The sequence below is a fragment of the Gordonibacter sp. 28C genome (assembly GCF_003339845.1).
Taxonomy (GTDB): domain Bacteria; phylum Actinomycetota; class Coriobacteriia; order Coriobacteriales; family Eggerthellaceae; genus Gordonibacter.
On sequence record NZ_PPTR01000012.1, the window covers coordinates 1 to 57200 of the forward strand.

General features: G+C 67.1%; 52 protein-coding genes, 2 tRNA genes, 1 other RNA gene and 1 riboswitch (1 of these 56 running past the window's edge). Of the genes, 17 read left to right on the plus strand and 38 right to left on the minus strand.

The annotated features are described in order from the left end of the window. Positions 1 to 190 precede the first annotated feature (190 nt). The 6 genes from C1878_RS12985 (at position 191) to C1878_RS13010 (ending at position 5803) form a co-directional block, all read left to right on the plus strand. Positions 191 to 1600 (plus strand): CCA tRNA nucleotidyltransferase, encoded by a 1410-nt coding sequence (locus C1878_RS12985; protein ID WP_114602047.1) that lies wholly within the window; start codon positions 191 to 193, stop codon positions 1598 to 1600. 118 nt (positions 1601 to 1718) lie between these two features. Next, positions 1719 to 2486 (plus strand): CDGSH iron-sulfur domain-containing protein, encoded by a 768-nt coding sequence (locus C1878_RS12990; RefSeq protein WP_114602048.1) that lies wholly within the window; start codon positions 1719 to 1721, stop codon positions 2484 to 2486. Between the two features lie 188 nt (positions 2487 to 2674). Next, positions 2675 to 2748, plus strand: a tRNA-Gln gene (locus C1878_RS12995). Positions 2749 to 2779: 31 nt separating this feature from the next. Beyond that, positions 2780 to 2856 (plus strand) — tRNA-Glu (locus C1878_RS13000). Positions 2857 to 2923: 67 nt separating this feature from the next. Continuing rightward, positions 2924 to 4057, plus strand: coding sequence for an MBL fold metallo-hydrolase (locus C1878_RS13005; RefSeq protein WP_241963742.1), 1134 nt, complete (start codon positions 2924 to 2926; stop codon positions 4055 to 4057). A 102-nt stretch (positions 4058 to 4159) separates the two neighbouring features. Further along, positions 4160 to 5803: an amidohydrolase gene (locus C1878_RS13010; protein WP_114602049.1), complete on the plus strand. Its 1644-nt coding sequence runs from the start codon at positions 4160 to 4162 to the stop codon at positions 5801 to 5803. A gap of 101 nt (positions 5804 to 5904) precedes the next feature. On the opposite strand, the gene thiD is transcribed toward C1878_RS13010, so the two are convergent. The 3 genes from thiD to thiC form a co-directional block, all read right to left on the minus strand. Beyond that, positions 5905 to 6690, minus strand: a complete 786-nt coding sequence (thiD, locus tag C1878_RS13015) for a bifunctional hydroxymethylpyrimidine kinase/phosphomethylpyrimidine kinase (RefSeq protein WP_114602050.1) — start codon at positions 6688 to 6690, stop codon at positions 5905 to 5907. A gap of 2 nt (positions 6691 to 6692) precedes the next feature. Beyond that, positions 6693 to 7295, minus strand: a complete 603-nt coding sequence (locus C1878_RS13020) for a cysteine hydrolase family protein (RefSeq protein ID WP_114602051.1) — start codon at positions 7293 to 7295, stop codon at positions 6693 to 6695. A 332-nt stretch (positions 7296 to 7627) separates the two neighbouring features. Beyond that, positions 7628 to 8968 (minus strand): phosphomethylpyrimidine synthase ThiC, encoded by a 1341-nt coding sequence (gene thiC / locus C1878_RS13025; protein ID WP_114602127.1) that lies wholly within the window; start codon positions 8966 to 8968, stop codon positions 7628 to 7630. Then, a riboswitch (TPP riboswitch) is annotated at positions 8957 to 9081 on the minus strand. (Overlaps the previous gene by 12 nt.) Before the next feature lie 168 nt (positions 9082 to 9249). Here thiC and C1878_RS13030 point away from each other — a divergent pair. Beyond that, complete coding sequence (locus C1878_RS13030) at positions 9250 to 9594, plus strand: GIY-YIG nuclease family protein (protein WP_114602052.1); 345 nt, start codon at positions 9250 to 9252, stop codon at positions 9592 to 9594. A 70-nt stretch (positions 9595 to 9664) separates the two neighbouring features. Here C1878_RS13030 and C1878_RS13035 read toward each other — a convergent pair whose 3' ends face one another. Both C1878_RS13035 and C1878_RS13040 read right to left on the minus strand, forming a co-directional pair. Then, on the minus strand, positions 9665 to 10297 hold the full coding sequence (locus C1878_RS13035) for a thiamine diphosphokinase (RefSeq protein WP_114602053.1): 633 nt from the start codon (positions 10295 to 10297) through the stop codon (positions 9665 to 9667). After that, on the minus strand, positions 10298 to 10852 hold the full coding sequence (locus C1878_RS13040; protein ID WP_199519349.1) for a GNAT family N-acetyltransferase: 555 nt from the start codon (positions 10850 to 10852) through the stop codon (positions 10298 to 10300). It abuts the gene before it with no gap. Positions 10853 to 11020: 168 nt separating this feature from the next. On the opposite strand from C1878_RS13040, the gene rnpB reads away from it, so the two are divergent. Next, positions 11021 to 11361: RNase P RNA component class A (gene rnpB / locus C1878_RS13045), an RNA gene on the plus strand. A gap of 586 nt (positions 11362 to 11947) precedes the next feature. On the opposite strand, the gene C1878_RS13050 is transcribed toward rnpB, so the two are convergent. From C1878_RS13050 to ftsZ, 12 genes are all read right to left on the minus strand, one after another. Continuing rightward, on the minus strand, positions 11948 to 12826 hold the full coding sequence (locus tag C1878_RS13050) for an ABC transporter ATP-binding protein (RefSeq protein WP_241963744.1): 879 nt from the start codon (positions 12824 to 12826) through the stop codon (positions 11948 to 11950). Continuing rightward, positions 12819 to 13850 carry an iron ABC transporter permease gene (locus tag C1878_RS13055; RefSeq protein ID WP_114602054.1) on the minus strand — a complete coding sequence of 344 codons (1032 nt, stop codon included), beginning with the start codon at positions 13848 to 13850 and terminating at the stop codon, positions 12819 to 12821. Before C1878_RS13055 ends, C1878_RS13050 begins: the two co-directional genes overlap by 8 nt. Before the next feature lie 15 nt (positions 13851 to 13865). Next, a complete protein-coding gene (locus C1878_RS13060; RefSeq protein ID WP_114602055.1) occupies positions 13866 to 14873 on the minus strand; it encodes an ABC transporter substrate-binding protein in 1008 nt (335 codons plus the stop codon). A 247-nt stretch (positions 14874 to 15120) separates the two neighbouring features. Then, positions 15121 to 16125: a putative heme d1 biosynthesis radical SAM protein NirJ2 gene (gene nirJ2, locus C1878_RS13065; RefSeq protein ID WP_114602056.1), complete on the minus strand. Its 1005-nt coding sequence runs from the start codon at positions 16123 to 16125 to the stop codon at positions 15121 to 15123. A gap of 153 nt (positions 16126 to 16278) precedes the next feature. After that, positions 16279 to 17046, minus strand: coding sequence for a MerR family transcriptional regulator (locus C1878_RS13070; RefSeq protein WP_114602057.1), 768 nt, complete (start codon positions 17044 to 17046; stop codon positions 16279 to 16281). 285 nt (positions 17047 to 17331) lie between these two features. Continuing rightward, complete coding sequence (locus C1878_RS13075; RefSeq protein ID WP_167510333.1) at positions 17332 to 17628, minus strand: DUF167 domain-containing protein; 297 nt, start codon at positions 17626 to 17628, stop codon at positions 17332 to 17334. Between the two features lie 53 nt (positions 17629 to 17681). Then, entirely contained in the window at positions 17682 to 18494 is an 813-nt protein-coding gene (locus C1878_RS13080) for a DivIVA domain-containing protein (protein WP_114602058.1), read from the minus strand. Positions 18495 to 18540: 46 nt separating this feature from the next. Continuing rightward, a complete protein-coding gene (locus tag C1878_RS13085) occupies positions 18541 to 18801 on the minus strand; it encodes a YggT family protein (RefSeq protein WP_080145081.1) in 261 nt (86 codons plus the stop codon). A 48-nt stretch (positions 18802 to 18849) separates the two neighbouring features. Continuing rightward, positions 18850 to 19812 carry a cell division protein SepF gene (locus C1878_RS13090; RefSeq protein ID WP_114602131.1) on the minus strand — a complete coding sequence of 321 codons (963 nt, stop codon included), beginning with the start codon at positions 19810 to 19812 and terminating at the stop codon, positions 18850 to 18852. A 143-nt stretch (positions 19813 to 19955) separates the two neighbouring features. Further along, positions 19956 to 20648, minus strand: coding sequence for a YggS family pyridoxal phosphate-dependent enzyme (locus C1878_RS13095; protein WP_114602059.1), 693 nt, complete (start codon positions 20646 to 20648; stop codon positions 19956 to 19958). A 6-nt stretch (positions 20649 to 20654) separates the two neighbouring features. Beyond that, positions 20655 to 21512 carry a polyphenol oxidase family protein gene (locus C1878_RS13100; RefSeq protein ID WP_114602060.1) on the minus strand — a complete coding sequence of 286 codons (858 nt, stop codon included), beginning with the start codon at positions 21510 to 21512 and terminating at the stop codon, positions 20655 to 20657. A 13-nt stretch (positions 21513 to 21525) separates the two neighbouring features. Then, positions 21526 to 22662 carry a cell division protein FtsZ gene (gene ftsZ, locus C1878_RS13105; protein WP_114602061.1) on the minus strand — a complete coding sequence of 379 codons (1137 nt, stop codon included), beginning with the start codon at positions 22660 to 22662 and terminating at the stop codon, positions 21526 to 21528. 552 nt (positions 22663 to 23214) lie between these two features. Here ftsZ and C1878_RS13110 point away from each other — a divergent pair. Genes C1878_RS13110 through C1878_RS13130 form a run of 5 tightly spaced genes read left to right on the plus strand, consistent with a single transcriptional unit; the run spans position 23215 to position 28744 of the window. Further along, complete coding sequence (locus C1878_RS13110; protein ID WP_114602062.1) at positions 23215 to 24072, plus strand: cytochrome b/b6 domain-containing protein; 858 nt, start codon at positions 23215 to 23217, stop codon at positions 24070 to 24072. Positions 24073 to 24078: 6 nt separating this feature from the next. After that, positions 24079 to 24864 (plus strand): 4Fe-4S dicluster domain-containing protein, encoded by a 786-nt coding sequence (locus C1878_RS13115; protein WP_114602063.1) that lies wholly within the window; start codon positions 24079 to 24081, stop codon positions 24862 to 24864. A gap of 9 nt (positions 24865 to 24873) precedes the next feature. Next, the gene (locus C1878_RS13120) at positions 24874 to 26919 is read left to right on the plus strand and encodes an aldehyde ferredoxin oxidoreductase N-terminal domain-containing protein (RefSeq protein ID WP_114602064.1); all 2046 of its coding nucleotides are present in this window, start codon (positions 24874 to 24876) and stop codon (positions 26917 to 26919) included. Between the two features lie 5 nt (positions 26920 to 26924). After that, entirely contained in the window at positions 26925 to 27443 is a 519-nt protein-coding gene (locus C1878_RS13125) for a hypothetical protein (RefSeq protein WP_241963752.1), read from the plus strand. Further along, entirely contained in the window at positions 27440 to 28744 is a 1305-nt protein-coding gene (locus C1878_RS13130) for an aminotransferase class V-fold PLP-dependent enzyme (RefSeq protein WP_241963745.1), read from the plus strand. The genes C1878_RS13125 and C1878_RS13130 overlap by 4 nt, the downstream gene beginning before the upstream one ends. Positions 28745 to 28793: 49 nt before the next feature. On the opposite strand, the gene C1878_RS13135 is transcribed toward C1878_RS13130, so the two are convergent. From C1878_RS13135 to C1878_RS13215, 17 genes are all read right to left on the minus strand, one after another. After that, positions 28794 to 29675, minus strand: coding sequence for a nucleotidyl transferase AbiEii/AbiGii toxin family protein (locus C1878_RS13135; protein WP_114602065.1), 882 nt, complete (start codon positions 29673 to 29675; stop codon positions 28794 to 28796). After that, on the minus strand, positions 29672 to 30256 hold the full coding sequence (locus C1878_RS13140; RefSeq protein WP_114602066.1) for a type IV toxin-antitoxin system AbiEi family antitoxin domain-containing protein: 585 nt from the start codon (positions 30254 to 30256) through the stop codon (positions 29672 to 29674). The genes C1878_RS13135 and C1878_RS13140 overlap by 4 nt, the downstream gene beginning before the upstream one ends. Positions 30257 to 30564: 308 nt before the next feature. Then, positions 30565 to 31623: a cell division protein FtsQ/DivIB gene (locus C1878_RS13145; RefSeq protein ID WP_114602067.1), complete on the minus strand. Its 1059-nt coding sequence runs from the start codon at positions 31621 to 31623 to the stop codon at positions 30565 to 30567. Next, the gene (murB, locus tag C1878_RS13150; protein WP_114602133.1) at positions 31577 to 32503 is read right to left on the minus strand and encodes a UDP-N-acetylmuramate dehydrogenase; all 927 of its coding nucleotides are present in this window, start codon (positions 32501 to 32503) and stop codon (positions 31577 to 31579) included. The genes C1878_RS13145 and murB overlap by 47 nt, the downstream gene beginning before the upstream one ends. A gap of 8 nt (positions 32504 to 32511) precedes the next feature. Beyond that, a complete protein-coding gene (murC, locus tag C1878_RS13155) occupies positions 32512 to 33960 on the minus strand; it encodes a UDP-N-acetylmuramate--L-alanine ligase (RefSeq protein ID WP_114602068.1) in 1449 nt (482 codons plus the stop codon). A 49-nt stretch (positions 33961 to 34009) separates the two neighbouring features. After that, positions 34010 to 35110 carry an undecaprenyldiphospho-muramoylpentapeptide beta-N-acetylglucosaminyltransferase gene (murG, locus tag C1878_RS13160; protein ID WP_114602069.1) on the minus strand — a complete coding sequence of 367 codons (1101 nt, stop codon included), beginning with the start codon at positions 35108 to 35110 and terminating at the stop codon, positions 34010 to 34012. A 4-nt stretch (positions 35111 to 35114) separates the two neighbouring features. Further along, entirely contained in the window at positions 35115 to 36521 is a 1407-nt protein-coding gene (locus C1878_RS13165; protein WP_241963746.1) for an FtsW/RodA/SpoVE family cell cycle protein, read from the minus strand. 7 nt (positions 36522 to 36528) lie between these two features. Continuing rightward, positions 36529 to 38073, minus strand: coding sequence for a UDP-N-acetylmuramoyl-L-alanine--D-glutamate ligase (gene murD, locus C1878_RS13170; RefSeq protein WP_241963747.1), 1545 nt, complete (start codon positions 38071 to 38073; stop codon positions 36529 to 36531). A 19-nt stretch (positions 38074 to 38092) separates the two neighbouring features. Beyond that, positions 38093 to 39139, minus strand: a complete 1047-nt coding sequence (gene mraY / locus C1878_RS13175; RefSeq protein ID WP_114602071.1) for a phospho-N-acetylmuramoyl-pentapeptide-transferase — start codon at positions 39137 to 39139, stop codon at positions 38093 to 38095. Position 39140: 1 nt separating this feature from the next. Continuing rightward, positions 39141 to 40637 carry a UDP-N-acetylmuramoyl-tripeptide--D-alanyl-D-alanine ligase gene (gene murF, locus C1878_RS13180; protein WP_114602072.1) on the minus strand — a complete coding sequence of 499 codons (1497 nt, stop codon included), beginning with the start codon at positions 40635 to 40637 and terminating at the stop codon, positions 39141 to 39143. 3 nt (positions 40638 to 40640) lie between these two features. Continuing rightward, entirely contained in the window at positions 40641 to 42143 is a 1503-nt protein-coding gene (locus tag C1878_RS13185; protein WP_114602073.1) for a UDP-N-acetylmuramoyl-L-alanyl-D-glutamate--2,6-diaminopimelate ligase, read from the minus strand. Between the two features lie 9 nt (positions 42144 to 42152). Beyond that, positions 42153 to 43910: a penicillin-binding protein 2 gene (locus tag C1878_RS13190; protein ID WP_114602074.1), complete on the minus strand. Its 1758-nt coding sequence runs from the start codon at positions 43908 to 43910 to the stop codon at positions 42153 to 42155. Between the two features lie 4 nt (positions 43911 to 43914). Next, a complete protein-coding gene (locus C1878_RS13195; protein ID WP_114602075.1) occupies positions 43915 to 44379 on the minus strand; it encodes a cell division protein FtsL in 465 nt (154 codons plus the stop codon). Positions 44380 to 44474: 95 nt separating this feature from the next. Beyond that, complete coding sequence (gene rsmH / locus C1878_RS13200; RefSeq protein ID WP_114602076.1) at positions 44475 to 45431, minus strand: 16S rRNA (cytosine(1402)-N(4))-methyltransferase RsmH; 957 nt, start codon at positions 45429 to 45431, stop codon at positions 44475 to 44477. Between the two features lie 18 nt (positions 45432 to 45449). Then, entirely contained in the window at positions 45450 to 45926 is a 477-nt protein-coding gene (locus tag C1878_RS13205) for a division/cell wall cluster transcriptional repressor MraZ (RefSeq protein WP_114602077.1), read from the minus strand. Positions 45927 to 46625: 699 nt separating this feature from the next. Beyond that, positions 46626 to 47504 carry a site-specific tyrosine recombinase XerD gene (gene xerD / locus C1878_RS13210; RefSeq protein ID WP_114602135.1) on the minus strand — a complete coding sequence of 293 codons (879 nt, stop codon included), beginning with the start codon at positions 47502 to 47504 and terminating at the stop codon, positions 46626 to 46628. A 37-nt stretch (positions 47505 to 47541) separates the two neighbouring features. Further along, entirely contained in the window at positions 47542 to 49143 is a 1602-nt protein-coding gene (locus tag C1878_RS13215; RefSeq protein ID WP_114602078.1) for a CTP synthase, read from the minus strand. 173 nt (positions 49144 to 49316) lie between these two features. On the opposite strand from C1878_RS13215, the gene C1878_RS13220 reads away from it, so the two are divergent. From C1878_RS13220 to C1878_RS13230, 3 genes are all read left to right on the plus strand, one after another. Then, positions 49317 to 50798 (plus strand): DUF1846 domain-containing protein, encoded by a 1482-nt coding sequence (locus tag C1878_RS13220; protein WP_114602079.1) that lies wholly within the window; start codon positions 49317 to 49319, stop codon positions 50796 to 50798. A gap of 173 nt (positions 50799 to 50971) precedes the next feature. Beyond that, positions 50972 to 51355: a helix-turn-helix domain-containing protein gene (locus C1878_RS13225; protein ID WP_114602080.1), complete on the plus strand. Its 384-nt coding sequence runs from the start codon at positions 50972 to 50974 to the stop codon at positions 51353 to 51355. Further along, entirely contained in the window at positions 51355 to 51999 is a 645-nt protein-coding gene (locus C1878_RS13230; RefSeq protein ID WP_114602081.1) for an AAA family ATPase, read from the plus strand. The genes C1878_RS13225 and C1878_RS13230 overlap by 1 nt, the downstream gene beginning before the upstream one ends. A 175-nt stretch (positions 52000 to 52174) precedes the next feature. On the opposite strand, the gene C1878_RS13235 is transcribed toward C1878_RS13230, so the two are convergent. The 4 genes from C1878_RS13235 to C1878_RS13250 form a co-directional block, all read right to left on the minus strand. Beyond that, positions 52175 to 53419: a hypothetical protein gene (locus C1878_RS13235; RefSeq protein WP_241963748.1), complete on the minus strand. Its 1245-nt coding sequence runs from the start codon at positions 53417 to 53419 to the stop codon at positions 52175 to 52177. A 193-nt stretch (positions 53420 to 53612) separates the two neighbouring features. Further along, positions 53613 to 54170, minus strand: a complete 558-nt coding sequence (locus C1878_RS13240) for a hypothetical protein (protein WP_114602082.1) — start codon at positions 54168 to 54170, stop codon at positions 53613 to 53615. Between the two features lie 69 nt (positions 54171 to 54239). Next, the gene (locus C1878_RS13245; protein WP_114602083.1) at positions 54240 to 54980 is read right to left on the minus strand and encodes a hypothetical protein; all 741 of its coding nucleotides are present in this window, start codon (positions 54978 to 54980) and stop codon (positions 54240 to 54242) included. Positions 54981 to 55155: 175 nt separating this feature from the next. After that, positions 55156 to 56124, minus strand: coding sequence for an NAD(+)/NADH kinase (locus tag C1878_RS13250; RefSeq protein ID WP_114602084.1), 969 nt, complete (start codon positions 56122 to 56124; stop codon positions 55156 to 55158). Positions 56125 to 56190: 66 nt separating this feature from the next. On the opposite strand from C1878_RS13250, the gene C1878_RS13255 reads away from it, so the two are divergent. After that, on the plus strand, positions 56191 to 57200 hold the 5' end (the start) of the coding sequence (locus tag C1878_RS13255) for a lipid II flippase MurJ (RefSeq protein WP_114602085.1). It continues 1060 nt past the right edge of the window; the window shows 1010 of its 2070 coding nt (coding positions 1-1010); its start codon is at positions 56191 to 56193; the stop codon falls past the right edge of the window.

The window sequence follows — 57200 nt, forward strand, 5'->3', positions numbered from 1 at the left end:
GGTCGGGTCGGGTCGGGTCGGGTCGGGTCGGGTCGGGTCGGGTCGGCCGATGGCCTCCGATCGCGCAACGGGTCCCCTACCCCGCCGATACGGGGAAACCAACCGGAACCGATTCTCCTATACTATATAGTGCACAAGGAAACGGCAGTGCCCGCCCGACGGAAGGGCGGCGCGGCGGAAAGGCGGAGGCATGGAGGGACGCGTGCAACACGGCAACGAGCGGATCGGCGCGATCGTGCTGCCCTCGCACGCGGCGCAGGCCCTTTCCGTGCTGGAGGAGACCGGACACGAGGCGTGGTGCGTGGGCGGGTTCGTGCGCGACGCGCTGCTCGGGCGCCCCTGCGCCGACGTGGACATCGCGACCGACGCCCCGTGGCGCGACGTGCAGCGCGCCTTCGAGGCGGCGGGCTGGCGCACGCACGAGACGGGGACGGCCCACGGCACGCTCACCGTCGTTGACGGGCGCGAGGCCCTGGAGATAACCACCTACCGCGCCGACGGCGCCTACACGGACGCGCGGCACCCCGAGGCCGTCTCGTTCGTGCGCACCATCGAGGAGGACCTGGCCCGTCGCGACTTCACCGTGAACGCGCTGGCCTACCACCCCGCGCGCGGCATCCTCGACCCGTTCGGGGGCGCGGCGGATCTGGAGGCACGCACCATACGCGCCGTGGGGGATCCGGCCAAGCGCTTCTCCGAAGACGCGCTGCGCATCCTGCGCGCGTGCCGCTTCGCCTCCCAGCTGGGGTTCGGCATAGACGCGGGCACCTATGCCGGCATGATGGCGAACAAGAGCCAGCTTCTGCGCATCTCGGCGGAGCGCGTGACGCACGAGCTGGAGCGCCTGCTGTTGGGCGGACACGTGCAAGAGGCGCTTTTGGGGACGGTCGACGTGCTGGCGGCGGTGCTGCCGGAGCTGGTGGCGTGCAAGGGGTTCGAGCAGCGCACGCCGTACCATATATACGACGTTCTCGAGCACACGGCGCGCGTCGTGCAGGGCACGCCGCCCTACCCGCTCGTGCGCTGGGCCGCGCTCTTCCACGACACGGGCAAGCCGGCGGCGTTCTTCCAAGACGCGGAGGGCACGGGGCACTTCTACGGCCACGCGAAGATCAGCGTGCGGCTTGCGCAGGCCGCCATGGGAAGGCTCGCGCTCTCGCCGGCCTTCGTCGGGCGGGTGCTGACGCTCGTGAGGTACCACGACGACGTGATCGAGCCGACCTCGAAATCCGTGAAGCGGGCGCTCGCCCGGCTGGGAGGCGACGTGGAGCTGTTCCGCGCGCTCTGCGACCTGAAGCGCGGAGACGCGCTCGCGCAGGCGCCGCAATGCGCGGGGCGCGTGGCGCTGGCCGACCGGCTGGACGCGGTGCTCGACGGAGTGTTGGCGGCGGACGAGGCGTTCACCTTGAAGAAGCTGGGCATCGACGGGCGCGACGCCATGGCGGCGGGGATCCCGCAGGGGCCGGCCGTGGGAGAGGCGCTCGCGGCGGCCCTCGACGCCGTGATAGACGAGCGCGTGCCGAACGAACGCGGCGCCCTGCTCTCGTTCTTGGACGCCTGGCGCGCGGGGCGGACCGCGGATTGCGTCGAAAACGTGTAGATCGCCTGACAGCTTGCCTTCCCGCGCGCAACGGCCCTGCGCGAAGGCGACGAACCCGAGCGTTCTTTCCCTATACTTCTGGAGAAATCCGCAAGTCCGAGAAAGGAAGCGAGGCGCCATGGCAACGATGACCCAGGAGCGCACCCAGCGCGAGACGGCCCGTGGGGCGCAAGCGGAGGCGAAGCCCCAGCCGCAGCCCGAGGCCGCACCGTCGATGAGCATTACCGTAGCGGAGGACGGCCCCTACGTGGTGAAGGGCCCGGTGCCGCTGCTGGAGGAGGTCATCACGCCGGTGGACGGGCATTACGAGTACCGCGTGCGCCGCGCGTTCCCCGCCGCGCAAACGTACGCGCTCTGCCGCTGCGGGCGCACGACGACGCCTCCGTTCTGCGACGGCTCCCATGCGGCCGCAGGGTTCTCGGGCACCGAGACCGCCAGCCGCGCGCCGTTCGAAGAGCGCGCCGACGTCTATCCCGGCGAGGGCGTCACGCTGCTCGACGACAACCGGTGCGCCTTCGCGCGGTTCTGCCACCGCGAGGACGGCGACGTGTGGACGCTCACCGAGCTCTCGGGTGACGAGCGCCTGGAGCACGAGGCCGTCAAGGCGTCGTCCGACTGCCCGGCGGGACGCCTGGTGCACTACGGCACCGACGACGGTGCGGCTCGCGAGCCGGCGCACAACCCCGCGATCTCGCTTTTGGAAGATCCCGAGAAAGACGTGAGCGGCCCGCTGTTCGTGCGCGGGGGCGTTCCGCTCGTCGGGGCGGACGGCACCGTCTACGAGCTGCGGAACCGCTACGCGCTCTGCCGCTGCGGCGCGTCGCGCAACAAGCCGTTCTGCGACGCCATGCACGTGAACGTGAGGTTCATGGACGGGCTCGACTAGGCGGAACCCTCGGGAAAGGGCCCCGCTTCGCCCCGCCGCCTCCCGATAACGCCGCACAGGGCCGCGACTTCGATATTTTCCAAAAAAGTGTGCTTTGGGGTCTTGACGAAGGGCAACGCTCCCCGTAATATATGCACTCGCGCTTGCGTCTCGCGGTCAACACCCCGGGATGTGCATCGGTAAGCCGATGGGGTGTCGTCTAATGGCAGGACAGCGGTTTCTGGTACCGTATGTGAGGGTTCGACTCCTTCCACCCCAGCCATTTTTACGGTATACTGCACAGCGCACGATGTGGCTCCGTCGTCTAGCGGTTTAGGACGCCGCCCTCTCAAGGCGGAGGTCGCCGGTTCGAATCCGGTCGGAGCTACCACGAACTTGCAGGCCGGGACTGATGTCCCGGCCTTTTTGCTATTTCACGCAGAGGATACGGAGGCCGCATGGATCGAACGAACGCGAACGACGTCGAAGCAGCCGAGGAGACGGGCTCTTTCGGCGACGTGGTCGAAGAGATGGGCGAACCCGCCGGGGAGCCGCTTCCCGGCATCGACGCGGCGGCGTCCCAGGCGTGCCTGGCCGCCCCTTTCGGCGTGCCGGTGGAGCTGCTCCCCGACCTGTACCTGGTGCGCGTCCCGCTGCCGCACAACCCCTTGAAGGCGCTCAACTCCTACCTGGTGCTCTCCGACGACCGCACCACGATCGTCGACGTGGGCTTCAACCATCCGGCCTGCGAGGAGGCGCTCGACCAGGCGCTCGCCGCGCTCGGGCGTACCTGGGACGGCGTGGAGATCGTGTTGACGCACTCCCACCCCGACCACACGGGCAACCTCGACCGCATCTACCGCGACGGCATGACCGTGTTCGCGAACCTCCATTCGTTCCAGGAGGTGGAGAACCTGCAGGACATGGAGGCGCACGTGTTCGGCCCCCTGCTGCTGAAGGCGGCCACGCCGCACCAGAGCGGCCTGGGCTTCGAGAAGGGCAAGCCCACCCTGCACGTGTCCGCCGAGCTGCTGCCGTTGAAGAACCAGCCGGCCGTGACGTTTCTGCGCGAGGGCGACGTCTACCGCGCCGGCTCCTACGCGTTCGAGGTGCTGGAGACGCCGGGACACGACCCGTGGCACATCTGCCTGTACGAGCCCTCTCGCAAGATCCTCATCGCGGGCGACCACGTGCTGGAGCGCATCACGCCGTCCATCGCCTCGTGGTTCCCCGCCTACAACGCGCTCGAGGAGTTCCTGGCGAGCCTGGGCAAGATGCGCGACTTGGACGTCGAGCACGTGCTGCCGGCCCACGGCGCCCTGTTCGGCGACCTGCGCGGGCGCGTCATGCAGCTCATCGAGCACCATGAGGAGCGCCTGCAGGAGATCTACGACCTGGTGGCCGAGGGGCACGACGACATCGTGTCCATCTCGTCCCACGCGAAATGGCGCTACGACAACTGGCGAGAATGGCCGCTCGACCAGAAGTTCTTCTCGATGGGCGAGACGATGGCCCATTTGATATACCTGGTCTGCGAAGGTAAGCTGAAGCAGATCATCTGCGGCGACGAGTATCGCTTCGAGCTGCCGTAGCCGAGCGGGCGCGGCAGGCGGACGGACCCTTGCGGGCATACGTGGCGGACGGGTACCCGCGCGGGTTCGACGAAAGCGGGCTGAGGAAAAGGAGCGCATCCCATGCACATCGACCTGGTCATCGAAAGCGAGCGCGTGTTCACGGGAACGGGCGGGACGGCGCGTCCCGGCGCCGTGGCCGTCGCCGGCGACCGCATCGCTGCCGTCGGCCCGCGCGACGACGTGCGCGCGCTGGCGCGCGAGGCGCGCGGCGGCGGGGCGGCGCCCGAGGTGCGCGACTTCGGCGACGCGCTCGTGGTGCCGGGCTTCCACGACTCCCACCTGCACTTCTTCCACTCGGCGGTGTACTCCTCCCCCTTGGCCGCCATGTTCCTGGGCGAGAGCGAGGCCGACTGCGTGGCGCGCATGCGCGCGTTCGCCGCCGGGCGCGCGGACGGCTGGCTGCTGGCGCAGGGGTGGCGCGAGTACCGCTGGAACCCTCCCGTGCTGCCGTCGAAGCGCTCGCTTGACGAGGCGTTCCCCGCACGCCCCGTGGCGCTGTACTCGGGCGACGCTCACACGCTGTGGCTGAACTCGTGCGCCCTGCGCGAACTGGGGCTGAACCGCGACAGCGCGCCGCCGGCCGGCGGCTCCTACGACCGCGACGATGCCGGCGAGCTGACGGGCATCGTGCGCGAGGCGGCCGCCATGGAGCTCATGCCGAAGATCATGGGGGCGTTCACGGACGCCGAGGTGACGAGCGCGTACCGGGGCTTCCTGGCGCAGCTGGCCGAGAACGGCGTGACGAGCGTGTGCGACCTGTCGCTCATGGCGCATCCGGGGCTCGACTTCATCCGCGACGACGTGCACGCGGCGCTGCTCGCGTCCGGCGAGCTGACGGCGCGCGTGCACCTGTTCCCCACCCTGCTGGAGGACATGGGAAGGTTCGAGGGCATGCGGGCCCGGTTCACGGGACCGCTTTTGCAGGCTCCCGGGTTCAAGCAGTTCTTCGACGGCGTGTCGAGCCAGCACACGGCCTGGGTGACCGAACCCTACGCGAACGCCCGCGCGGCGGGCGACTGCGGGCGGCCCACGGTGGACCCGGAGGCCATGCGGTCCCTCGTGCTGGCGGCGGCCGCGAAGGGCTACCCCGTGCGCATCCACACCATCGGCGACGCGGCCATACACGCCGCGCTCGACATCTTCGAGGAGGCCCGCGCGACCTACGGGGCGCTGCCCGAGGGGCGGCGCAACTGCCTGGAGCATCTGGAGAACTTCCTGCCGGAGGACCTGGAGCGCCTGAGCGCGCTGCAGGTGGTGGCGGCCGTGCAGCCGCCGCACATGACGCTCGATCCCGGCGGCCCCGAGCGCGACCTGGGGCTCGATCGCGTGCCGTTCATGTGGCCCTTCCGCACCCTGCTCGACCGCAACGCGGTGCTGGCATTCGGCACCGACTCGCCCGTGGTGGGCGTGAGGTCGATGGACGTGCTGTACAGCGCCGTGACCCGGCAGGATCCGGCCACGCACGAGCCGAACGGGGGCTGGCTGCCCGAGGAGCGCATCGGGATGGCGGAGGCCCTGCGCGCCTACACGCAGGGCAGCGCGGCGGCGGCCGGACGGCGGCGCGAGCTGGGCACGCTGGAGGTGGGCATGCTGGCCGACGTGGCCGTGCTCGACCGCGACCTGCTGACGTGCGCGCCCGAGGACATCCAGAAGACGCGCGTGCTGGCCACGTTCACGGGCGGACGGTGCGTGTTCGAGCGGTAGGGGAAACCCAGACCTGCTGCAATCGACACGCACGTTAAACCGTAGGGGGCGCTCTCCCGGGCGCCCCCTACATTCAGCTTGCGAGTCTTACCCAAACAGGGCTAGTATTCCCACATGTGATCTAAGGGTCCGCTGCCCTTCCCTAGATCCAATCCTGAGGCCAAGGCGCCGCGCACGTAGTCCTTGGCGCTGCGCACGGCCTGCTCCGTCGACCAGCCGCGCGCGAGGCCGCAGGCGATGGCCGAGGAGAGCGAGCAGCCCGTGCCGTGCGTGTTCCGCGTGTCGATGCGCGGGGCGCGCAGCCAGAGCGTCGGCGCCTCGGCGTCCGCCGCGAGCACGTCGTCGGCCCGCTCGGTGCCGTGGCCGCCCTTCACGAGCGCCGAACCGCGCACCTGGGCGGCCAGCCGCCGTGCGGCGCGCTCCATCGAGGCGTCGTCCTGGGCGGGGAACCCGCAGAGCACCTCGGCCTCGGGCATGTTCGGCGTGGCCACGTCCGCGAGCGGCAGCAGGCGCCGCACGAGCGCCTCGACCGCGTCCTCGTCGATGAGCCGCGCCCCGCTCGTGGCCACCATGACGGGATCGACCACGACGTTGCGCGCCCCGTGCTTCTCGAGCGCGTCGGCCACCGCTTCGATGATGGCCGACGACGACACCATGCCCACCTTCACTGCCGCGGGGCGTATGTCTTCGAACACGGCGTCGATCTGCGCCGTCACGAACGCCGGATCGACGTCGACCACGCCGAAGACGCCGGTGGTGTTCTGCGCCGTGAGCGCCGTGACGGCGGTTTCGGCGAACAGGCGATGCGCGGCGATGGTCTTGACGTCGGCTTGGATGCCCGCGCCGCCGCTGGAATCGGAACCCGCGATGCTCAGCACTGCCTCCATGGCTAGCCCTCCAGGAACGCGACGGCCTCGCACGTAGGCACGACCTTCGCGGCGTAGCACGTCTCCATGTAAGCGAGGCCCTCGTCCTGGTCTCCCACGAGGAACGTGAGCGTGGCGTCGCCCGCCACCACGATGCGGAAGTTGTTGAAGTACGCGTCGGCCACCGTGTGGCGCACGCAGATGTTCGTGTCCATGCCCACGCACAAAAGCGTGTCGACGCCCAGCTCGTCCAGCAGCAGGCGCAGCCCCGTTTGGAAGAAGCCGCTGTAGCGGCGCTTGTCCACCACGTAGTCGCCCTCGCCGCACTTGAGCTGCGGCGCCGGCTGGGCCTGCGGCGTGCCCGCCAAGCCGTGCGCGCCCCACAGGTCGAGCTCGCGGTCGAGCCCCGGGATATGGGCGTCGTTCGTGAACACCACCGGCACGCCCGCGGCGCGCGCCGCGTCGCACAGGCGCGCCGCGTTCTCCACCACGGGCAGCATCGCCTCGCGCAGAGGCGACGGCAGCGCGGTCGGATCGCCCAGGACGTCGATGACGAGCAGGGCGCAACGCCCCTTGTCGAGGTCGGCCAGTTCGAACGCGTCCTTGTTCAGTTCGTCTCCAAGCATCGTGTCTCCTTTACCGTAGCCCGCGATCCCCCGAAGAAGATCCCGGCATTCGACTGTCCCGTCGATCATACCGGAAACCGCCCCCCACCGCCAAAATCACGCCCAAGCAACGCAACCGCTGCATTCCCGCAGACGGCCGCCCTTCCTCTCACCAAGCTCGACCAAGCGCATCTTTTCCCGGTTGAGCTTCTCTCAACCAGAATAATGCAGGCGGGCGGGGCGGGGGTGTCCACCAAGCGAGTTCCGCAGGAGCCGAACAGCCCAGTGGGCTGTTCGTGCGACCTCAGGACTGTCCGAGCGACTGGACGCCCCCGCCCCTGCCGCCGGACAGGTCACTGCAGGTTGAGGTCCACCGTCAGCCCGTCCATGATGCGGTTGACGGTGCGCATAGCGCACATCTTGCCGCACATGGTGCACGTGCCGTCGTTCGAGGGCGGCGCGCTGTCGAAGTAGCGGCGGGCACGCACAGGGTCGAGCGCCTCGGCGAACATGCCCTCCCAGTCCACGCGGCGCCGCGCGTCGCTCATGCGGTTGTCGCGGTCGCGCGCCCCGGGCACGCCCTTGGCTATGTCGGCCGCGTGCGCGGCGATGAGCGTGGCCACGAGGCCCTCGCGCACGTCGTCGGCGTCGGGCAGGCGCAGGTGCTCGGCCGGCGTGACGTAGCACAGGAAGTCCGCGCCCGACGACGCCGCGATCGCCCCGCCGATGGCGGCCGTGATGTGGTCGTAGCCCGGCGCGATGTCGGTGACGAGCGGCCCCAGCACGTAGAACGGCGCGTCGTGGCACAGGCGCTTCTCCAGCTTCATGTTCGCGGCGATCTCGTCGAGCGCCATGTGGCCGGGGCCCTCCACCATCACCTGCACGCCCGCGTCCCATGCGCGGCGCGTGAGCTTGCCGATCTCGATGAGCTCGGCGATCTGCCCCGCGTCGGAGGCGTCGTAGGTGGAGCCGGGGCGCATGGCGTCGCCGATGCTGATGGTGACGTCGCGTTCGTGCAGGATGGCCAACACATCGTCGTAGAACTCGTAGAACGGGTTCTCGTTGCCGGTGGCCTCCATCCACGCGAACAGAAGCGACCCGCCGCGGCTCACGATGTTCGTGAGGCGGCCCGTCTCGCGGAACGACTCGACGGTGCGCCGGTTCATGCCGGCGTGGACGGTGACGAAGTCCACGCCGTCCTCGGCGTGCGCGCGCACGACGTCGAGGAAGTCGGCGGCCGTGATGTCCACCAGGGCCTTCTCCAGGTAGCCGATGGCGTCGTACATGGGCACGGTGCCGATCATGGCCGGTGACTTCTCGATAAGGCGCGTGCGGAAGGCCCGCGTCTTGCCGCTGTTCGACAGGTCCATGATGGCGTGCGCGCCCAGTTCGAGCGCCACGTCCACCTTCTTCCATTCCTCGGCCTCGTCGGCAAGGTCGCCCGATATCCCCAGGTTCACGTTGACCTTCGTGCTCAGGCCGCCGCCCACGCCCTCGGGCGAGAGGCTTTCGTGATGGACGTTCGCGGGAATGGCGATGCGCCCGGCGGCCACCCCCTCGCGCACGAACTCGGGGTCGCGCCCCTCCTTCTTCGCGACGGCGAGCATGGCCGGCGTGACGATGCCGGCGCGTGCGCAGTCGATTTGCGTGACGGGTGCGGGTTGGCCTTGCGGCGCGGCGCTGATCTGCGTCATGAAGCTCCCTTCGTTGGCATTACCCATGTCAGGTTCCTCGGGTCGAAGCGTGATCGGCGCTTCCTCTCAGCCTGCCCGGCCGCGTGCGGCAGCAAGCTCCCCGGTATGTGGACCGCCCGGATGGGCGGCGCGGCACGCGTGCGGTGCCGCATCGGGCGATTATACCGCCCCCGTCCCACGACAGGCGGGCCGAATCCGCCAGCGCGCTCTACGAACCGTCGATTGCGCCCGGGAACGGAATCGCCGACAATGGAGGGAAAACGACGACGGCAAGGACGCCCATGGACCCGCAACGGAAAAAGCAGCTCAAGCAGGAGTACAGCGAGCGCAAGCCCCTCATGGGCGTGATGGAGGTGCGCTGCCGGGCGACCGGCGAGAGCTTCCTCATAGCCACGAACGACCTGCACGCGACCGAGAACGGCCTGGTTGCGCGTTTCGGCGGGGGCAGCCACCCCAACAAGCGCCTGCAGGCGCTCTGGAACGAGCACGGACGCGAGGGGTTCTCGTTCGAGCTGGTCGAGGAGCTGGAGCACGACGACGCGCACGAGGACTACGCGGATGATCTGCGGGAACTGCTGGAGCTGTACCTGGAGGAGCACCCCGGGGCGACGCGCGTCTGGCGCTGAGGGGCGAGATCGGGCACCTCGGCACCCCACAGCGTCGGCAGGTTCCGCCATTCTGAGAACGGCGTAACCCCTAGGGCAAAGGATAGAAGACGTACAGCGTGCCCTCTTCCACCGCGATGCGCGCCGGGCGGCCGACCAGCTCGTTGGAGACGCCGCGGGACGTGCGGTTGGAGAGGTCCTCGTCGTCGAGGGAGTACAGCATGCCCGTCTCAATCACGCCGCGCGCGCGGTCGTTGGCCGAGAACACCGACACAGTGCCCGACTCCATGACGGGCAGATCGAGCACGTCGGGACCTGTGAGCAGGCGCAGCGCGCTATCGACTCCCACGGCGGTCACGTAGTACTCCTGTTCGGAGAACTTGGCGAACAGCTGGAGGCTCGCGACGGTGTGGTCGAGCCGCCCGCCCAGGGCGGCGTACACCACCAAATCGTCGTAGTCCCAAGCCACCGCCTTTTCCAGCGCCAGCTCCATGTCGCTTTTGTCCTTCTTCACGGGAAAGCGCGACACGCGTCGGCATTTCGGCTGGTAGCCGAGCGAGTCGAAGTCGCCCACCGCCATGTCGGGCTTCACGTCGAGCTCCTCCAGGTAGGCGAAGCCGGCGTCGACGGCGATCACGAACTCGAACATGCCCGCATCGTAGCGGGCCTTGAAGTCCTCGGCGTTGAATTCGGGCGATGCCCCCACGAGCGCGCACGTCGCCATCTACCTCGCCCCTTCCGTTTCGTCACTGGCCACGGCCTCGGCAGCCGGCGACTCGCCCGCCGCCGTCGGCGCCTGCGCGGCAAGCGCGGCGAGCGCTTCGCCCTCCAGCCGGTGGAGGACCAAGGGGTCCACCCGCGCGGAGCCGAGGCGCTCGTAGAACGCGAGGCCCGCCTCGTTCGTGTCGCGGCAGTGCCACGAGAGGCGCTCGTAGCCCCGCTCCTCGCAAAGCGCGGCCAGCCGCGCCATGAGCGCGCGGCCCGTGCCGCCGCCCCGGTACGCTTCCTCCACGAACAGGTCCTCCAGATACACGCCGCAAGCGCCCTTCCACGTGGAGAACGTGCGGCAGAAAACGGCGCATCCCACCACGCCGCGGACCGGATGCGCGGCGACCAGGGCCTCCCCCGCCCCCTCGCCGAACATGCCCCGCTCGATATCCTCGACCGTGGCGGCCACTTCGCCTTCCCGGCCCATGTCGGCGGCCAGCGCCCTCGTCAGCCTCAGCAGGTCGGCCGCGTCCTCGCGCACGGCGAAGCGTATGGTGAGTTCTTCGTTCATGATGCTCCTTGCCTTCCCGCAGATGCGGGCTTCGGTTGAGATCGCCGTCGCGTTTGCGTCCGCGACGGTCCGCCCGTCCAACCAACCGCATGCGGGCCGTTCCGGTTTTTCGCGCTGCTTCGCGTTTCGCGGGCGCGCGCTGCTTTCGGTTTGCTAGAATACCATATGCGAGCGGGCCAGACGATCGCGCACCTCGGTGTGAGGAAAGTCCGGGCTCCGCAGGGCAGGATGCCAGCTAACGGCTGGGCGGGGCGACCCGACGGAAAGTGCCACAGAAAAGAAAACTCCCCCGGCTCGTCCGGGAGAAAAGCTGAAACGGTGCGGTAAGAGCGCACCAGCGCGCCGGCAACGGCGCGGCTTGGAAAACCCCATCCGGAGCAAGCGCAAATAGGAACGCGACACGGTGGCCCGCCGTACGTTCGGGTTGCGTGCTTGAGGCGTGCGGCGACGCACGTTCGAGATAAATGGTCGTCCAACGACAGAACCCGGCTTATCGGCCCGCTCGCATCTACTCTTATTCTTCAATCTAAGTTTTCCCAGCGTGCGCCGCCGAGCACGGCCAAGCGCCATTGATCCCAAGGAGAACGAAGGCTAGGATTCGCCTCGCAAGGGTGCCGACGGTTCTTCGCCGACGACCCTGATACACCACGATTCGGAACGCGACCGTTCCGAATCGAAAAACCTCGCAAAACGATGGTTTCTGCTAAAAAATCACGTTTGTGCATGATCATATTCAAGAATAATAAAAAGAGCATCTTTCTCATCAGGAGTTTTATATAATGATGTTATTACATATATATTAATTCAATCAAAAAGTCGTTCACAAACGTCATTTTTTAGCAGAAACCGCCTAACAAACGTGTTTTCTCTTTGGTCAGAGCCCGTCGGGATCGACGGCGACGTCCGCCGTAGCACCGAGCTTTGCGGTTGTAAGGACGTTAAGCGGATTCGATAACAAGGCGTGGAGGGGTTCGGATGCGACGAAGCGGGAAATCCCTCGCCATCTTGAGCATGCAGCCACCTGCCGGTTTGTCGAATGCCGCGCACGCTCAGAATGATAGAGGGGCTGCCGCTTGCTCGGGATGGCGAGGGACCCTATGCCGGGAACAGCGTGTACGCTCTTCCCTCGGCCGCCACATGGGGGCGGATGGAAACGCCGAAGGCGCGCTCGATGGCGCCGGCATCCAGCACCTCAGCCACCGCGCCGGCCGCCGTGGCGCGCCCGCGTTCCATGACCAGCAGGCGGTCGGAGTAACGCAGGGCCAGGTCGAGGTCGTGGATGACCATGACGACGGTCTTGCCGGCTTCCTCGTTCAGGCGGCGCACCAGCTCCATGGTCTCGTGGCAGGCGCGGATATCCAAATAGGTGGTGGGTTCGTCGAGCACGATGAGGTCGGTGTCCTGCGCCAGCGTCATGGCGATGAACGCGCGCTGGCGCTCGCCGCCCGACAGCCGCCGCAGCTCGTGCGCGCGGAATCCCGCGATGCCGGCCAACTCGAGCGCGCGCTCCACCTGCTCGCGATCCTCGCGCGAGAGCTTCCCTTGGTGCGCCTGGTACGGGTAGCGCCCGCACGCCACGAGCGCCTCCACCGTCATGGCCGGCGGGCGGCCGGCCTGGGCCAGCACGGCCACGCGGCGGGCCCGCTCCTTCGCCTTCATCGACAGCGTGGGCACGCCGTCGACGCGCACCTCCCCTGCCTGCGGGCGCAAGAGGCCGTCGACCAGCTTGACCATCGTGGACTTCCCGCAACCGTTCGGGCCGACGATGCTGGTCACCGTCCCGTGAAGGAACGCGGCGCTCAGCTTTTCGATGAACGGCTCCTTGCCGTACGAGAACGACACGCCGCGAAGCTCGATGGCGGGGACTTGATCGCGCCGGCGCCGCGCGGGATCCTTCGACTCCGCGCTGCGCGCTCCGCTCAGGATGACAGGGGGCGGCGCGGCACGCTCGCTCGGGATGACAGGGCTACTCAAGGCTTCCCCTCCTGTTCTTCAAGATGAGGTAGATGAAGAACGGCCCGCCGAGGAACGCCATGAGGATGCCCACCGGCACCTCGTAGGGCGCGAACAGCACGCGCGCCAAAAGGTCGCACACGACGACGAACGCCGCGCCCGCCACGGCCGACAGCGGCAGCACGATTCGGTTGTCGTGGCCCACGAAGAACCGCACGAGGTGCGGGATGATGAGCCCCGCGAACCCCAGCAGGCCGGCGAAGCTCACGGCCGCGCCCGCCAGCACGGCGGCGAGTCCCAGCATGGCCAGCCGGCACGCCCCCACGTTCATGCCGAGCGCGTGGGCCGTGTCGTCGCCGAGCGCCATGATGTTGAGCTTGCCCTCCGCGAGCAGCGCCACGGCAAGGCCCGCCGCGATGTAGGCCGCCGGCCACAGCAGGTCGTCCATGAGCACGCCGGCCAGACCGCCCACGAGGAAGGCCGACGAGCCAATGTAGGCGTCGGGGTTCACGATGAGGATGGTGTTCATGCCCGCGCCGAACACCGTGGTTATGGCGATGCCCGCCAGCACCACGGTGAGCCTCGACGTGCTGGCGCCCAGCGAGATGCCGAAGATGACGAGCGCCGTGACCAGCGCGCCCAGGAATGCCGCGAGCGGCGGGAGCCACAGCGCGCTGGGAAACACGCTGGCCGCTACGAGCACGAACAGCCCGGCACCCGAGTTGATGCCGATGATGTTGGGGCTTGCCAGCGGGTTGTCCAGCACGGCCTGGATGATGGCGCCCGCCACGGCCAGCGCCCCTCCCGCCAGAAGCGCCGCCAGCACGCGCGGCAGGCGCACGTTCACGAGGATGCTCTTCGCCGCCGCGCTCACGTCGCCGCCGGTCGCCCAGGCCACGAGATCGCCCAGGCTCACCGACGACGAGCCCACGAGGAAGCCCGCCGCCGTCACCGCCGCCAGAACGGCGATGGAGACGACCACGGCGAGCGGCACCCTCGAAGAACCGTCTCGACGCACGGCCTTTTCATGCTCGATCGCAGGCATGGGACGGCCTTCGCCTTACGCGTACAGCGCGTCGTAGAGCACCTGGTAGCTCTGGTCCCAGTGCTCGTTTGGCTTGTACTGGAACAGGTGCGGGTCGAGCGCGACGTAGCGGCCGTCCTGCACCGCCGAGAGCGTGGACCAGGCGGGGTTCGCCGCCGTCTGGTCCTCGAGCGCCTTCATGGCCGCCGCGTCGTCGTTGCCCATGGGCACCACGAAGATGAAGTCGGGGTTCATCTCGATGATCGATTCCAGGCTGAAGTCCTTGAGCAGGCTGGGGTTCTCGTCGGCCAGGTTCTTGACGCCCAGGTCGGCCAGCATGGCACCCGTCATCGTGGAGGACGCCTGCACGCGGGTTCCGCCCGAGTACGTGGTCAGCACAAGTGCCGTGGGAGCCTCGCCCGCAGGTACCTTGGCCGTGATGGCCTCGATGCGGTCGGACACGGCCTGGCCGTTCTGCTCGTACAAATCGTCGCGGCCCGTGACGTCGCAGCAGGTGCGCAGCATGCGCAGATAGTCGTCGAACGTCGTCACCTGGAAGCACGCCACCGGGATGTTCGACGCGGCGAGCGCCGCCTTGAGGTCCGCCTGGTTCGAATCGCCGCCGCGCCCGCCGGAGCCGCTCGTCATGATGACGAAGTCGGGCTCGAGCGCGATGATGGACTCAAGGTTCAGGTTGGCGAAGTCGCCCACCTTCTGCACGTCCGAAGACTTCAGATCGTAGCCGGACAGCGTGAACGCGTCGTCCGAGGCGCCTGTGAGCGTGCCACCCGCCAGCTCCCATATGCTCGCAAAGCTGCCCATGCACGCCACCACGCGCTGCGGGTTGCCGACCGTGACCTCGGTGCCCGTGTCGTCGGTGAACGTGACCGCGTCGGTTTGCGGCGCGCTTTGGGCTTCCGCCTGCGGGGCGCTTCCGTCGGCGCCGGCGTCGGGTTGGGCGGCCGAGCAGCCGGCGAACAGCATCGTCGCGGCGAGGAACGCGGCGACGGCAGCAGGGACGATGCGTTTGGAGATGGTGATCATGGGTGGGTCCTTTCGATGGATACGTAAGCTAGACGAGCAGAGCGCCAAGTTGTCATCCTGAGCGCAGGCGGCAAAGCCGCCGGAGTCGAAGGATCCCGTGCGGCGCCAGCCACGAGGCTTCCTGCTGTCGCCGCACGGGATCCTTCGACTCCGCGCCTGACGGCGCTCCGCTCAGGATGACAAGCTGCCAAGCTGACGGCGCTCCGCTCGGGATGACAGGGGGCGGAGGTGCCTTTCGGCCCTCGCGCTAGACGGCGGCCGCAACCAAAGCGTTGCCGTGGGCGCAATAATCGTCTTGGGCGAGGATGTCGCCGTCGTGGTAGTAGGCGGCCCGCGCCCGGCAGCCGCCGCAGCCGTCGCGGTAGTCGCAGGTGCCGCACGAGCCGGAGTACGCCTGCGTGCGCAGCTTCTCGAACACGGGGCTCGTCCTCCATATCTCGTCGAAGGGCTGGGCGCGCACGTCGCCCGCCTCCTCGGTCATGTAGGCGCAGGGGCGCACGATGCCCTCGCTGCCGATGACGCAGTACGTGAGGCCGGCCAGGCAGCCGCGCTCGAAGCGCGTGTCCACGCCCAGCTGCTTCGCCACGCGCGTGAACTGGGGCGCGCACGTGGGCTTCACGTCGATGGGCACCTGCGAGGCCTTCGTCATGATGTCGTTCAGCAGCTGCTCGTTCTCCAGCACCTCGAGCGACGTTTCCTGGATGAACTTCCCGCGCCCCACGGGGATGAGGAAGAACACGTAGTGCGCCATCGCGCCGATCTCGACGGCGAAGTCGGTGATGGCACACACCTCGTCGCGGTTCCAATCCACGACGGTGGTGTGCAGCTGAAACGGCAGCCCCACCTGCTTGCAGGCCTCGATGCCCGCCATGGTGAGGTCGTAGGCGTCTGCCAAGCCGCGGAACTTGTCGTGCTTGGCGGCATCGAGGCTGTCCACCGAAATGCCCATGGCGCAGGCCCCGGCCTCCTTCAGCCGCCGCGCCACCTCTGGCGTGATGAGCGTGCCGTTCGAGCCGAACACGGGACGCAGCCCGCGCGAGGCGGCGTGCGCCACCAGCTCGTAGATGTCGGGGCGCATGAGCGGCTCGCCTCCCGAGAAGATCATCACCTTGAAGCCCGCGCGGGCGATCTCGTCGATCATCTTCTTGCCCTCCTCGCAGGAGAGCTCCTTGTCGGTTGCTTCCTCGGCGTCCTGGTAGCAATGGACGCACTTGAGGTTGCACTTGTTCGTCGTCATCCACGACACGAGCATGGGCGTATCCTTTCATCCGGGCGCGATAGCAGACGGCGCGCGCAAGGCTGCAGCTTGAGAAAAACGCGACGATAGATTTTTGGATGCGCCGGGCGGGCACGGCATCGGGAGGTAGGAGGGATCTGGTGCCGAGTCCGGCCGGCGCCGGATGGGCTAGTCGGCCGGGTCGGGCCGGTCGCCATAGGCGGCGACCACGGCCTCCAGGTGGTCGAACACGGCTTGTCGCAACTCGTCGAACGAGCCGTCGTCACCGCCGTGCGGAGCGATGTTCTCCATGAGGATGAAATTCCGCTCGGCCGCGACGGCGTCCTGCGACGCGTCGAGGGCCAAGTACCGCTTGGCCAAGTCGCGGTTGCGCGGGCTGTCGACGGGCTCGCCCGCCGGCATGAGGCGGATGGTGTCGGCGATGAGCTCGTGCCACTTTGATACGGACTCGCCGCGCGCGACGAGATCCTCGGCGGCCGCCTCGACGGCGGGCGCGTCGTCGCGAATGCACGTCAGGCGCCAGAAGAACTGGCTCTCGCCCTGGCAGCGCTCCACGGTGGAGGCGAGCGCCTCCCAATCGGGCAGCCCCTCGCCGGCCTCGTCGTGCAGCGAGCGCAGCGTGGTCATGCGCTTGAACAGCGCCTGGAACTGCTCTTCGATGGCGTCCATCTGCTCGCCGGCCAGCTCCTGCAAGGCGGCGGGCTCGTCGAAAAGAGCTGCATCGGATTTGATCTGGGCCAGCGACAGCCCCAGGTACTTCAAGGTCAGAATGCGATACAGGTCTTTCACGTTGGCGTCCGTGTACAGGCGCTGGTTCTGGGGGCCCTTCGCCGACGGCGACAACAGGCCCTGCTGGTCGTAGTATTGGATCGTGCGCACCGTCACCCCGACGCGTCGTGCCAACTCTCCCACGGTCAGGTATCGTTGATCGGTCATGCGGCTGCTCCTCATGCGGATCCGCGCCTGTTCGGCACGGCCGCTTCCTCGTCTTCGGCCGGACGCCCCCGTCCGACCGAAACCGAGCATATGCGATGACGCTACGTCGCCGTCAACGGGAAATCCCCGTGTTTCAAAAACTCGCAACAAAAACGCGGGGAAACCCCGCGCCGAGCTCGCTGCAAGCGGTGTGCGGCACACAGGCGCCGGATGCACGCGACGCCCGAGACAAGGAAGCCGGAAACGCGCTTACGGTCAAGCGCCCGGCACCGCGCAGGGCCCGGTCTAGCAGCGCGGCAAAGACACGATCCAGGCATCTACGCGTTCGGCGGGGGCGTCGACGGCCAAGCGCTTGCGGCGCGCGGTATGGCCGCTCGCCACCTCCACACGCGACTTCGGCACGCCGAGCTCCTCGGCCACGAGCTTGCACACGGCCTTGTTCGCCTTTCCCCCGTCGGGCGGAGCCGTCACGCGCACGCACACCTCGTCGGCGCCTGCGGCGTCGGCGCGCACCCCCGTAACCTCGTCACGCCCCGACCGGGGCGTGACGTGAACAGCTATGGTGATTGGCTTTTCGGGCACCTCGGGGCCTCGCAGCGTCGAGCGGTTCCGCCGGCCGTGGGCCGGAGGAACGCCTAGTCGATTTCCTCGAATTCGAAGGCGTCGTCGGCGTCGCCGAAGCCGGAGAGGTCCTTCTCCACGCGGGAGGGCGTGGGGGTGGCCGGCGCGACGGACACGGCGCCCGTCTGCGGCATGGCGTAAGCGGCCGTGCCGTCCTTGCTGATGGGGGCCTGGGCCGGCGAGCCCATCACGCGGCCGGTCGATTCGAGGATCTCCGTCGAGCGGGCATGGGCGCTTGCAGGCAGGGAGGAAACCGGGGCGTCGCCGCCGATCTCGGCCAGCTTGCGGGTGGCGTCGGCGATGAAGTCGGTGAGCAGCTCCTGGTAGTCTTCGCGGGCGTCCTCGCGATCGTCCTCGAGCTTCTTGATGGCGTCGAGCACCTTCTGCTTCTCGGCCTCGGCCTTGTCCACGATGCGCTTGGCCTCTTCCTCGGCGTCGTTGATGGTGCCGGCGGCCGTGGCGTTCGCGTTCGAGATGATCTCGTCGGCGGAGCGCTGGGCGATGATGAGCGCCTGGGCGATGGCGTTGTCGTCGGCCTTCTTGGCTTCCAGCTGGCGCTCGAGATCGGCGATGCGCGCGTCCTTGGCGGCCAGCTCCTCGCTGCTCGCGGCAGCTGCGGGAACGGGCGCGTCCTCGATGCGGGCGGGCGTGTCGAACCCGGCGAACGACGTGTCGTCGAGCTGGCTTTCCAGCTGGTCGATCTGCGCGCTCATCGCGTCGATCTCGTCGGCGACATGCTCCAAGAACACGTCCACTTCGTCGACGTCGTAGCCCTTGCGGTCGATCGAGAAGCTCTGGTTGTGGATCTCAGCCGAGGTGATTGCCATAGTCGGTCCCTTCGTCCTGTCCGCGCGCGAACGCGGTTATGCGCAGTTAAAACAAGTTTACTATCAAACGTACCCCGAATTGTAGTACAAGCAGGGCGATGATGGGGGTAACGTCCACCATACCTCCAAGCGGCGGGATCAGTTTTTTGAAGATGTTGAGGTACGGATCGCACACGCGTCCCAGCACCCGGTAGATGTCGGCGAGCAGGCCGCGGTCCGTGGGAAGCCACGACATGAGCACGTACACGAACAGTACCATGCTGTACACGTCGGCGATCGACACGATGAGGTATTTCAAGCTCAGCAAGAGCCCAGCTCCTTCTTTCCAGGGTCGGACGGCGCCGTTCGCCGTCGGCTACAGCACGCCTTGGTTGCGCAGGGCGAGGCGCTCGGCCTCGGTGAGCGAGGCGCCGCGCGTGATGGCGAACACCTTGTCGGCCACGGCCTCCACGCTGGCGTCGAGCGCGCTCGACACGCCGAACGAGAAGTCCAGGATGCGCTTGGACAGCTGGTCGGGCGTGTTGCGCAACGCGAGCACCACGACGTCGCCCGCCTTCAGTATCTTGGCCACGCGCTCGACCTCGCCGTAGCTCGCGGGCTTGAGCACCGAGATGGCGCGCGACGGGTTGTGCGCGGGCGCGCCCGAGCCCGCATAGGCCTCGTACGGGTCGAACGAGCCGGTGGCGGCTGCGGATGCGGGCGTCTGGGCGGTGGCGGTGGCGACGGAAACGGTCGAGGAGGACGCGGCGGCGAAACCCGACCCCGCCGACGCGGAGGTCGACGAGGGGCTTGCGGCGGGCTCGGCCGCGCTCGGCTCGAACAGCGCGTTCAAGCTCTCGGAACGCTCCCGGCGCGCGGCCGTGTGGGCCGGCGAGGAGGGCGCGGGCATGGTGGCGTCCACCACCGTGCGCTCGCCCCGGTAGCTCGAGGTCGATGCGGACGGAGTCGTCACACGGCGCGCCGGCAACGGGTCGCGGCGCAGGCTGTCGGGCACCTGGGTGTGGGCGCGCACGTCGTCGATGGACACGAGCTTGGGGAAGTCGGCGTCGGCCGAGGAGCGCGCGCTTCGGCTGCTCCCGCGCGCCGGACGCGTGGTCACGGGTGCGTACGGATCGTAGCGCGACGCGGGCGCGTCGTCGTACTCGGGCCCGTAATCGCCGAACTCGTCGTTGTAGTCGCCGAAGTCGTCCCCGTAGTCGTCGAGGTACGCGTCGTCGTATCCGGCGGCGTTGCCGGCCGCATCGGCGAAGCCGAGCTTCGACTTGATGCCGTCGAACATTCCGCCGTGCTCGGATTTCTTGATTTTGGGCAGCTCCATGTTCACCACCTGCTTCGTTTGGTTCCGGCGGCCTGGCCGCCGCTGCGTTCACCCTGCTGCGTTTGCACCTGTCCTTGCGCGGCGCCGCGTCGCCGCCGCACGGCGGTCCTGCCGCTCATGCGAGAATTCCCCACGCCCGGGCCTCAAGCCTCGAAGGCGTCGTCGAACACGGCCCTTCCGATGCGCACTATGGTAGCGCCCGCGCGCACGGCCTCGCGCCAGTCTTCGCTCATGCCCATAGAAAGCCCATCGAACAGGGCCGCACGGTCGGGGTCGAGGCGGGCGCGCAGATCCGCGTGCAGCCGCGCCAATCCCTCGAACGTCGCGCACGCCGCGTCCGGGTCGCCCTGGGGCGCCATGGTCATGAGGCCGCGCACGCGCACGTGCGGAAGTCCGCCGCACACATCGAGCAGCGCGGGCACGTCGCCCGGCGCCAGGCCGCCCTTGCTCTGCTCCCCCGACACGTTCACCTCGAGCAGCACGTCCTGCACCTTGCCCGCCGCAGCGGCCGCCTCGTCGATCTTGCGCGCGTGGCGCTCCTCGAACAGCGAGTGGACGAGCGCGGCCGATCCTACGATGTCGGGGATGCGGCGCGATTGGATGTTGCCGATGAAATGCCAGTTCGCCTGGGGATACGCGGCAGCCTTCCCCACGAGCCCGTCGGGGCGGTTCTCGCCGAAGTCGCGCGCGCCGCCCGCCACGGCCTCCCCGACCTCGGCCGCGCCCACGGTCTTCGACACGGCCACGACCGTCACCTCACGCGGGTCGCGCCCGGCCTCGCGGCAGACGGCGGCCACCTCGGCCGCCACGTTCGCATAGCGCTCTTCGATGCCCATGATCCGTCAACCTTTCTGCAACACGGCGATGGCGCCGTGGCGGCCGCAGGTGCCGCCCGACGCGCGATAGGAGAAGTACTCGTCCGACCGGCAGGCCGTGCACACGCCCGCGTCGACGACGCGGGCCGGGTCCAAGCCAGCCAGGACAAGGTCGCGCGAAACGGCGCGGGACAGGTCCACATGGCGCTCGTCGGGAGCCACATCGCCGCCGAAACGTTCCACGAAGCGCGCCCGTGCGTCCTCGCCCGTCTCGAAACACTCCGCGTGGATATGCGGGCCGAGGTAGGCGTTGCATGCGGCGGCGGCCTCGGCCGCCGTGCAGCCGAGCGCCTCGGCGTCGCGGGCGGTCACGAGGCGCGCGATCTTGCCGGCGATGCCCGCCACCGCCCCCCGCCACCCGGCGTGCGCGACGGCGAAGCGCCCCGTGGGCGACACGATCACCACGGGCACGCAATCAGCGAAGCACAGCAGCGCCGCCACCTGCGGCGCGTCCACGAGGATGCCGTCGGCCCCCCTGAGCGCGCGGGCGCGCACCTTCTCCAGCGTCCGGGCGTCGGCGGAGCCCACCTCCACGATATCGTCGCCGTGCACCTGGTTCGCCGTCACGAGGGCCGCGTCGGCGGCGCCCAGCGCCTCCAGCAGCAGCTCCCGGTTGTACGCGACGATCGCGGGGTCGTCGCCCACGTGCCCGCCCAGGTTGAGCTCGGCGAAGGGGCCCATGCTCTCGCCTCCCGCGCGACCGGTGAACGCGACGCGCACGCCCGTGCGCTCGAACAGGGCCTCGTCGGTGAGCGCCGATATGCGACGCGCGCCGAAGAGGCGCGCGTCGAGATGCGGTTCTGGAAGTTCCACGGCCGATGCCATGCAAGCGGCTCCTTTAGCGCTGACGTTTCAGGAAATCGGGGATGTAGTCCTCGTCCGCGAAGCGACCGTTGTTCGACGACGTGGAGAACGACACCGGAGGCGCGGACTGCTGCGGAATGGACGGCATGCTCGGCTCGGGCGCGGTGGACGCGAACAGGTCCTTGCGCGAGAAGTCCATGGAGGACTGCTGCTGGCTGCCCGCCTTGAAACCGGTGGCGATGACGGTGATGCGCACCTGGTCGCCCATGCCCTCGTCCACGATCTGGCCGTAGATGATGTTGGCGTTGTCGTCGGCGCAGGCCTCCACCGTGCGGGCCGCCGCGTCGACCTCGGTGAGCGTGAGGTCGGGGCCGCCGGCGATGGAGAACAGCACGCGCGAGGCGCCCGCGATGGACGTTTCGAGCAGGTTCGAGTTCGTGGCCTGCTGGGCGGCGTCGAGGGCGCGGTTCTCGCCGGAGGCGATGCCGATGCCCATCATGGCCGTGCCCGCGTCCTTCATGACGGTGCGGATGTCGGCGAAGTCGAGGTTGATGAGGCCGGGGATGGTGATGAGGTCCGTGACGCCCTGGATGCCCTGGCGCAGCGTGTCGTCGGCGATGCGGAACGCGTCGAGCATGCTGGTCTTCTTGTCCACGATCTCCAGCAAACGGTCGTTCGGGATGACGATGAGCGTGTCGACTTTCTGGGACAGCAGGTCGACGCCCTGGTCCGCCTGGTTGCGGCGCGTGCGGCCCTCGAACGAGAACGGCTTGGTGACCACGCCGACCGTCAGCGCGCCGATCTCCTCGCGGGCGATCTCGGCGATGATGGGCGCGGCTCCCGTGCCCGTGCCGCCGCCTTCGCCGGCAGTGACGAACACCATGTCGGCCTCGGCGAGCGCCTCGCGGATCTCCGCTCGGCTCTCTTCGGCCGCCTGGCATCCCACCTCGGGGTTCGCACCGGCGCCGAGGCCGCGCGTCAGCTCCTCGCCGATGTGGATCGTCTTGTCGGCATCCGACATGAGCAGGGCCTGTCGGTCGGTGTTGACGGCGATGAACTCGACGCCCTTCACTCCCGCCTCGACCATACGGTTCACGGCATTGGTGCCACCGCCGCCCACGCCCACGACCTTGATGACCGCCAAGTGCTCGGAACCTATTTTGTTTGGCATTGTATCCTCCACACCTGCTGCGTTTCTTTATGCTGCGTTTGCCCCTATGTGGGTACAGTTCACGTGGGGTTATTGTACACGAAGCTCAACCATTTGCAAATTACACCTTGACTTTGTTACATACGCGTTCACAGATATAGCGGATGAGGCAGATCAGCCGCCCCGCCGCCCCGTCCACGAGGGCGCGCGGCGATCCGGCCCGCACGGCGGGCATAGGTCGTTTTCCTGGAGGTTCCCGCTCACCGGCCGCCTGCGGCCGTTGGCTTCCAGGGCCCTCCCGCTCGCAAGTTCACGCCCTGCCGTTCGTCGCCGACCCCCTCGCAAGCGACGGGGTTTCAACGGTATCGTGAAGCCACGGTATCGTGCATCGCCAGCTGGCAACGTATAGCCCGCGATCAGAAGGGAGTCCCTCCTATGGCTCCGCTCGTGCTCACCTCTTTCAAGGTATAAACGCCTCGCGCGCCTTCTGAACGCGCACCCTTATCTTCGAACAGCATCGAGCTTCGCCCGCGCCCCTCGAGGGTTCGGCGAAGCACGTCGAAAGGAAGCCTTATGCCTTGGTTCGACCAAGCGCCGTGGCTCGTCGCTCTGGCACCGTTCTTGGGTCTGTTCCTCTCCGCGTTCACGAAGCGGAAAGACCCCTTCCTGGCCGGCGACCGGGTGTACCGCCACGACGCCCCCGCACGAATATCCCACTGGGCCCATGCGGCGGGCACGACCGTTTGCCTCGTGTCCGGCATCATCCTGGGCCTGCGGTTCACGCCCGCGTTCGTCGACGACGGCCCAGCGGCCGTCCTCTGGCAGAACGTGCACTTCGTGGCCGCCGTCGTGTTCCTGTTCGGGACGTTCTACTACCTGGGCAACACGATCGTGTCGCACTGGCGGCTGCGCGAGCACCTGCCAACGAAGAACGTGGTGTCCTACACCATCCGGCACTACAGCCTGCTCGTCGGCATCAAGAAGTTCACCATGCCCCCCGAGGACAAGTACTTCGAAAGCGAGAAGGCCGCCTACGTCATGGCCGTGGTCACCGCCGTGCTGCTGGTGGTTTCGGGCCTGTTCAAAGCGGCGGCGCATGTGTTCCTCGCGCTGCCCGACGGGCTGATGAACGTCATGTTCTGGGTCCACGACATAGCCGCCGTCCTCATGCTGGTGTTCTTGGCGGCGCACGTGTTCTTCGCCGTCATCGCGCCGTTCTCCTGGAAGACGTTCCCGTCCATGTTCACCGGCTGGATGCCGCTCGGCGAGGCCGAGAAAGAGCACCAAGGATGGCTCGAACGGCTGCAAGCCGAGCATGACGAGCGCGGCAAGGACGAGTCCGCGCTCGAAGGGGCCGCGAAAACGGCCGCAGAAGAACCGACGAGAACCGCGGCGCCCGCAGGCGGAGCGCCCGGCGTGCAAGGGAGATGAGCGAAAATGACCGAGACGAACAGAAGCGCGGCCGGCGCGCAGGAAAAGGGCGGCCTGTCGCGGCGCCAATTCATCGCCGGCATAGGCGGGTTGGGCATCGGCGTGGTGCTGGGCGGCGGCATAACGGCGCTGCTCTTGCCCGACGACGTGTACGCCCTCGAGGCGAGCCAGGGCTACCTGCTGGTGGACACCAAGAAGTGCGCAGGCTGCGAGACGTGCGTCATCTCGTGCTCGCTCGCGCACCTGGGGCGCATCAACACGTCGCTTTCCCGCATCCAGGTCATGAAGAACGCGCTCGGCAGCTTCCCCGCCGACGACGTGCAGCAGAACCAGTGCCGCCAGTGCCCCTACCCCTCGTGCGTGGAGGCGTGCCCCGTGGGCGCCATGCACGCCGACCCCGAGACGGGCGTGCGCCTTGTGGACGAGGGCAAGTGCATCGGTTGCGAGCGGTGCGTGGAGGCGTGCCCGTTCACGCCGTCGCGCGTGCAGTGGAACTTCGAGGACAAGCACGCGCAGAAATGCGACCTGTGCCAGAACACGCCCTACTGGGACGAGGAGGGCGGCGCCTTCGGCAAGCAGCTCTGCGTGGAGATATGCCCCATGAAGGCCATCACGTTCACCAACGAGCTGCCCGTGCAGACCGACGAAGGCTACACGGCGAACCTGCGCAACAATCATTATCTGGAGATAGGCCTGCCAAGCGACGACGAGGCGCGGATCTCGCCCAAGGAGCGCGGCTACAGCGCCGGCGGCACCGCGGCACAGGCGGCATCAAACGAGAACAAAGGCTAGGGGGAATCCATGTCCGAACCGAAATACGGCTACGCCGGCAAGATACTCATCGTGGACCTGACCGCGCAGAAAACCGAGACCATAGACACCGATCCTTACATCGAATGGGTTGGCGGGCACGGCATGGCCTCTAAGCTGTTCTGGGATTACTGCGAGGACAAGACCGTCGAGTCGACCGATCCCAAAAACGTCATCGTGTGCGCCACCACGCCCTTCTCCGGCGCCATCGTGCCCGCCGCGTCGGCGCGCTGCGAGTTCACGGGCATCGGGCCCTTCTCGGTGCCCGAGTGGTACAACCGCTCCAGCATGGGCGGGCGCCTGGCCGGCATGATGAAGGAAGCCGGCTACGACGCCGTCGTCATCATGGGCAAGGCCGAGGCACCGGTGTGGATCAACGTGGTGAACGACCGGGTGGAGTTCAACGACGCGACGGATCTATGGGGTCTCGACACCTTCGAAACCCAGGAGCGCATCTGGGACGAGGTCACGCACGGCACGCCGGAGGGATCGTGGTACGAGCTGTCGGGCAGCCGCGACGGGGGGCGCACGGCGCAACGCCCGTCGGTCATGTGCATCGGGCCCGCCGGCGAGAACCTAGCGCGCGTGTCGTGCGTCGTGCACGATGCGGGCCACGTGACGGGCCAGAGCGGCTTCGGCGCGGTGTTCGGCTCCAAGAACCTCAAGGCCATGAGCTTCATCGGGTCGAAGAGCATCCCCATAGCCGACCCGGCGGCGCTCGTGCGTCTGCGCATGGAGGTGCAGGAGAAGTTCGGCTACAACATCGACGAGGGCAAGGTGCCCGGCGCGCCCGGAAGCCCCGGCGCGGCTTCGACGGTGCTCGACACGAGCCCGACCGTCGCGCGCGCCGAAGGATGCCGCGGCTGCTTCAAGAACTGCCGCAACCTCTTCCCCGGCGGCGTGGGCAACGAGCTCACCTGCTCGGCGGGCACCTACTTCACCGGCAGCGGCAAGATCGACGACACGCTGGAGGTGTACAGCCTGCTGTCGAAGTACGGCCTGAACGGCTACGAGGTGGACATGCCGGTGTACCTGAACAACCTGTACAAGATGGGCGTCATGGGCAAGGGCAAGGAGATCGACACCGACCTGCCCTTCGAGAAGTTCAATACCGTCGAGTTCATGGAGGACCTTCTGCACCGCATCGCCTACCGCGAGGAGATCGGCGATGATCTGGCCGAAGGCATCGCGCGCGCCGCGCAGAAGTGGGGTCGCTGGGACGAGGACACCTCCTCCGGCCTGCTCGCCCGTCCGAACTGGGGCTACTGCGAACACAACGAGCCCCGCGCCGAGGTCGAGTGGAGCTACGGCAGCATCTTCAGCGAGCGCGACATCAACGAGCACGGCGTGCACAACGCGGTGTACAACACCTCTATCATGGCGGTGCTCACCGGCGCCGAGCCGCCGGTGGCGGCCGAGGACATGGCCAAGCAGCTGGCCGACCAGTCGGGCTTGGACGATCCCGAGTGCTTCAACTGGAGCGAGGAGGGCATCTACTCCGACGCCCGCGTGCGCGAGATCCACTGGAACCGCGCCTACGGGCGCTTCTGGCTGCAGTCGCTCGGCATGTGCGATTGGGTGTGGCCGAACTTCGTCAGCCGCAAGCACACGCTGGAAACGGGCAGCACCTACGGTGCCACGCCCGAATACGAGGTGAAGTTCTTCAAAGCGGTGACCGGGCGCGACCTGTCCTATGAGGAGAGCATACAGCTGGGCCACAAGTTCTGGGTGCTCGACCGCGCCATCTGGGCGCTTGAGGGCCGCCACCGCGAGCAGGAGGTGTTCACGAACTACGTGTACGACGTGAAGACCACCAAGCCCTTCCCCCTCGTGGTGCACGAGGACGGGAAGTGGAGCTACTCGCTATGCCAGGGCCGCACGCTCGACCGAGACAAGTTCGAGGATTTCAAATCGCGCTTCTACGTGCACGAGGGCTTCGAGGAGTCCACGGGCCGTCCCACGCGCGGCTGTTTGGAAACCTTGGGCCTGGGCTTCGCCGCCGACGCGCTCGAGGCCGCCGGCAAGCTGGGGGCGTGAGCGCGATGATCGCCGAAGAGGAGCGAACGGAAGGGCTTCCCCTGTGCGAGGAGGCCGAAGGCGACGCATCCGAAAGGGCGGCGCCTGCCGAGAACGCCTCCGTGGACGCTGCCGGGGCGGAGGACGAGATCACCGGCATGGCCGAGGCGTGCCGGCGGTTCCCGATGCCTGCCGATGAGGAGGCCGCCCATGCACTGCGCGAGCTTTCCTGGGGCGAACAGTTCGTGGCCAGCCGGATGTTCCCGTCCAAGGGCGGCACGGACTTGTACCTGTACAGCCTGCGCAGCGCGGCGCTCTTCCTTCTGGACGGCGACCGCGCGCACATCGGCAAAGGGTCCGACCAGGAGATCAAGCTCATCGACGTGGACGGGTTCGTGAGCTGGGTGCGCGACGTGGTGGGCGACGAACCCTTGGCCGACGCCATGGACGAGGACTGCCCGCCCGACGACCCCTACCATGACCGGCTGCAGGCCGTCCAGCGCCTGATCGACCTGCGCATGGTGCAGTACGGAGGGTTGTGGTGACGCCCTCGCGACAAGAGGATGCCGAAGTGCCGGGCGCGGCGAAACCGTTCGCGCCCGGCACCCCGCTGCGAGCGGCGTTCCCGCTGCTGGCAGCGAGCGACGAGCGCGGCGAGGGGCTGGCCTACCTCGACAACGCCGCTACGACGCAGAAACCCGCCTGCGTGCTGGACGCCGCGGACGCGTTCTACCGCTCCGACTGCGCCAACCCGCACCGCTCCACCCACCGCCTGGCGCGCCGCGCGACCGAGGCCCTCGAGTCCGCCCGCGCCGAGCTGGCGCGTTTCGCGGGGGCCGACGCGAACGAGATCGTGCTGACGAGCGGCGCCACGCACGCGCTCAACCTGGCGGCGTTCGGTTACGGTGCGACCGCGTTGAAGCCCGGCGACGAGATCGTCGTATCGCTTCTGGAGCACCACAGCAACCTCGTGCCGTGGCAGGCGGTAGCAAGGATCACGGGGGCAAGGCTCGTGCCCCTCGTGCCCGACCGCGCCGGGCGCATCTCCGACGCCGAGGTGGACCGGACGATCGGCCCGCGTACGCGCATCGTGGCCGTGACGGCCACGTCGAACGTTCTGGGCTGCGCGCCGCCCGTGGAGCGCATCGCGCGCGCCGCGCGCGCCTGCGGCGCCGTCGTCGTGCTGGACTGCGCCCAGAGCGTGGCCCACGAGCCGCTCGACGTGCGCGCCCTGGACGTGGACTTCGCCGCGTTCTCCGGCCACAAGATGTACGGCCCCATGGGCACGGGCGTGCTGTACGGGCGCCGCGAGCTGCTGGAGCGCACCGCGCCCCTTCTGCGCGGCGGCGGCATGGTGGACCGGGTGTTCGAGCAGGCCGCCACGTTCGACGAGGCGCCGTGCGGGCTCGAGGCGGGCACGCAGAACGTGGCGGGCGCCGCGGGAATGGCCGAGGCCGCGCGCTTCCTGTCTCGCATCGGGTTCGACGCCGTGCGCGCCCACGAACGCGCGCTCACGCGCCGCATGGTGGAGGGCCTGGCCGCCCTGCCCTCGGTGAAGCTCTACGGCCCCGGCCCTAACGACCGGGACGAGCGCCACGGCATCGTGGCGTTCAACGTGCGCGGCGTGGACGCCGCCGCCACGGCGCAGGTGCTCGACCGCCGCGGCGTGGCCGTGCGCGCGGGCACGCACTGCGCCCAGCCCCTGTTGCGCCACCTGGGCACGGACGCCGTGTGCCGCGCGAGCGTCGGCGTCTACAACGACGAGGGCGACGTCGACCGCTTCCTCGAAGCCGCGGAGAACGCCCAACGCGAAGCCGTGGCCCTCATGACGTCGGCCATGCTGTGAGACGGGTGCCTACCTGCTTGCAGGTAGGCACCCGTCTTTCACTGGCCCCTCAAGCCCTTTCTTCAAAAGCGGTGTCTCGCATGGGAGCGGAATCGACCGCTTCCATTATTTCCAAAACCGTTTCGCACGCCTGCTGAAGCGAAACGGTTCGCGCATAGGGGTTGCTCGATTGGTATCTGCTCCAAAGCTTGTCCATGCCCTGATCGTCGGCCACTCTGCCCATGATGCTTCGATAGCCGTTCAAGGCTGAAAGGCTGCCACGTCTCTCGGATGTCGCTTCGAGAGCCGCAGCCAGCGTTCTCAGATCGCACCGATCGCGTTGCAGCTTCCACAACATGAATATGTCGTAGTAATCCCTTGGGCGCGTGTTCGCCACATCGCGCACTATCACGGTTTCGAGCTTCTCCGACAGGACGGTCTCAATCGGATAAGCCAATATCGTGATGGAACGCTCTTCGAACAGAAGAGGGTATCGGTAGGTGACGGCATCAGGCGTGATCCTGTCCCCCGTTGTGACGTCTACCGTCAGAGGAACCGCCATAGGGCTGTAGTGCGCCAACAGGAACACCCTGATGCCGGGATACTCGTCGGTATCCCGAATGTCTTCGGTGCGCACATATTCGAACCGAATGTCGTCATCAACCTCTACGAGGCAGATTTCCCTAAAGGCCCTTTCGGCGGATTCATGGGTGAGGCTGAAACCGCGTACGGTGGTGTCGAGGTCTTTGGTCGTTCGGCTGCCTACGCCGATCAACGAGGAAATGAGCACGCCGCCCTTGATGACCATGCGTTCGCGCCACGGAGTGAGAGATATCCGCTCGAGCAACCGTTCCAAAAGATAGCACTGCATCATCGATTGGGCAGACACGCCCACGTGGGCGGCCTCGGTTTTTATCTTCGCCTTGAGCTGCATTGCGTTCGTCGTTTTCATAGCAGCACTTCCATATAATTCCTCACTTTGCGCTCCACGCCCAAATCCCGGGCATATCCGAGGAGCTTCCCCATATCCCTGTCCTTGGACCTCGCGTACGCTCGCATGGCGGGATTGACGGCTTGCACGTCGACCGCAGCCTGCCCGCGCACCAGGTCGCAGAGCGTTCTTTCCACATCGTAAGCCCGTACCATGTTTCCAGAAGGCGAACGCAACATGCAAAGCCCGAGATCCAAAACAGCATCGGCGCAAGTGCGCACGTCGACCTCAGCCGCCTTTACCCGCGTCGCGTTATACGAACGAGGAAAGGTCATCGTGAACGAAAGGGGGGTGCGATCGGTCAGGTTGTGCAGAAAAAGGGCCGTCTCATGCGAATACACCCCTCTCGCAAAGCGATGTTGCAACACGAGGAACTCGTCTTCCCATGTGCCGGGGAGGGCGTACAAGCCTCGCTCCACCTTTACGAGAACGCCGTTATCCACAAGGTCGGCCAAGCACCTACGGGGTATGCCGGCCTCCGTCGCTTGAGACGACGAAACGAAGCCGTTGTTTTCTTCCGCTATGTCTACGAGTTCTTTCATCCCACCCTCCTTATGTACTTTCATGCTTAATATTACACTATATTAAGCATGAAAGTACACCACACTCGCAGGGAAGCCGGGGACACCTCGCCAAATCCCAAAAAGCCTCCAACATGGAAGCACTCGCGACGGCATCTCCCTCGCAGGTAGAACCCCTCAAGCGAACGCAACCTCGTCCAGGGCGCGAGGGGTCGGAGGGGTCCGCGCGAGATTCCGCACGAGCCGGAGGCCCCTGCGGGGCCTCCGCGCGAGCCCAGGACTGCCCGAGCGCGGGCCCCTCCGACCCCTCGCGCCCGTCCCGCAGGTTGCTAGAGAGCCCTCCAGGTGGGCCGGTCCACCACGCGCACGTTGATGTAGACGACCGTGGGGTTGTCCTCCATGATCTTCAGCACCACGCGCTCCTTGTCGCGGATGTTCTCCGCCTTGCCGAACGCTATCTCCACGTTGTTGTCCAGCGTGAGCGTGGTGCCCTCGGCGTCGGTGGCCGACACCTTCGTCACGCGGCCGGACAGGTCGGTGGTCATGCCCGACACGATGTCGAGCGCGTTGTTCACGTTGTCGTCGGTGCAGTACGCGCCGATGTCGGCGGCCGTGCCGTAGGGCACGTCGGTGATGGACAGCACGGAGGCGGCGTCCTCGTAAACCTTGGGGTTGGTCCTCTTCCCCGCCTCGGAGTCCTGGTCGGGGATGGGCATGAGCCACATGTGGTCCGACGCGATGGCCCACCGCTTCACCGACTTGGCGTCCTCGGTGGGCACCGCCACCACGGCCGCGATGGTGCGCTCGGTCACGGCCAGCTCGAGCGTGTTCGGGAAGATGCGCTTCACCTCGGCGTCGGCCACCCAGGCGTTCTTGAGCAGGCGCTCGCGGATGCCGGCTGCGTCCACGCGCAGAAGCGTGGTGTTGGCGGGCACGTTCGCCATGGCCGTCATGTCGTCGGTCGTGAGGTGCTCCACGCCGCTCACGGTGACGTTCTCCACGGCGAACAGGCTGGAGTTGTACGCCACGGCCGCGCCGACGGCGAGCACGGCCACGAGGACGAGCACCACGACGATGCGCACGACGTGGCGGCGGTACGTGCCCTGCGCGCGGCTGGCGCGCTCGACGCGGTCGAGGTCGCCCACGCGCACCGAGGTGAGCCGCTGCTGCGGACGGGGGCTCGCGGCGGGATAGCGCCCGCCGGGCATGGCGCGGTAGGATCCCTGCTGGGACGACCGCGGCGAGGTCCTCGACGACGTGCGGCCCGAGCTGCGGCCGGAGGCGCGAGCCGGGGTGTACGACGAGCGGGCACCGCGGCCGGACGTTGCCGACCCGCGCGCCTTACGCGAACCCGAGGAAGCGGACTTCCGGTTGTAATTCGATGCCATACGTTTCGTTTACCTTCGCCTGTACGAGTTCGATGAGGTCCTTCACGTCGCGCGCCGTGGCGTCGCCCGTGTTCACGATGAAGTTCGCGTGCAGCTCCGACACCTGGGCCCCGCCGAGGCGCGCCCCTTTGAGCCCCGCGCGCTCCACGAGCGAGCCGGCCGACTCCCCCTCCGGATTGCGGAACACGCTGCCGCACGAGGGGTCCGTGAGCGGCTGCGTCTTCTTCCGCCGGGCCAGCGACGCCTCCATCTTACCGCGAATGAAGAACGGATCGGCAGGCTCTACGGAAAGTTCGCATTCGACGATGACCTCGTCGGGTTGGAACGAGCTCGTGCGGTAGCCCCAGGCGATCTCGTCTCCGGAGCGGCGCGCGAGGCCCTCACCCGGCGAGAACGTGGTGACGGACGCCACGCGCGCGCCGATCCACTCGTCGCGCGATCCGGCGTTCATGCGCACGGCCCCGCCCACGGTGCCCGGCGTGCCCACGGCGAACTCCAGCCCCGCGAGCGAGCGGCGAAACGCCTCCTGCACCACCGACGACAGCGGCACCCCGGCGCCCACGCAGAACCGCTGCGAACCCTCGTCGTAGCGACAGGTGCGGAAGTCGCGCCCGAGCGTGACGACCACGCCGGGGAACCCCTCGTCGGCCACGAGCAGGTTGCTCCCGCGCCCCACCACGGTCCACGGAACGCCCGTGCGCTCGCACACCTCCACGAGCCGCGCGAGCGCGCCCACGGAGGCGACCTGCACGTAGAAGCGCGCGGGACCGCCTATGCGGTACATGGTGTGGCGCGCCATGGGCTCGGAGGGGTAGACGTCGCCGTCGAAGCGGTCGTCCACGAGCAGCGCCTCCAGCTCGGACGTATGTCGTGCCGACACGGCGCGCCTCACCTCCGCGCGGGATCGTCCGCGGACGCGCCGGCCGAGAGCGCCTCGACGAGCTGCGGCCCGATAGCCGTCACGTCGCCCGCGCCCATGGTGATGACGAGGTCGCCCTCGCCCACCTTCGCAGTCAGGTAGGGCACGACCTCCACGCGGCGCGGCACGTAGGCCGCCTCGGGGTGGCCCGCATGGTCCAGCACCACGTTCAGGAACGTCTTGCCGCTCACGCCGGGCACGGGCGCCTCGCCCGCCGGGTACACGTCCATGAACGTGACGGCGTCCGCCGCGTCGAACGCGCTGCCGAACTCGTCTTTCAGCACCTCGGTGAACAGCGAGACGCGCGAGTAGCGATGCGGCTGGAACAGCACGTGCACGTGGCGGTAGCCCAGATGCGACGCCGCCTCGATGGTGGCGGCTATCTCGGTGGGATGGTGCGCGTAGTCGTCGACCACCGTCACGCCGCCTGCTTCGCCCACGAGGTCGAACCGGCGCCGCACGCCGGCGAACTCGCCCATGGCGGCCGCCGCGGCCTCGGCGTCCATGCCGAGCGCGTCCGCGAGCACGACGACGCCGGCGGCGTTCAGCACGTTGTGGCGGCCGGGGTTCTGCTTGACGTGCGCGGATATCCGGCGCCCGTCGGGCAGGGCGAGCACGAAGTCGCTGCCCACGCCCTGGGGCTCCCACGACTCGATGCGCGCGTCGCAGCCCTCGCCGAAGCCGTACGTGATAACCGGACGGCCCGTCTCGAGCGCCACGCGCACGAGCGCCTCGTCCTCGCCGCAGGCCACCACCACGCCGCCCTCGGCGGGAACCGAGCCGATGAACGCGCCGAACTTCTCGTAGATCTCGTCGAGGTCGCGGTAGTGGTCCAGGTGGTCGGCCTCGATGTTCGTGACCAGCACGGCGCGCGGCGAGAGGTAGGTGAACGACTTGTCGCTCTCGTCGGCCTCCACCACGTAGTGGCGGCCCTTGCCCGAATGCGCGTTCGTGCCGTAGGAGCGCACGATGCCGCCGATGAGGAACGTGGGATCCTCCCCCATGGCGTCCAGCACGCTGGCCAGCATGGACGACGTCGTGGTCTTGCCGTGGGTGCCCGCCACGGCAAGCGTCTCCAAGTCGCGGCCCAGGTGCGCGAGCATCTGCGCGCGGTGCCAGATGTCCAGGCCCCGCTCCTTGGCCGCGATGAGCTCGGGGTTGTTGTCCAGGATGGCCGTGGACACCACCACCACGTCGGGCGCGGCGTCGTCGCGTCCGGGGCCGCCCGGGATGTTCGCCGGGTCGTGGCCGATGCGCACGTCGATGCCGGCGGCCTTCAGCTGCTTGGTGTAGCGGCTCTCCTTGAGGTCCGACCCGCTCACGCGCATGCCCTGGTCGAACGCGACGCGCGCGATGCCGCTCATGCCGACGCCGCCCACGCCTATGAAGTGAACCGATTGTATGCGCTTCGTGTCCATGGTGTACTGCCCTTCCTCGTATGCGCTTCCATGGTAGCCCAAAGCGGGGCTACCGCGCCGCCGCAATCACAACATCTGCCAACTTGGCGGCCGCGTCGGCCGTTTTCTGCGCGCGGGCGGCGGCGCTCATGCGCGCCCGCACGTCCGCGTCCTCCAGAAGCGAGCGCAGCAGGCGCTCGAACTCGGGCCCCTCCACGTCGGCGTCGGCCAGCATGTACGCGCAGCCCGCCTCGACATAGGCGCGGGCGTTCGTGGTCTGGTGGTCCTCGGTCGCGAACGGGAACGGCACGAGCAGCGCCGGGATGGCGCGCGCCGATATCTCCGCGAGCGACGTGGCGCCCGCGCGCGACACGATGGCGTCGGCCGCGGCCATGGCCTCGCCCATGCGGTCCAGGTAGCCGAACAGGTGCCAGCGGCGCGCCTCGTCGGGCGAGAGCGCCAGCTGCTCGGTCACGGCGTCGAGCTCCTTCGGGCCCGTGACCTGCACCACATGCAAGTCGCCGTAGGCCAGAAGCTCGTCTTTGAGCGCGCAGACGGCCTGGTTGAGGTGCCGCGCGCCCAGGCTGCCGCCCGTCACCAGCAGCATGCGCGCGTCTTCCGGAACGCCGAAGAGCGCGCGGCCCTCGGCCCGCGTGGCGGCGAACACGCTTTTGCGCACGGGGTTGCCGGTGACGGTGACGCGCTCGCGCGCGGCCTCGTCGAGCGCCGCGGCGGCATGGTCGTAGGTGAGGCACACGGCGGCGGCGCGCTTCGCCAGGTACTTGTTCGCCATGCCCATGACCGAGTTCTGCTCGTGCACCACCACGGGAACGCCGAGCTTCTCGGCCGCGCGCCCCACGGGGATGCACACGTAGCCGCCGAAGCCCACCACCGCGTCGGCGTCCAGGTCGGCGAGCCACTTCTTGGCCCTGCCCGTGCTCTTCTGTATCTTCGCCACGGCCTTCGGCAGCGTGAGCGGGTGGTTGCGGTTGAACCCGGCCGCCTCGAATGGCGTGAACGGGATGCCCGCCTCGGTAACGAGACGCGCCTCCACGCCCTGGGGCGTGCCGGCGAAGCGCACGTCGCAGCCACGGGCGCGAAGCTCGTCGGCCAGCGCGAGCGCCGGGTTGATGTGACCGGCGGTTCCGCCGCCGGAAAGAACGATCAGCATGTTGCTACCTCCTGCCTTTGCGCGACGACGAACCCGACCGTTCCCCGTCCGCGCCGCCGCGGCTCCGGGAACGCGAGCTCACCGCGTCCCATCCGATGCCGCCCGTAGAGCCCGCCGACGCCGCGCTTTTGCGCCCGCCCTGTCGCGACGAGCCCGCCTGCGAGCCCGCGCGCCCGGACGAGCGCGGAGGCTCCGGCTCGGCCCGCACGACGCGCAGGTCGGCGCGGCGGCGAGCGGGCGCGAGCGAGTCGTTCACGGCGTCCTGCGACACCGACAGGATGAGGGCCACCATGATGAACGTGGCGATGAGCGACGACCCGCCCGACGAGATGAACGGCAGCGGCTTGCCCACGACGGGGAACCACCCGATGACCATGGCGATGTTGAGGAACGCTTGAAACACGATCATGATGGTGCAGCCGCCGGCCACCATGGCGCCGAAGTTGTCGGGCGCTGTGCGCGCGATGCGCATGCCCGCGTACAGCAGCAGCAGGAACAGCACGACCACGCCGAGCGCCCCCACCAACCCCAGCTCCTCGCCGATGATGGCGAAGATGAAGTCGGTGTCCGACTGCGTGAGGTACAGGTACTTCTCATGGGAGTTTCCCAGCCCCACGCCGAACAGGCCGCCGCCGGAAAGCGCGTAGAGCGAGTGGATGATCTGGTAGCCGGTGCCGTAGCCGCCCGCGCCGTCGTCCCACGGGTTCATGAATACCAGCAGGCGTGCGCGGCGGTAGTCCTCGCCGAAGACGCCCACCAGGCCTAGCACCACGACCACGGCGGCCACCACGAGCAGGGTGCGCAAGGGAACCTCGCCGAGCCACATCACGGCGAACACGCCCACCACGCAGATCATGGCCGTTCCCAGGTCCGACTGCGGGCCGAGGATGATGAGGATGGGGGCCAAAACGAGCAGGAACACCAGCGCGAAGAACACCGGCACGGTGTAGGCGCCCTCGCGGAAGTCCGAGAAGAGGCGCGCGGCCACCAGCACGAGCGCGATCTTGGCGAACTCCGAGGGCTGCAGGCTTATCGGCCCGACGATGAGCCAACGACGCGCGCCCCATTCGTCCTCGCCCGTGCCCGCGAACACCGTGGCCACCAGCAGCACGAACGCAAGCGCCCACACGACCCACACGAGGTTGCCCCGCCAAATGGAGCAGGGAAGGAACTTCCACACGACGAAGGCCACCGCGATGCCCACGACGGCGAACTTGATCTGGTTGAGCGTGTCCGCCATCGGGTCGACGGTAGCGGGCGACTCGGCCTGCGCCAGCGCGATCACCGACGAGGTGGAGTAGATCATGACGAAGCCCAGAAGCGTGAGCGCGAGCACGGACAGCAGCAGGATGAGCCGCGGCCCCATGATATGCGCGGGAACCCCCCGCTTGTCGACGCCGGCGCGCGCCACGGGGACCTTACGCTTCCGCGCGCGCGGCACGGTCCGCCACGAGCGCCTTGAACGCGCGGCCGCGTTCCTCGTACGAGCCGAACTCGTCGAACGACGCGCACGCCGGCGACAGCAGCACCACGTCGCCCTCGCCCGCAAGCGAGAGCGCCGCGTCGAGCGCGTCCTCCAGGTGTTCGGCGCACTCGAGCGCGAAGTCGACGGGAGCAGCGGGCGCATCCGCCTCGAACGCTGTCGCGAACCTGGGGCCCGCAGCGCCGAAGCACACGACGCCGCGCGCGTGGGCGTGCGCGGCCTCCACCAGGGGGGCCAGGTCGGTGCCCTTGTCGTCGCCGCCCAGCAGCACGAGGGGGCGCGCGCCGGGGAAGGCGGCCAGCGCCGTGAGCGTCGCGTCCACGTTCGTGGCCTTCGAGTCGTTGTAGCAGGCCGCGCCGCGCACGCTGCCGCACGGCTCGATGCGGTGCTCGAGCGGCCGGAACGTGCGCAGGCCGTTCGCCACGCGCGCCTCGTCGGCGCCGAGCGCGAGCGCGGCGGCGGCGGCGGCGAGCGCGTTGCCCGCGTTGTGCGCGCCCTTCACCGCCAGCTCGTCCGCGCGTGCGAGCGCGTGCTCGCGCCCGTCGAGCGCCGCGACGAGCGAGCCGTCGTCGGCGATGAACGCGGCGTTGTCGCTGCCGCATCTTGCGCGCATGTCGCCGTCCATGCCGTCGGCCGTGCCCATCGGCACGTAGGCGAAGCCGCGCTCGGCGGCGTCGAGCGCGCGCAGGCGGCGCACCTCGGCGCGCACCACGTCGTTCGACGCGTCGAGCACGGCCACGCCCCTCGGCGCGTCCGCCAGGTTCGCCAGCACCTTGAGCTTCGCGTCGCGGTAGGCTTCGAACGTGCCGTGCCAGTGCAGGTGGTCGGGCGTGATGTTCAGCAGCACGGCCACGTCGGGCGCGAACGCGCTCGTGGACGCCAGCTGGTAGGAAGACGCCTCGGCCACGTAGACGTCGGTCGCGCCCGCCGCCACGGCGGCGATGCAGGGGTCGCCTATGTTGCCCACGGCGTCGGCGCGCAGGCCGGCCTCGCGCAGCAGGTGCGCGGCGCACGACACCACGGTGGTTTTGCCGTTCGTGCCCGTCACGGCCACCCAACGGCTGTCCGCCGCGCTCTCGCGCCAGGCAAGCTCCACTTCGCTCGCCAGCTCGCCGCACGAGGCGGCCGCCGCGACGTAGAGCGGCGAGAACGGCGGAATGCCGGGGCTCGGGACGCCCAGGTCGAACGCCGGCGCGCCCGCAGCCCGCGCCGCGCCGCCGCGATCGTCCGCCGAGCACGCCCGGGCGGCCAGCTCGGCCACGGCGTCGTCGCCGAACGCCACGAGCGCCCCGCGCGCGGCGGCGGCCTCGGCGAACGCCTCGGACTCCTCCGTGCGCGCGCCCGCGGCCACGGCCAGCGCGTCCACGCGCCCGCCCAGAAGCGGCAACAGGTACTCCACGGCCGCCCGGCCGCTCTTGCCCAGGCCCAAAACGAGCACGCGCCCGAGATGCTGCGGCGCGTGCTTCCTTCCCGCTATCATGGCGACGCGTTCCATAATCTTAGGCCACCGCCATGAGCGTCTCGGCGAAGTACAGCGAGAAGCCGCAGGCCGCCAGCACGCCCGACACGATCCAGAAGCGCACGACCACCTTCGTCTCGCTCCACCCCTTCTTCTCGAAGTGGTGGTGCAAGGGCGCCATGAGGAAGATGCGCTTCCGCGTTTTCTTGAAGTAGAGCACCTGGATCATGACCGACAGGGCCTCGGCCACGAACAGGCCGCCGATGATGATGGACACGAACTCGGTCTTCGTGACCATGGCCAAACAGCCCAGCGCCATGCCAAGCGCGAGCGACCCCGTGTCGCCCATGAAGATGTCGGCGGGAAACGAGTTGAACCACAGAAAGCCGATGCACGCGCCCGAGAGCGCGGCGGCGAAGATGGCCGGCTCCAGCAAGTCGGAGCGGTACGCGATGGCGGCCATGACGATCATGACGATCATGACGGTGCCCGCGGCCAGGCCGTCCAGGCCGTCGGTGAGGTTCACGGCGTTGCACATGCCCACCAAAAGGATGTTCGCGAAGATGAGGTACAGCCACGGGATGGCGATGCCGTCGCCCACGGGCACCACCGTGGTGAGGATGCCCAGATCGAACGTGTACACGAAGGGTATCTCCACCGTGGGAGGCACGTTCATCCAATTCACCGCCACGATCGTGAACACGGAGGCAATGAGGAACTGACCTGCGAGCTTGGCTTTCGGCGTGAGGCCGAGCGAGCGCTCCTTCACCACTTTCGAGGCGTCGTCCACCAGGCCCAGAAGGCCCGTGAGCACGGTGGCGCCCAGCAGCAGGAACGTCTCGGGCGTGGGCATGCCTATGACGAGCGACGTGGCCACCACGGCCACGAGCATGACCACGCCGCCCATGGTGGGCGTGCCCTGCTTCACCAGGTGGCTCTCCGGGCCGTCGGCGCGCACCTGCTGGCCGATGTGGCTCGATTTCAGGAACTTGATCCACACGGGCATGAGCGCCATGGTGATGACGATAGCGGCCACGATGGCCAGGAACACGAGGAACGTCGGGTAGTGGGAGAATATCGCAAACATATCAGTTGACCAGTCCTTCGACCACGCGTTCGAGCCCCATGCAGTGCGACGCCTTCACCAACACGGCGTCGCCCGGCTCGATGCACGTATCCAGTTCTCCGAGCACGTCGGAAATCGTAGCCGCGCGCACGATGCGCCCGGCGTCCATGCCCGCCTTCTCGGCGGCGTCGGCGATATGAAACGCCAGATCGCCCACGCACACCAGGCGGTCGAGCGGCAGACGCGCCGCCAGCTCGCCGATGCCCGCGTGGCAGGCCTGTGCGAAGTCGCCCAGCTCGGCCATGTCGCCCAGCACCGCCACGCGGCGACCGGGCACCTCGAGCGCGCAGAACGTGTTGAGCGAGGCCCGCATGGAGTCGGGGTTGGCGTTGTAGGCGTCGTTCACCACGGTGAAACCGCCGCGGGCGCGCAGCACCTCCTGCCGCCCCGCTTCCGGCTCGGCGTGCGCGAGCGCGTCGGCCACGGCCGCCAGCGTCATGCCGGACGCGCGGCCCACGGCCGCGGCGGCGCAGGCGTTCGCCACGTTGTGCAAACCGCGCAGGTTGAGGGCGCAGGGAGCCGTCTCGACGTGGGGCGCCGCGGCGGTTGCGTCGTCGAACCCGCTGGCGTGCAGCACGAAGCGCGCGCGGCCCTGCTCGTCCAGCTCCACCTGCTCGGCCCACACGGCCGGGCGGACGGCGTCGGCCGCGCTCGCGGCCACGCGCCGGGCGGCCGCATCCTCCGATCCGTCGAACAGCACGCACGGCACGCGGCGGGCGTCCAGGCGGGCGTCCTCGCGCATGAAGCCGGCGAAGTCGTCGGCGGCGTTCACGAACGCGAGCCCCGATCCCTCCGGCAGCTCCCGCAGAAGCTCCGCCTTGGCGCGCGCGATGTTCTCGCGGCTGCCCAGAAGCTCGATGTGGCTCTCGCCCACGTTCACCACCAGACCCCAGTCGGGGCGCACGATGGAGCACAGCTCGGCGATCTGCCCCGGACCGCGCATGCCCATCTCCACCACCACGGCCTCCGTCTCCGGCTCGGCCGAGAGCAGCGTCTTGGGAACGCCCAGCTCGTTGTTCTGGTTGCCGGCGGTGGCCGTCACGCTTCCGGCGGCGGCCAGCACGTCGCGCACGAGGTTCTTCGTGGTGGTCTTGCCCGTGGAACCCGTGAGCGCCACCACGCGGCCGTGCAGGTGCCCGCGCCACTCGCGCGCGAGATCGGACACGGCGCCCGCCGTGTCGGGCACGTCGATGACGGCGGCGCCCAGCTCGCGCGCCAGGGCGCACACCTCTTGGCCGACCGGCTGCATGACCAGCGCGCCCAGCGCCCCGGCGGCCAGCGCGGCCCCCACGAAGTCGTGCCCGTCCACGCGCTCGCCCGGCAGCGCGACGTACAGGTCGCCCGCCTTCACGTCGCGGGAGTCCCAGGTTATGCCGCACATGAGCGCGCGGGGATCGAGCGGCTCCACGGCGAACGAGCCGCCCGTGTACGCCGCTATCTGCTTCGCGTTCAGACGCATAGGCTACTCAGCGTCCTTGTCCAGCAGGCCGCCGAACGCGCGGTTCAGCTCCTCGGCCGCCACGACGCGGTCGTCGAAGCTCAAAACCTGGTCGCCCACCAGCTGGTAGTCCTCGTGGCCCTTGCCCGCGATGAGCACGGAGTCGTCCGGCTGCGCGTGCTCGAGCGCCAGTGCGATGGCGGCGCGGCGGTCGGGCTCCACGGCGAAGCGGCCCTCGCCCGAGCCCATGCCGCCCACGATGTCGTCGATAATGGCCAGCGGATCCTCGTGGCGCGGGTTGTCGCTCGTCACCACGGCGTAATCGGCCGCGAGCGCGGCCTTCCCCATGATGGAGCGCTTGGACGCGTCGCGGTCGCCGCCGCAGCCGAACACGCAGATGGTGCGGCCGCGCGTGAGCGCCATGATGGACGCGAGCGCCTTCTCCAACGCGTCGGGGGTGTGCGCGTAGTCCACGAACACGCTCACGCCGCCGTCGCACGGCACGCTCACGCGCTCCAGGCGGCCCGGGATCTGCGGCGCCTCTTCCAGCGCCTCCACGATGACGCTCGGCGAGAAGCCCAGCTGAAGCCCTATGCCGAACGCGCACATGACGTTCTCGACGTTGAACCTGCCCACGAGCAGGTAGTCGAAACGGTAGCGGCTGCCGCGCACGTCCAGCTCCACGGCAGTGTGGGTGGGCGCGTATTGCACGTCCACGGGATGTATCTGCGCCGAGGCGTCGAAGCCCGTGGTGACGACGTTGTCCTCGTTCGTGGAGCAGCGGCGCAAGAGCTCCTTGCCCCACTTGTCGTCGATGCAGATGACGCGCTTGGCCGGGTAGTCCTTCGAGAACAGGCGCGCCTTGGCCTCGAAGTATGCCTCGAACGTGTGGTGGTAGTCCAGGTGGTCCTGCGTGAGGTTGGAGAACGCGGTCACGGCGAACGTCGCGCCCCAGGTGCGCTCCAGGTCGAGCGCGTGCGAGCTCACCTCCATGGCAACCACGTCGCAGCGCTCGTCGCGCATGCGCGCGAGCAGCTGCTGCAAATCGGGCGACTCGGGCGTCGTGTGGGCCGTCTTCTCCGCCGTGCCGCCGATGCGCACGCCCACGGTGCCGATGACGCCCGTGCGCTTGCCGGCCACGTGCGCGATGTGCTCCACGAGGTACGTGGTGGTGGTCTTGCCGTTCGTGCCGGTTATGCCCACGAGCGAGAAGTCCTTGGAAGGATGGTCGTAGAAGTTCGCCGACGCGGCGGCCATGGCCTTGCGCGTGTCCTTCACCACCACCTCGGTGATGTCGGTGGCGTCGGCCAGGTACACCTTGCGCTCGACCACGAGCACCTTGGCGCCCCGGTCGATGGCGTCCTGTGCGAACGAGTGGCCGTCGGCCGTCAGGCCCACGATGCAGAAGAACGCGTCGCCCGGCCGCACGCGGTCGCTGCGGTAGGCGATCCCGCCCACCTCCTCGTCGGCGTTTCCGATAACGGTGCAGTCTATTCCCGCGAACAAGTCGGTGCAGGTCTTCCCCATATCGCATCCTTACTTGGGTGAAATCTTGAAACGGTCTATGGCAGTTGACATTATATCCTTAAACACCGGCGTGACGATGGAACCGTATTCGGTCTCGTTGGCACCCACAAAACAAACCAATTGAGGGCCCGTCGAATCGGCGATGAAGCCGGTGAACGCCATGTTGTACACGCCCTTGCGGTAGCCTCCGTTCACGTCGTCGTATATCTCCGCCGTGGACGTCTTGCCCGCCACGTTGTAGCCCTCGATGGCGGCGTCCTTGCCCGTGCCGTCGGTCACGACGGTCTTCAGCATGTCGGTCATCTGGGAGATGGCCTTCTCGCTGTCGATGACCTTCTCGGTGGCGTACTCCATCGTCTCGCCGGTCTGCGGTTTGCTCATCAGGAAGTGCGGCGTGCACTCCACGCCGTCGTTGGCCAGGGCGCCGTAGAAGCGCGTCATCTGCATAGGCGTCACCGATATGCCCTGGCCGAAGGACATGTTGTAGGCGGTTACTTTGCTCAGATCGTCGAAAGGCACCATGTAGCCCAAGATGTCGGTGCCCTCCTCGCCCTCTCCGGGGAAGTCCACGCCCGTCTTCTCGTGCAGGTTGTACTTCAATATGTGCTCGTAGAACTTGTCGAAGCCCATGTTCTCGGTGGCCAGCGATATGCCGATGTTGGACGACTGGTCCATGATCTCTTGCAAGGTGTAGGTGGCATCGCCGCGGTCGTGCGCGTCGGTGATAGTGTAGCCGTCGGCCACGATTTCGCTCGGGCAGAACAGCGTGGTGTCGGGGGCCATGCTGCCCGTTTCCAAGATGGCCATGGCCGAGACCGATTTGAAGATGGAGCCCGGCTCGAACAGGTCCGTGACCGTTTTGAGCTCCGTCGCGCCCGCCTTGATGTTCTCGCGGTCGTTCGGATCGAGCAGCGGCAGCGAGGCGGCGGCGTATATCTCCCCCGTCTCGCCGTCCATGACCACGGCGCTGCCGCCGTTGGAGGTGAGGCCCTTCTCGTCGGCCAGCAGGCGGTCCTCCACGGACTGCTGCAGCTCTATGTCCAGCGATATCATGATGTCCTCGCCGTCCACGGCGGGCGTCTCCTCGTGCACGCCGCCGGGAATGGGCGTGCCGTCGCGGCCGCGCTCGGCCTCGTAGCGGCCGGCCGTGCCGGAAAGGATGTCGTCGTAGTAGTACTCGAGCCCGGTCAGGCCCTCGCCGTCGATGTCGGTCAGGCCGATGACCTGCGCGCCCACCCGCCCGTTGGGGTATTCGCGGCGCGATTCGCTAATGAAGTAGATGCCCTTGAGGTCGAGCGCGCGCACCTGGTCGGCCACGGCGGTGTCGGCTTTGCGCTTGATGAACGCGAACGTGGTGTTGTTGGCCGCGAGTGTGCTCTCGTAGTCGGCCGCTTCGCCGCCCAGCGCGCCGGCCAGGGCGGCCGCTGTGCCGCGTATGTCCTCCACCTCGGAGGGGTTCGCGTAGATGGTGGTGGCGTCCACGCTCACGGCGAGCACGGTGCCGTTGCGGTCGTAGATGGTGCCGCGCCTCGGCTCGATGTCGAAGCCCACCGTGCGCGCCTCCTCGGCTTGCGCCGAGTACGTCGGGGCAACGATGACCTGCAAGTACACCAGCCTCACCAAAAAAAGCGCCGCGATGACGGCGAAGAGGACGATGGGTATGAACGCGCGGCCCGACTCGGCCGGAAACGCGTCGCCCGCCGCACGCGGCGAACGCGCCGCGCCGGAGGGTCGTCCGCCGCGCGGCGTATGGGGCCGGCCCGCCACGCCGCTACTCCGCGGCGCCGGCGGCGATCTGCACGCTCTTGGAAAGCGACAGGTTTCCGGCGTCGTCGGTCGCGACGACGTCGGTGCCCAGGTCGATGACGCCCACCGTCTCGGGCGCGACCATCTTCAGGCCGGTCGCCTTCGTCTTCACGCTCGTGGGGTTGGAAAGCGAGCTTTGCAGCACCTCGAGGTTGCTGCCGCTGGAGCGCGCTTCGTCGATCTGGCTGGAAAGCTGCTGCGACTGCATCGAGGTGGCGACCGTGGCCGAGGCGATGGCGATGCGCGCGAAGCTCAGGAGCGCGGCCACCACGAGCACCACGGCAACCGTCTTCGCCAAGAACACGACGGTGGAGGGGATGGTCTGGGTGCCCGTGCCCTGGCCCGGCACGACGCGAACGCGCGGGCGCTCGGGGCGTTCGGGCACGCGCTCGGGATAGTTGTAGGAAAACGCCGGTGCTGCTCCTGCCATGACCAACCCCCTTTCTTCGTTTAAGTTGCGTGTTAGGTGGTCGCGGTGCCTCTTATGGGACGGCCGGAGCTGGGCTCCGGCCGGCTATGTCGGTTTCAGCGCTTTTGGGCCACGCGCAGCTTGGCGCTGCGGGCCCGGGGATTGCGCTCGACCTCCCCTGCCGTGGGCAGAAGCGGTTTGCGCGTGACCAGGTCGAGTATCGGCTTCTTTCCGCACATGCAGACCGGGAGGTCCGGCGGACAGGCGCACCGGTTCGCGAACGAGTTGAACGTCTCCTTCACAATGCGGTCCTCCAGCGAATGGTAGCTGATGACCACGAGGCGCCCGCCCGGATTGAGCCAGCGGACCGCTGCGTCGAGTCCTCGACGCAGCACGTCCAGCTCCGAGTTGACTTCTATCCGAAGCGCCTGAAACGTCCGTTTCGCCGGATGGCCCCCGGCGCGACGCGCCGAGGCCGGTATGGCGGCTTTGATGATGTCGACGAGCTGCTCGCTCGTTTCTATCCGCTCCATCTCCCGTGCCCGCACGACGAAATCCGCGATGCGGCTGGCCCATTTCTCGTCAGAGTACATACGGATGATCCGAGTGAGATCTGCTGCATTGTAGGTGTTGATGATCTCTGCTGCGGTTAGGGTGGTTTTCCCCGGATCCATCCGCATATCAAGGGGGCCGTTCTCCTTGAAGGAGAAGCCGCGAGACGGTGTGTCGATCTGCACCGAGGAAACGCCCAAGTCGAAGAGGAACGCATCGACCCCGGGCACTTCGGCGCTGACGAGCAGGTCGTCCATATCCCCGAAGTTGCCGCGCAGAAGCTCCAGATTGGGGCGTTGATCGTCGGGCAGTGCTTCGAGCCGGACGCGGGCGGCGGCGAGCGCCACCTCATCCTGGTCGATGCCGACGAGCGTGCCCCCCGGACCTACGAGCTTGGCCGCTTCGAGGGAATGCCCTGCACCGCCGAGTGTTGCGTCCACGAACGTTTGCTGTGGTTTGAGATTCGATTGTTCGAGGCACTCGGCGAGCAGAACCGGTGTATGCCGATATTCGCTTGTCACTTCGCTCACGTCTTACGATCAGCCGAACAGAACACCGAGGTCGGTGTCGTCGTCCTGCACCTCGTAACGCTTCGCGTCCCAGATCTCGAAGTAGCCCGTGTTGCCCACGACGACGACGTCCTTGTCGATGTCCGTCGCCTCGCGCGCCTCCGACGGGAGCATGATGCGTCCCGAGCCGTCCACCTCGACGTCCTTCGCGCGGGCCTTGAGCTTGCGGCGCAGGCGCACGTGCAGGTCGTTGGAAGAGTCGTACTTGCCGAACTTGTCCTCGAACACCTCCGCGACCCAGGCGTTGAAGCCACGGGGCTCGAAGACGTAGAGGCACTCGTCCTTCGGATTGCGGGTTACCACCAGATCGTTCGAAAGCACCTTGCGGAACTTCGCGGGCAGGGACATGCGGCCTTTGGCGTCGACCTTGAAACGGAACTCGCCGTTGAGGTCGACGACCTCGGTCGCCGCCTCCGTGCTCTCCGCTGTGTCGACGACGTCCGCCATGCCACCCTTTCGCATTCGGCCCACTCGGCCCTTTCGATGTTTGGCATTCTATCCCACTTCGCCCCACTTCGCAACATTTTTGGGGTATTCCGCCCCCTTTTCGGCATGGTGGAGCCCACCCGTTACCTTCTCGTTATTTGATTTCCGACGCACGGGAAAAAGGGGGTGCCATATGTGGGCAAAAAGGGGAATGCGCCCACAACATGTGGTTCGGGAAAACGCCGGGGGGCGAAGTGGGAGAATTTGTGACGCTTTCCCACCCCGCCCCACCGCCGGCCCCTCGGAACCGCCCCTTCAACCGTTCGTTCAACCGCCCTGTAGGGGCGCTTTCCAGAGTGCCTGCTCCCACGCAACCGGAAGCGGCGACCCCGCCCGAACGAGCGAGCAGCATCGCAGAAAAACGGCCACCGAAAAACGAACGAATGTTTCACGTGAAACTTTCCGCACCGAAACCGAACGGCGAACCGCGAACCCCCTCGTATCCCCGTAGGGGCGCTCTCCAGAGCGTCCGTTCCGGCAAAGCCGGAAAAAGCAGCCGCGGCCCGCGTTCTCGCGCTTCGCGCGAGCGGGCGCTCTGGAGAGCGCCCCTGCGGGAACGACCGTCGCGGCACGCCAAGCGAGGCGTTGCGTCGCCATACGCGGCTCGTTTTTTCATGATGAAATAATTATTCGATTTAGATTATTCCCAAACAAGAATATTTACGCGCGCGGGTGGGCGCTCAGGTACTCCTCGCGGATGTGGGTGCGGTTGACGTGGGTGTATATCTGCGTCGTCGAGATGTCGGAATGGCCCAGTATCTCCTGGATGACGCGCAGGTCGGCGCCGCCCTCCAGCATGTGGGTGGCGAACGAGTGGCGCAGCATGTGGGGGTGGAGGTTGTCCACGTCGATGAGCCGCCCCGCCTCGGCCACGATGGCGTGCACGCTCTGGCGCGTGAGGCGCCCTCCGCGCGCGTTCAGGAACACGGCCGCCGTGGGCTTGGCGTAGGGCTTCGTGAGCTCGGCGCGCGCATGCTCCAGGTAATCGACTATCGCCTCGAGCGCAGCGCCCGAGATGGGGGCGATGCGCTCCTTGTTCCCCTTGCCCACGATGCGCAGGTACCCCTCGTCGAGGATGCAATCGCCCAGGTCGAGCCCCGTGCACTCGCTCACGCGCAGCCCGCAGCCGTACAGCACCTCCAGTATGGCGCGGTTGCGCAGCTGCAGCGGCTCGCGGCCCGTGCAGGCCGACAGCATGGCGTCCACCTGCTTCACCGACAGCACGTCGGGCAGGCGCTCGGGGGGCTTGGGCAGCTGCAGCGTGTCGGTGGGGTTGCGGCCCGTGTAGCCCTCGCGCACGAGGAAGCGATGGAAGCCCTTGATCACCGACACGCGCCTATCCACGCTCGACGTGGCGTACTGGCGATCCACCAGGCTCGCCTCGTAGTCCACCACGGTGGCGCGGTCGATGTCCTCGGCCTCCTCCACGCCCCGCTTCTCCAGGAACGCGGCGTAGTCGCGCAGGTCCGTAGCGTACGCCGACACGGTGAGCGGCGACGAGCCCCGCTCAACGCGCAGGTGCGAGAGGTACTCCCCCATGAGCGCTCGCACGGCGTCCACGTCCACGCGCCTCCCGTCAACCCTTGTGCCGAACGGCGGCGGCCACGAAATCGCTGAACAGCGGATGCGGACGCGTGGGGCGGCTCTTGAACTCGGGGTGCCCCTGGCTGGCCACGAACCACGGGTGGTCGGGCAGCTCCACCATCTCCACCAAACGCTCGTTCGGCGAGATGCCGGATATCGTGAGGCCCGCCTCCACCAGCCGGTCGCGGTAGGCGTTGTTCACCTCGTAGCGATGGCGATGGCGCTCGTAGACGACCTCCTCGCCGTACGCGGCGAAGGCCTTGGTGTCGCGCACCACCTTGCAGGGGTAGGCGCCCAGGCGCATGGTGCCGCCCTTGTCCTCCACGTCCTCCTGCTCGGGCATGAGGTCGATCACGGGATGGGCCGCCTCCTCGTCGAACTCGGCCGAGGTCGCGCCCTCGAGGCCCGCCACGTGGCGGGCGAACTCGCACACCGCGGCCTGCAGGCCCAGGCAGATGCCCAGGTAAGGCACGTTGTTCTCGCGCGCGTAGCGGGCGGCGGCGATCTTGCCCTCGAAGGCCCGCTGCCCGAACCCGCCCGGCACGAGCACGCCGTCCATGCCGCCCAGCACGTCCGCCGCGCTGGCGTCGGTGAGCTCCTCGCCGTCTATCAGGTGAACGTCCACGTGGCAGCCGTGATGCACGCCCGCGTGCCCTAGCGCCTCGATGACCGATAGGTAGGCGTCGGGCAGGCTCACGTACTTGCCCACCACGGCCACGTCCACGTGCCCGTCGCAGCGGTGCGAGGCCTCCAGGAACGCCCGCATGGGAGACAGGTCGATCTCGCGCTCCTCCAGCCCCAGCCGCTCGAGCACCTTCGCGTCGAAGCCCTGGCCGTGCAGGCCGATGGGCACCTCGTAGATGGAGGGCGCGTCCGTGCAGGCCAGCACCTCTTCGGTGCGCACGTCGCAGAACAGCGCTATCTTCTCGCGCACCTTGTCGGTTATCTCGTGGTCGCTGCGGCACACGATGAAGTCGGGCTGCACGCCGATGGAGCGCAGCTCCTTCACGCTGTGTTGCGTGGGCTTCGTCTTCACCTCGTGGGCGGCCGCGATGTAGGGCACCAGGGTCACGTGCACGAACAGCACGTCGCCCAGGGGCTTCTCCTTCTTGAACTGGCGCGCGGCCTCGATGAACGGCAGCGACTCGATGTCGCCGATGGTGCCGCCTATCTCGGAGATGACGATGTCGGCGCTCGACTGCTCGGCTATGCGGCGCAAGCGCTCCTTGATGGCCTCGGTGACGTGCGGGATGACCTGCACGGTGCCGCCCAGAAAATCGCCGCGGCGCTCGCGCGCGATGAGGGTCTGGTAGATGGAGCCCTGCGTGAAGTTGGACTCACGCGACAGGTTCTCGTCGATGAAGCGCTCGTAGTGGCCCAGGTCCAGGTCGCCCTCGTGGCCGTCGTCGGTCACGAACACCTCGCCGTGCTGGAACGGGCTCATGGTGCCGGGGTCCACGTTCAGGTACGGGTCCATCTTCTGCATGGTCACCTTGTACCCGCGCGCCTTCAGCAGATGGCCGAGCGACGCGGCGGTGATGCCCTTGCCCAGCGACGAGACCACGCCTCCGGTCACGAAAATATGCTTGGCCATAAGCCGCTCCTTCTCGTCCGCCCGCGCCCCGCACAATAAAAAAGCGCTCGAGGAGCCGAACTTTATCGCTTCCCAAACGCTTGTCTATTCTACAATAGTCTTTTGGCGCTGCGCCCATGCAGCGCGCTAATTAACACACCGGAAACACCGTGCACGGAAGGAGCCCGAGGCCCATGCGCATCGGATTCGACAACGACCAGTACATCGCGCTGCAGGCAGAGCACATCCGCAACCGCATCGACCAGTTCGGCGGGAAGCTCTACCTGGAGTTCGGCGGCAAGCTCTTCGACGACTACCATGCCGCCCGCGTGCTGCCCGGTTTCGAGCCCGACTCCAAGATACGCATGCTGAAGAGCCTGGTGGACGACGCGGAGATCATCATCGCCATCAACGCGAACGACATCGAGAAGAGCAAGGTGCGCGGAGATCTGGGCATCACCTACGACGAGGACGTGCTGCGCCTCATGGACATCTTCCGCGGCATGGGCTTCGCCACCACGGGCGTGGTCATAACCCACTACACGAACCAGCCCTCGGCCGAGGCGTTCCGCAAGCGCCTGGAAAGCCTGGGGATCCGCAGCTACCTGCACTACCCCATCGCCGGCTACCCCTACGACATCGACCACATCGTGAGCGACGAGGGCTACGGGCGCAACGAGTACATCGAGACGACGCGCCCCCTGGTGGTGGTGACCGCCCCCGGCCCCGGCAGCGGCAAGATGGCCACCTGCCTGTCGCAGCTCTACCACGAGCACCAGCGCGGCGTGGCGGCCGGTTACGCGAAGTACGAGACGTTCCCCATCTGGAACCTGCCGCTGAAGCATCCGGTGAACATCGCCTACGAGGCGGCCACCGTGGATCTGGACGACGCGAACACCATCGACCCCTTCCACTTGGAGGCCTACGGCGAGACCACGGTGAACTACAACCGGGACGTTGAGATATTCCCCGTGCTGAAGGCCATGATGGAGCGCATCTCCGAAACGAGCCCGTACCAGTCGCCCACCGACATGGGCGTGAACATGGCCGGCAAGGCCATCGTGGACGACGAGGCCGTGCGCGAGGCCGCCAAGATGGAGATCGTGCGCCGCTACTTCCAGGCCGCCGTGGAAACGCGCCGCACCGGCGTGGGCCAGGAGCACGTGGAGAAGCTGGAGCTGCTGATGAACCAGGCCGGCGTGAACGCGAGCTTCTCGCCCGCGCGCTCGGCGGCGCTGCTGAAGGAGGAGACCACCGGCGGCCCGGTGGGCGCCATGATGCTGCCGGACGGCACCGTGGTGACGGGCAAGACGTCGTCGCTTTTGGGCGCGGCGTCGTCGCTGCTGATGAACGCGCTGAAGGGCGTGGCGGGCGTGGACGACGAGATAGACGTGATCAGCGACGAGGTCATCGAGCCCATCTGCCGCCTGAAAACCGACCAGCTGCACAGCCGCAACCCGCGCCTGCACTCCGATGAGACGCTCATCGCGCTGTCCATCAGCTCGGCCACCGACCCCTTGGCCGCCAAGCTTGTGGACCACATCGACGATTTGCGCGGCTGCGACGCGTTCTTCTCGGTCATCATCTCGTCCACCGACGAGAAGCTCTACCGCACGCTGGGCATCAACATATGCTGCGAGCCCAAGTACGAGCAGCATCGGTACTACCACAAGTAAGGCGCACAGCGTGTGCGGAAAAGCCCCTCGCGAGGGGCCTTTCCGCCATCGATAAGAAGCTCACCGCCTCCCCCGTCTGTTTCCCGTGATCGCCGCACTCGGTTTAACTATATCGTTGACGATATAGTTATTTGGTACGATAATGTCTAAAAAGCCGGAAGGAGCGAACCGACATGCTGAGTACGAAAGACGCCGCACAGCGCTTGGGAGTATCCGAACCAAGGGTGCGTGCGTTGTTGAACAGCCAGCTTCTCGACGGAACTAAAATCGGTCGCACGTGGGCGGTTTCCGAGCAATCGGTGGAAAAGCGCCTGCGCAGCAACCCTACGTCGGGGCGTCCGAAAAAAGGGAGCACCGCCCTCTCGGAACCATGTTCGCACGATATCGAGCACGCCCGGCACCTGTACCGCGAGTGCCGCGAAACGCTGTCGGGCATGTTCAACTCCGCCTTCCTCGATCAGGCAGAAAGCAAGGAGGAAGAGGACTTTTACGTAACCGTGTCGACGTTCTTCCTGCAGAAAAAGCAGCTCGAGCTCATAGAGCAAGGCGTGTTCTAGTGGCCGCCGCGCCACCCTACATCTTGTTTGCCGGAGTGAACGGCGCCGGAAAATCGACGTTGTTCAAATCGGGACTATGGGAACGCTCCACCCTCGTGCCCGACATGCCTCGCATCAACTCCGACGAGATACTGGTTGCGCATGGATGGGACTGGAACGATCACGCGGCACAGCTTCGCGCCGGAAGAGAGGCGGTCCATCTCATACGCACCTGCTTGGCTGAGAAAATCCCTTTCAACCAGGAAAGCACGTTGACCGGGCACGGCATCATGCGTACCGTGGCGTCGGCCAAACGACAGGGTTTTCATATCGTCCTTTATTACGTAGGGATAGAGGACCCCGAGATAGCGAATAAGCGAATCGAACGACGCGTCCAGTTCGGAGGGCACGGCGTCGACCCCGAAACCGTCAGGAAACGCGCTCGGGCATCCCTCGACAATCTGGTGAAAGCCGTGCCGCTCTGCCATGAGGTTTTCCTTTTCGACAACACCTACTTGCTTAAGCCCGTTGCCCGCATTGCCCAAGGAGACCTCGTGCGCTACGAGATGGAAGGTCTCGACGTGTCATGGCCCGACACCCTCATGCGCCGGCTCATCGCTGCGTCCGATCGCGAGCTTTCTCCGCGATCTGCGGACGGAACATAAGAGGCGCGGACGAAGCAAGGAGGCACTGGAAGCGGCGAGCCGTAGGCGCAGAGTCGAGGGGCCTTCGAGAACGAAAGACCCCCTTGGCCGAAGATTCTTCGACTCGCTTCGCTCGCTCAGAATGGCAAGGAGTGTCCTAATCGGGGACTGTCCCCATTTAGGACACTTTGCGCCGTTACGCCGCAGAGACTATCCAGATCATAGAGCCATAGGTGAAGCCGGTGTCGCCGGCGGCGAGGACGGCGTTTAGCAGGGTCTTCATGCCGAAGTCGGTGAAAGTGCCGTGCCACGTGAGCTGGGTGCCCGTGTCGCCGGCGGCCAGGATGACCGGGCGGTCAAACGACACCTCCAAGCCCAGCGGCGTGAAGCGGGCGTCGCTCACGAACGTGGTGGCCCCGCCCTCGGTGGTGAGCGACCACGAGCCGCCCGGAAGGTCCATGTCCGCGCGCTTGAGCCGCGCGCCAGTAATGGCCACCGCGCGCTCAGAGCGGTTGGCCACCATGACGGGGATGGTGGCGGAGTTGGGATCGTCCTGCCCCAGCATCATGGATACTGACGAGGGAATGGTGATGTTGACCTGGGCGGCCTCTTCCTCGGCCAAATTCACAGCATCGTCGGACTCGGTGGAAACGTCTTCTGCGGACTCGGCATTGGGATCGGCCCCAAGCGTGGAATCAACGTCTTCGAGGTTGCCCGAGCCGTCCTCGACTTCGTCGCTGGCGGCGGGATCTCGCTCGTCATCTGCAAGGTCGGGGTCGGTCACGTCGGCATCGGGATCGACCGCAGCGGGGTCGTCCTCGAGGTCGGGCGCCGGAGCGTCGGGGTTCACGAGGATGCGAGCGTCGGCGGCCCAGTTGTAGGCGAGCACGTTCTCGTCGGTTCCGCGATAGGCGGTTTCAACCGGCTCGGCAGGAGCCTCCTTGAAGCCGAACAGCTCATCGGCCTTGGCATCGTCCGCGATGGCGAAATCGTCCGGCAGTTCCACGAGTTTCGGACAGTCGAAGAACAGGCGCGCGAGGTCCTTGGCCGAGACGGGCACGTTCGCCACCTCTTCGAGGTTCGTGCACCCCTCGAACCAATTGGCCAAGCTCGGAGGTTCCACAGCATCGGCAAACACGACGCGCTTGATGTCGCCAGCCACGCCCGCAGCAAGCCAGGGAACGTCCTCGACGCGCTCGAACGCCTGCGTGTCGCCGACGCCGTCCACGACGAACGTGCCATCGTCCCAAAGCTCCGCAACCACCGTCGTGGCATCGTCCTTGCCGATGGGCCACGCGTTCTCGTAGTTGGAAACAACAGGAACCACGGGAACGACAGGCTCGGGCTTCGGCTCAATTGGCGCAGGGAGGTTCGAAGGCGCTTCGACCACGACGTTCTCAACGTCGTCAACCGACGTCTTCGAAACCTCAGACTCTTCCACTGTTTCGAGAACAGCTGCATCTTTCTCAGAAGCAGCAAACGAAAGCGGTCCCGGCCACAGCAATCCCACCACCAGCAAGACGCAGAACAGCAAAGCCGCGCCCCGAAGAGGTACGGCTTTGCATATACAGTCAGAATGTCTTTCGCGTCTCGTCAAAAGAAACCATGATTTCTCTCAAACAGCCACGTTTCAACTACGCTTGCGACACTACCCACGTAATTTTGAAAAGATCGAGATTCGCGGTAAGGGGACTGCTACCAAGAAGATCTTTGCTGAGAGGGCCCATGGAGCCATCCAGCGTCAGATCAATGCCATCTCCCACAGTCCAGTTTAGGGGAATATCCCCGGCTTTCGAGACATCAATAAAATTAGCTTCGGCACCGTTTTTCAAAGTCATCCACATTTGGTTCGTGGTAAGCGACGTGCCGTCCGCAGGTTTCTCAGTAAGTAACAAATTACTGGCTGGCGAAGCAATTGTGGCTTTTTCAACCGCTATCTCAATCGCCTTATTGTTATTTGTTATCGAAATACCCGTGGTTGGCATTTGCACACCAGCCGTCTTGTCAATCGTAACAGGCAACTCCGTTGGAACCGTAACATCAATTTGCAAAGCGGAGCTGTCCTTATTTAGCGTCACTTTACTTTCAGTCGCGCCAAACGCCGCCCCCGCGCACAAGCCCGTCAGCATAGTTGCTGCGCACACGCCAACGATTCCCTTTTTGATGTAATTGAACCGACTCGTCTTCTCCATGATCCTTTTCCTTTCATGATGTGCCATTACGTTGTCTGACATGCTCTCGTATCTCTCGTCGAAGGCCCCTTAGCCTTCGATACGCAACGTGATTTTTGCGGCCACTTGGCCAGTCTGCTTGTGAGTCTCCCTGTCATAACCGGTGAAAGTGGCCACAGCCGCATAATCGCCGGGTTCAAGGTCCCTTGACAGTTTTATGCTTTGAATATGCTGATCAGGGGCGATGGCTCCCGACTCGTATATCGTCTCACCAGTACCCTCAAGTGTGATGGTCACTTTCTGATCCACCGGGTTCGCAGCGATGTTCTCGATGCGGGCCTCTCCCTCGGACGCGCCGTCGGGGAACACGATGACGGCGGCGATGGAGATGTTCATCATGCCCTTCGCCACTTCCTCGTTCAGGGCGGCCTGGATCTCCTCTTTGGACTTGCCCTCGAACTGGCCTTGCGCGGCGTTCGAGTCGAACCAGTCCTCCACGGCCGGCTGCTGCGTCAAAACGACGCCGGCAACCACGGCGGCGGCCACGGCCACCACGGCCACGAGCGCGGCGAAGGCGTGCTTGGACATGCCGAGTATCTTGCCGGTTTTCTTGGCTACCTCGGTCGCGGTATTCGCATTGGTTGAATGGGTGTCAGAAGCTCCGGTTGCGGAGGTCTGTTCGACAGATGCCGAATCAGAAGAAGCACTCGAGCCCTGTTTCTGTGCAACACCATCGACGGCGTTTTCGCCATCAGTTTGGTGCGGAGGAACATTCGGTTCAGTGTCGTCTACTGGAAGGCTCTGCATGCTCTGACTGTCTTGCTCGCTCATACGTAATAACTCCTAGACTATAAGCTCACCAGCCGAAACAGGTGAACTTAGTAAGCTAAGATACGCCAGGGGGGGGGGCAAGTCAACCGAAAACAGCTATACAGATTATTCTATTTTTGGTATATATGCGGTAGCAAATTCCCAGTAAACACGTGTATTTATCGGTTTTATACATTTAGAAGAACACGCGCGCGGCGTGCTCGTAGAAGCCCTCTCGTTGATAGCGCAGCAGCACCGTAGGGGCGTCTCCCCGGCGGATGTAGACGCGCCGCACGGGGCGGTCGAAGTCCAACAGCTCGCCGTCGACGAACAGCGTGGCCTCGCGCGTTTCGGCGTTATGGGACAGGTCCATCTCCACCACGTCGTTGGAAGCCGTGACGATGGCGCGCGAGTGCAGCGTGTGCGGCGCGAGCGGCACCACCACGAGCCCCGTGAAGCCCGGCGACACGAGCGGCCCACCGGCCGAGAGGGCGTAGGCCGTCGAGCCCGTGGCCGTGGCCACCACCAGGCCGTCGCCGCGCATGTCGGCGATGTGCGCGCCCGACACGCCCAAGCCGAAGTCGATGATGCGCCCGTGCGCGCCGCGGGTGACGGCCAGCTCGTTGAGGGCGAAGAACGTGCGGAGGGGCGCGGCGGCATCGGACGGCGTTGCAGGGGATCCTTCGACTCGCTTCGCTCGCTCAGGATGACAGGAGGGGGCGATGTCGCTGCGCTCAGGATGACAGTCCCCATCGTCGCCCCAGGGATCGGGCTCGCCTTCGCACACCACGTCGATCTGCAGGTTCGTGCGCTGCTCGGCCACCACGTCGCCGGCGAGCGCGGCGGCCATCGCGGACACGACGCCCTCATCGCTCGTGTTCGCCAGAAAACCCAGACGGCCGAAGTTTATCCCCAAGATGGGAACGCCCGTCGTGCCGATCTGGCGCGCGGTGCGCAGGATGGTGCCGTCGCCACCCAGCACCACGGCCATCTCCACCCCGGAGGCCAGCGCCGCGTTCAGCTCCTCATGGTCGCCCCGGCACGACAGGTCCGACGAGTCGACCAGCGTGTAGCCCGCGCCCTGCGTGGCCAGGTACGTGGCCAGCAGCAGCGACGCGTCCACGGCCCTCGAGTTGGAATTATTGCGTACGATGAGGATGTGCATGAAGGTCTTCTTTCCCGGTTTGCTATGATGGGCCATTATATCCGATGCACCGGAAAGCGTCCGTCCATGTCCGACAAGCTCGCACGAGCTCAACATACGCGCGTTGCCGAGCCGACACCAGCCCCTTCGCCCTCTCCCGAGAAGCGCCTCGCGCCCTCGCACGCGCGTGCGGCCGACCCCGGCTCCACGTCGGAGATCCGCGTGGGCGGGCGGCACGCGGGCTTGGACCGCACGGTCATCGCGGCCGCCGTGGCGCAGCAGGTGGTGCCGCGTCCGGAGCCCCGGCTCGACCCCGCCAGCGCTAAGGCCCGCCTGCGCGCCGCCGCTCCGGGCGAGACCTCCGAGATACGCATAGGCGGCAGCCACGCGGGCGTCGACCGCACCACTCCCCCGCGCGACCCCTTCGAGCCGCAGACGCCCGACCCGCACGCCGTGCGCGAAGCCGTCGCAGATCCCGGCTCCACCGCCGAGATCAAGGTGGTGGGCCGCCACACCGGCGTCGACAAGACGCTCGTGCGCGCCGCGCAGACCGAGCCCGAGGACACGACGGCGGCCGTGGGGTCGTCGGCGGCGCTCATGAGCGTGTGCGTCATGCTCTCGCGCATCACCGGCTTCGCCCGCACCTGGGTCATGGCCTTCGCGCTGGGATCCACGCTGCTTTCGAGCTCCTACCAAGTGGCGAACAACCTGCCGAACCAACTCTACGAGCTGGTGGTGGGCGGCATGCTGGTCACGGCGTTTCTGCCCGTGTACATGTCGGTTAAGAAGAAGCTGGGGCGCGACGCCTCCAACCGCTACGCGTCGAACCTGCTCACCATCGTGGTGCTGTTCCTGGGCATTGTCTCGGCGCTGTGCATAGCGTTCCCCAGCGTGGCCATCTACACGCAGAGCTTCTACTCCGACCAAAACGAGATGACGCAGTCGGTGTTCTTCTTCCAGTTCTTCGCCATCCAGATCGTGATGTACGGCGCTACCGCCATCGTGTCGGGGCTGCTCAACGCGAACCGCGACTACCTGTGGTCGTCCATCGCGCCGGTGGCGAACAACGTCATCGTCATTGCGACGTTCGTGCTGTA

Excerpts from the sequence above, each read along its gene's own strand:
- C1878_RS12985 (WP_114602047.1), top strand. The coding sequence starts at position 191 with ATGGAGGGACGCGTGCAACACGGCAACGAGCGGATCGGCGCGATCGTG.
- C1878_RS12990 (WP_114602048.1), top strand. The coding sequence starts at position 1,719 with ATGGCAACGATGACCCAGGAGCGCACCCAGCGCGAGACGGCCCGTGGG.
- C1878_RS13005 (WP_241963742.1), top strand. The coding sequence starts at position 2,924 with ATGGATCGAACGAACGCGAACGACGTCGAAGCAGCCGAGGAGACGGGC.
- C1878_RS13010 (WP_114602049.1), top strand. The coding sequence starts at position 4,160 with ATGCACATCGACCTGGTCATCGAAAGCGAGCGCGTGTTCACGGGAACG.
- thiD (WP_114602050.1), bottom strand. The coding sequence starts at position 6,690 with ATGGAGGCAGTGCTGAGCATCGCGGGTTCCGATTCCAGCGGCGGCGCG.
- C1878_RS13020 (WP_114602051.1), bottom strand. The coding sequence starts at position 7,295 with ATGCTTGGAGACGAACTGAACAAGGACGCGTTCGAACTGGCCGACCTC.
- thiC (WP_114602127.1), bottom strand. The coding sequence starts at position 8,968 with ATGACGCAGATCAGCGCCGCGCCGCAAGGCCAACCCGCACCCGTCACG.
- C1878_RS13030 (WP_114602052.1), top strand. The coding sequence starts at position 9,250 with ATGGACCCGCAACGGAAAAAGCAGCTCAAGCAGGAGTACAGCGAGCGC.
- C1878_RS13035 (WP_114602053.1), bottom strand. The coding sequence starts at position 10,297 with ATGGCGACGTGCGCGCTCGTGGGGGCATCGCCCGAATTCAACGCCGAG.
- C1878_RS13040 (WP_199519349.1), bottom strand. The coding sequence starts at position 10,852 with ATGAACGAAGAACTCACCATACGCTTCGCCGTGCGCGAGGACGCGGCC.
- C1878_RS13055 (WP_114602054.1), bottom strand. The coding sequence starts at position 13,850 with ATGCCTGCGATCGAGCATGAAAAGGCCGTGCGTCGAGACGGTTCTTCG.
- C1878_RS13060 (WP_114602055.1), bottom strand. The coding sequence starts at position 14,873 with ATGATCACCATCTCCAAACGCATCGTCCCTGCTGCCGTCGCCGCGTTC.
- nirJ2 (WP_114602056.1), bottom strand. The coding sequence starts at position 16,125 with ATGCTCGTGTCGTGGATGACGACGAACAAGTGCAACCTCAAGTGCGTC.
- C1878_RS13070 (WP_114602057.1), bottom strand. The coding sequence starts at position 17,046 with ATGACCGATCAACGATACCTGACCGTGGGAGAGTTGGCACGACGCGTC.
- C1878_RS13080 (WP_114602058.1), bottom strand. The coding sequence starts at position 18,494 with ATGGCAATCACCTCGGCTGAGATCCACAACCAGAGCTTCTCGATCGAC.
- C1878_RS13090 (WP_114602131.1), bottom strand. The coding sequence starts at position 19,812 with ATGGAGCTGCCCAAAATCAAGAAATCCGAGCACGGCGGAATGTTCGAC.
- C1878_RS13095 (WP_114602059.1), bottom strand. The coding sequence starts at position 20,648 with ATGGGCATCGAAGAGCGCTATGCGAACGTGGCGGCCGAGGTGGCCGCC.
- C1878_RS13100 (WP_114602060.1), bottom strand. The coding sequence starts at position 21,512 with ATGGCATCGGCCGTGGAACTTCCAGAACCGCATCTCGACGCGCGCCTC.
- ftsZ (WP_114602061.1), bottom strand. The coding sequence starts at position 22,662 with ATGCCAAACAAAATAGGTTCCGAGCACTTGGCGGTCATCAAGGTCGTG.
- C1878_RS13110 (WP_114602062.1), top strand. The coding sequence starts at position 23,215 with ATGCCTTGGTTCGACCAAGCGCCGTGGCTCGTCGCTCTGGCACCGTTC.
- C1878_RS13115 (WP_114602063.1), top strand. The coding sequence starts at position 24,079 with ATGACCGAGACGAACAGAAGCGCGGCCGGCGCGCAGGAAAAGGGCGGC.
- C1878_RS13120 (WP_114602064.1), top strand. The coding sequence starts at position 24,874 with ATGTCCGAACCGAAATACGGCTACGCCGGCAAGATACTCATCGTGGAC.
- C1878_RS13125 (WP_241963752.1), top strand. The coding sequence starts at position 26,925 with ATGATCGCCGAAGAGGAGCGAACGGAAGGGCTTCCCCTGTGCGAGGAG.
- C1878_RS13135 (WP_114602065.1), bottom strand. The coding sequence starts at position 29,675 with ATGAAAACGACGAACGCAATGCAGCTCAAGGCGAAGATAAAAACCGAG.
- C1878_RS13140 (WP_114602066.1), bottom strand. The coding sequence starts at position 30,256 with ATGAAAGAACTCGTAGACATAGCGGAAGAAAACAACGGCTTCGTTTCG.
- C1878_RS13145 (WP_114602067.1), bottom strand. The coding sequence starts at position 31,623 with ATGGCATCGAATTACAACCGGAAGTCCGCTTCCTCGGGTTCGCGTAAG.
- murC (WP_114602068.1), bottom strand. The coding sequence starts at position 33,960 with ATGGACACGAAGCGCATACAATCGGTTCACTTCATAGGCGTGGGCGGC.
- murG (WP_114602069.1), bottom strand. The coding sequence starts at position 35,110 with ATGCTGATCGTTCTTTCCGGCGGCGGAACCGCCGGTCACATCAACCCG.
- murD (WP_241963747.1), bottom strand. The coding sequence starts at position 38,073 with ATGATAGCGGGAAGGAAGCACGCGCCGCAGCATCTCGGGCGCGTGCTC.
- mraY (WP_114602071.1), bottom strand. The coding sequence starts at position 39,139 with ATGTTTGCGATATTCTCCCACTACCCGACGTTCCTCGTGTTCCTGGCC.
- murF (WP_114602072.1), bottom strand. The coding sequence starts at position 40,637 with ATGCGTCTGAACGCGAAGCAGATAGCGGCGTACACGGGCGGCTCGTTC.
- C1878_RS13185 (WP_114602073.1), bottom strand. The coding sequence starts at position 42,143 with ATGGGGAAGACCTGCACCGACTTGTTCGCGGGAATAGACTGCACCGTT.
- C1878_RS13195 (WP_114602075.1), bottom strand. The coding sequence starts at position 44,379 with ATGGCAGGAGCAGCACCGGCGTTTTCCTACAACTATCCCGAGCGCGTG.
- C1878_RS13205 (WP_114602077.1), bottom strand. The coding sequence starts at position 45,926 with ATGGCGGACGTCGTCGACACAGCGGAGAGCACGGAGGCGGCGACCGAG.
- xerD (WP_114602135.1), bottom strand. The coding sequence starts at position 47,504 with ATGGGGGAGTACCTCTCGCACCTGCGCGTTGAGCGGGGCTCGTCGCCG.
- C1878_RS13215 (WP_114602078.1), bottom strand. The coding sequence starts at position 49,143 with ATGGCCAAGCATATTTTCGTGACCGGAGGCGTGGTCTCGTCGCTGGGC.
- C1878_RS13220 (WP_114602079.1), top strand. The coding sequence starts at position 49,317 with ATGCGCATCGGATTCGACAACGACCAGTACATCGCGCTGCAGGCAGAG.
- C1878_RS13225 (WP_114602080.1), top strand. The coding sequence starts at position 50,972 with ATGCTGAGTACGAAAGACGCCGCACAGCGCTTGGGAGTATCCGAACCA.
- C1878_RS13240 (WP_114602082.1), bottom strand. The coding sequence starts at position 54,170 with ATGGAGAAGACGAGTCGGTTCAATTACATCAAAAAGGGAATCGTTGGC.
- C1878_RS13245 (WP_114602083.1), bottom strand. The coding sequence starts at position 54,980 with ATGAGCGAGCAAGACAGTCAGAGCATGCAGAGCCTTCCAGTAGACGAC.
- C1878_RS13250 (WP_114602084.1), bottom strand. The coding sequence starts at position 56,124 with ATGCACATCCTCATCGTACGCAATAATTCCAACTCGAGGGCCGTGGAC.